Source organism: Streptomyces sp. NPDC033131, from assembly GCF_055578365.1.
In genome coordinates this window covers 1-55,556 of record NZ_JBVIPA010000033.1, presented here as the reverse complement: position 1 = coordinate 55,556, position 55,556 = coordinate 1, and the positions used below count along the sequence as shown (strand labels likewise).

General features: G+C 69.2%; 54 protein-coding genes and 4 pseudogenes (1 of these 58 running past the window's edge). 40 read left to right on the top strand and 18 right to left on the bottom strand.

Annotated features, from left to right (window positions below; all coding sequences use genetic code 11):
• From ACZ5XS_RS32995 to ACZ5XS_RS32930, 14 genes are all read left to right on the top strand, one after another.
• Positions 1 to 814, top strand: partial view of a thiolase family protein gene (locus ACZ5XS_RS32995; protein WP_468657563.1) — the 3' portion only. 332 nt of this gene lie to the left of the window's left edge; the window shows 814 of its 1,146 coding nt (coding positions 333–1,146); its start codon lies beyond the left edge, outside the window; its stop codon occupies positions 812 to 814.
• A 20-nt stretch (positions 815 to 834) separates the two neighbouring features.
• Complete coding sequence (locus tag ACZ5XS_RS32990) at positions 835 to 2,037, top strand: acyl-CoA dehydrogenase family protein (RefSeq protein WP_468657561.1); 1,203 nt, start codon at positions 835 to 837, stop codon at positions 2,035 to 2,037.
• Entirely contained in the window at positions 2,034 to 3,008 is a 975-nt protein-coding gene (locus ACZ5XS_RS32985) for a phosphotransferase family protein (RefSeq protein WP_468657559.1), read from the top strand. Before ACZ5XS_RS32990 ends, ACZ5XS_RS32985 begins: the two co-directional genes overlap by 4 nt.
• A gap of 53 nt (positions 3,009 to 3,061) precedes the next feature.
• Positions 3,062 to 4,318, top strand: coding sequence for an acyl-CoA dehydrogenase family protein (locus tag ACZ5XS_RS32980; protein ID WP_468657557.1), 1,257 nt, complete (start codon positions 3,062 to 3,064; stop codon positions 4,316 to 4,318).
• Entirely contained in the window at positions 4,315 to 5,091 is a 777-nt protein-coding gene (locus tag ACZ5XS_RS32975) for an SDR family oxidoreductase (protein ID WP_468657555.1), read from the top strand. The genes ACZ5XS_RS32980 and ACZ5XS_RS32975 overlap by 4 nt, the downstream gene beginning before the upstream one ends.
• Entirely contained in the window at positions 5,088 to 5,861 is a 774-nt protein-coding gene (locus ACZ5XS_RS32970; protein WP_468657553.1) for an SDR family NAD(P)-dependent oxidoreductase, read from the top strand. Before ACZ5XS_RS32975 ends, ACZ5XS_RS32970 begins: the two co-directional genes overlap by 4 nt.
• Positions 5,858 to 6,652: an enoyl-CoA hydratase/isomerase family protein gene (locus tag ACZ5XS_RS32965; protein WP_468657551.1), complete on the top strand. Its 795-nt coding sequence runs from the start codon at positions 5,858 to 5,860 to the stop codon at positions 6,650 to 6,652. Before ACZ5XS_RS32970 ends, ACZ5XS_RS32965 begins: the two co-directional genes overlap by 4 nt.
• A gap of 49 nt (positions 6,653 to 6,701) precedes the next feature.
• Entirely contained in the window at positions 6,702 to 7,859 is a 1,158-nt protein-coding gene (locus tag ACZ5XS_RS32960) for an acetyl-CoA C-acetyltransferase (protein ID WP_468657549.1), read from the top strand.
• 88 nt (positions 7,860 to 7,947) lie between these two features.
• Positions 7,948 to 8,571 carry a TetR/AcrR family transcriptional regulator gene (locus ACZ5XS_RS32955; protein WP_468657547.1) on the top strand — a complete coding sequence of 208 codons (624 nt, stop codon included), beginning with the start codon at positions 7,948 to 7,950 and terminating at the stop codon, positions 8,569 to 8,571.
• Positions 8,572 to 8,774: 203 nt separating this feature from the next.
• Positions 8,775 to 9,146, top strand: coding sequence for a nuclear transport factor 2 family protein (locus tag ACZ5XS_RS32950; protein WP_468657545.1), 372 nt, complete (start codon positions 8,775 to 8,777; stop codon positions 9,144 to 9,146).
• Positions 9,143 to 9,520, top strand: coding sequence for a hypothetical protein (locus ACZ5XS_RS32945; protein WP_468657543.1), 378 nt, complete (start codon positions 9,143 to 9,145; stop codon positions 9,518 to 9,520). Before ACZ5XS_RS32950 ends, ACZ5XS_RS32945 begins: the two co-directional genes overlap by 4 nt.
• 52 nt (positions 9,521 to 9,572) lie before the next feature.
• Positions 9,573 to 9,893: an EthD family reductase gene (locus ACZ5XS_RS32940; RefSeq protein WP_468657541.1), complete on the top strand. Its 321-nt coding sequence runs from the start codon at positions 9,573 to 9,575 to the stop codon at positions 9,891 to 9,893.
• Between the two features lie 92 nt (positions 9,894 to 9,985).
• Positions 9,986 to 11,509 (top strand): class I adenylate-forming enzyme family protein, encoded by a 1,524-nt coding sequence (locus ACZ5XS_RS32935; protein WP_468657539.1) that lies wholly within the window; start codon positions 9,986 to 9,988, stop codon positions 11,507 to 11,509.
• 80 nt (positions 11,510 to 11,589) lie between these two features.
• Positions 11,590 to 12,630, top strand: coding sequence for an MBL fold metallo-hydrolase (locus tag ACZ5XS_RS32930; protein ID WP_468657537.1), 1,041 nt, complete (start codon positions 11,590 to 11,592; stop codon positions 12,628 to 12,630).
• A gap of 25 nt (positions 12,631 to 12,655) precedes the next feature.
• Here ACZ5XS_RS32930 and ACZ5XS_RS32925 read toward each other — a convergent pair whose 3' ends face one another.
• The 4 genes from ACZ5XS_RS32925 to ACZ5XS_RS32910 all read right to left on the bottom strand — a co-directional run bounded on the left by ACZ5XS_RS32925 (position 12,656) and on the right by ACZ5XS_RS32910 (position 17,083).
• Positions 12,656 to 13,414 (bottom strand): SDR family NAD(P)-dependent oxidoreductase, encoded by a 759-nt coding sequence (locus ACZ5XS_RS32925; RefSeq protein ID WP_468657639.1) that lies wholly within the window; start codon positions 13,412 to 13,414, stop codon positions 12,656 to 12,658.
• A gap of 44 nt (positions 13,415 to 13,458) precedes the next feature.
• Positions 13,459 to 14,508 (bottom strand): phosphotransferase family protein, encoded by a 1,050-nt coding sequence (locus tag ACZ5XS_RS32920; protein WP_468657535.1) that lies wholly within the window; start codon positions 14,506 to 14,508, stop codon positions 13,459 to 13,461.
• Entirely contained in the window at positions 14,505 to 15,707 is a 1,203-nt protein-coding gene (locus tag ACZ5XS_RS32915; RefSeq protein WP_468657533.1) for an acyl-CoA dehydrogenase family protein, read from the bottom strand. The genes ACZ5XS_RS32920 and ACZ5XS_RS32915 overlap by 4 nt, the downstream gene beginning before the upstream one ends.
• Positions 15,708 to 16,012: 305 nt before the next feature.
• On the bottom strand, positions 16,013 to 17,083 hold the full coding sequence (locus ACZ5XS_RS32910; protein ID WP_468657531.1) for a hypothetical protein: 1,071 nt from the start codon (positions 17,081 to 17,083) through the stop codon (positions 16,013 to 16,015).
• 79 nt (positions 17,084 to 17,162) lie between these two features.
• Between ACZ5XS_RS32910 and ACZ5XS_RS32905 the strand changes: the two genes are divergently transcribed.
• The 4 genes from ACZ5XS_RS32905 (at position 17,163) to ACZ5XS_RS32890 (ending at position 20,811) form a co-directional block, all read left to right on the top strand.
• Positions 17,163 to 17,639: an enoyl-CoA hydratase/isomerase family protein gene (locus ACZ5XS_RS32905; protein ID WP_468657529.1), complete on the top strand. Its 477-nt coding sequence runs from the start codon at positions 17,163 to 17,165 to the stop codon at positions 17,637 to 17,639.
• Between the two features lie 360 nt (positions 17,640 to 17,999).
• Positions 18,000 to 18,815, top strand: a complete 816-nt coding sequence (locus ACZ5XS_RS32900; protein WP_468657527.1) for an oxidoreductase — start codon at positions 18,000 to 18,002, stop codon at positions 18,813 to 18,815.
• A gap of 267 nt (positions 18,816 to 19,082) precedes the next feature.
• Entirely contained in the window at positions 19,083 to 20,168 is a 1,086-nt protein-coding gene (locus tag ACZ5XS_RS32895) for an SMP-30/gluconolactonase/LRE family protein (RefSeq protein WP_468657525.1), read from the top strand.
• Positions 20,169 to 20,220: 52 nt separating this feature from the next.
• Entirely contained in the window at positions 20,221 to 20,811 is a 591-nt protein-coding gene (locus ACZ5XS_RS32890; protein WP_468657637.1) for a TetR/AcrR family transcriptional regulator, read from the top strand.
• 376 nt (positions 20,812 to 21,187) lie between these two features.
• On the opposite strand, the gene ACZ5XS_RS32885 is transcribed toward ACZ5XS_RS32890, so the two are convergent.
• The 3 genes from ACZ5XS_RS32885 to ACZ5XS_RS32875 all read right to left on the bottom strand — a co-directional run bounded on the left by ACZ5XS_RS32885 (position 21,188) and on the right by ACZ5XS_RS32875 (position 24,811).
• Positions 21,188 to 22,021, bottom strand: coding sequence for an alpha/beta fold hydrolase (locus ACZ5XS_RS32885; protein WP_468657523.1), 834 nt, complete (start codon positions 22,019 to 22,021; stop codon positions 21,188 to 21,190).
• Between the two features lie 101 nt (positions 22,022 to 22,122).
• Positions 22,123 to 22,962, bottom strand: coding sequence for an alpha/beta fold hydrolase (locus ACZ5XS_RS32880; RefSeq protein ID WP_468657521.1), 840 nt, complete (start codon positions 22,960 to 22,962; stop codon positions 22,123 to 22,125).
• A gap of 700 nt (positions 22,963 to 23,662) precedes the next feature.
• Positions 23,663 to 24,811 carry a serine hydrolase domain-containing protein gene (locus ACZ5XS_RS32875; RefSeq protein ID WP_468657519.1) on the bottom strand — a complete coding sequence of 383 codons (1,149 nt, stop codon included), beginning with the start codon at positions 24,809 to 24,811 and terminating at the stop codon, positions 23,663 to 23,665.
• A gap of 387 nt (positions 24,812 to 25,198) precedes the next feature.
• Between ACZ5XS_RS32875 and ACZ5XS_RS32870 the strand changes: the two genes are divergently transcribed.
• The 6 genes from ACZ5XS_RS32870 to ACZ5XS_RS32845 all read left to right on the top strand — a co-directional run bounded on the left by ACZ5XS_RS32870 (position 25,199) and on the right by ACZ5XS_RS32845 (position 32,310).
• A complete protein-coding gene (locus ACZ5XS_RS32870; protein ID WP_468657517.1) occupies positions 25,199 to 28,330 on the top strand; it encodes an AfsR/SARP family transcriptional regulator in 3,132 nt (1,043 codons plus the stop codon).
• 1,045 nt (positions 28,331 to 29,375) lie between these two features.
• Entirely contained in the window at positions 29,376 to 29,957 is a 582-nt protein-coding gene (locus ACZ5XS_RS32865; RefSeq protein ID WP_468657515.1) for a sigma-70 family RNA polymerase sigma factor, read from the top strand.
• 401 nt (positions 29,958 to 30,358) lie between these two features.
• Positions 30,359 to 30,598: a hypothetical protein gene (locus tag ACZ5XS_RS32860; RefSeq protein ID WP_468657513.1), complete on the top strand. Its 240-nt coding sequence runs from the start codon at positions 30,359 to 30,361 to the stop codon at positions 30,596 to 30,598.
• Positions 30,598 to 30,975, top strand: coding sequence for a fic family toxin-antitoxin system, toxin component (locus ACZ5XS_RS32855; protein ID WP_468657512.1), 378 nt, complete (start codon positions 30,598 to 30,600; stop codon positions 30,973 to 30,975). Before ACZ5XS_RS32860 ends, ACZ5XS_RS32855 begins: the two co-directional genes overlap by 1 nt.
• Positions 30,976 to 31,052: 77 nt before the next feature.
• Positions 31,053 to 31,343, top strand: coding sequence for a hypothetical protein (locus ACZ5XS_RS32850; protein WP_468657510.1), 291 nt, complete (start codon positions 31,053 to 31,055; stop codon positions 31,341 to 31,343).
• A 367-nt stretch (positions 31,344 to 31,710) separates the two neighbouring features.
• On the top strand, positions 31,711 to 32,310 hold the full coding sequence (locus tag ACZ5XS_RS32845) for a hypothetical protein (protein WP_468657508.1): 600 nt from the start codon (positions 31,711 to 31,713) through the stop codon (positions 32,308 to 32,310).
• Here ACZ5XS_RS32845 and ACZ5XS_RS32840 read toward each other — a convergent pair.
• Both ACZ5XS_RS32840 and ACZ5XS_RS32835 read right to left on the bottom strand, forming a co-directional pair.
• Complete coding sequence (locus tag ACZ5XS_RS32840) at positions 32,301 to 32,726, bottom strand: hypothetical protein (protein WP_468657506.1); 426 nt, start codon at positions 32,724 to 32,726, stop codon at positions 32,301 to 32,303. The genes ACZ5XS_RS32845 and ACZ5XS_RS32840 overlap by 10 nt on opposite strands.
• A 627-nt stretch (positions 32,727 to 33,353) precedes the next feature.
• On the bottom strand, positions 33,354 to 34,367 hold the full coding sequence (locus ACZ5XS_RS32835) for a LacI family DNA-binding transcriptional regulator (protein ID WP_468657504.1): 1,014 nt from the start codon (positions 34,365 to 34,367) through the stop codon (positions 33,354 to 33,356).
• A 247-nt stretch (positions 34,368 to 34,614) separates the two neighbouring features.
• Here ACZ5XS_RS32835 and ACZ5XS_RS32830 point away from each other — a divergent pair, with 247 nt between their 5' ends.
• From ACZ5XS_RS32830 to ACZ5XS_RS32805, 6 genes and pseudogenes are all read left to right on the top strand, one after another.
• Positions 34,615 to 35,634: a sugar ABC transporter substrate-binding protein gene (locus ACZ5XS_RS32830; protein WP_468657502.1), complete on the top strand. Its 1,020-nt coding sequence runs from the start codon at positions 34,615 to 34,617 to the stop codon at positions 35,632 to 35,634.
• 166 nt (positions 35,635 to 35,800) lie between these two features.
• A pseudogene (locus ACZ5XS_RS32825) lies at positions 35,801 to 36,280 on the top strand (ATP-binding cassette domain-containing protein); the annotation flags it as partial.
• 17 nt (positions 36,281 to 36,297) lie between these two features.
• Entirely contained in the window at positions 36,298 to 37,149 is an 852-nt protein-coding gene (locus tag ACZ5XS_RS32820; RefSeq protein ID WP_468657500.1) for a sugar phosphate isomerase/epimerase family protein, read from the top strand.
• Positions 37,150 to 37,203: 54 nt separating this feature from the next.
• Positions 37,204 to 37,365, top strand: a pseudogene (locus tag ACZ5XS_RS32815) (5-dehydro-2-deoxygluconokinase); the annotation flags it as partial.
• Positions 37,366 to 37,526: 161 nt separating this feature from the next.
• Positions 37,527 to 38,723: a Gfo/Idh/MocA family protein gene (locus ACZ5XS_RS32810; RefSeq protein WP_468657498.1), complete on the top strand. Its 1,197-nt coding sequence runs from the start codon at positions 37,527 to 37,529 to the stop codon at positions 38,721 to 38,723.
• Between the two features lie 25 nt (positions 38,724 to 38,748).
• Positions 38,749 to 39,747: a sugar phosphate isomerase/epimerase family protein gene (locus ACZ5XS_RS32805; RefSeq protein WP_468657496.1), complete on the top strand. Its 999-nt coding sequence runs from the start codon at positions 38,749 to 38,751 to the stop codon at positions 39,745 to 39,747.
• Between the two features lie 54 nt (positions 39,748 to 39,801).
• Here ACZ5XS_RS32805 and ACZ5XS_RS32800 read toward each other — a convergent pair whose 3' ends face one another.
• Entirely contained in the window at positions 39,802 to 40,689 is an 888-nt protein-coding gene (locus ACZ5XS_RS32800; protein ID WP_468657494.1) for a pirin family protein, read from the bottom strand.
• A gap of 268 nt (positions 40,690 to 40,957) precedes the next feature.
• Here ACZ5XS_RS32800 and ACZ5XS_RS32795 point away from each other — a divergent pair, with 268 nt between their 5' ends.
• Positions 40,958 to 41,134, top strand: a complete 177-nt coding sequence (locus ACZ5XS_RS32795) for a hypothetical protein (RefSeq protein ID WP_468657492.1) — start codon at positions 40,958 to 40,960, stop codon at positions 41,132 to 41,134.
• 191 nt (positions 41,135 to 41,325) lie between these two features.
• On the opposite strand, the gene ACZ5XS_RS32790 is transcribed toward ACZ5XS_RS32795, so the two are convergent.
• Positions 41,326 to 41,784: a carboxymuconolactone decarboxylase family protein gene (locus ACZ5XS_RS32790; protein ID WP_468657490.1), complete on the bottom strand. Its 459-nt coding sequence runs from the start codon at positions 41,782 to 41,784 to the stop codon at positions 41,326 to 41,328.
• A 92-nt stretch (positions 41,785 to 41,876) separates the two neighbouring features.
• On the opposite strand from ACZ5XS_RS32790, the gene ACZ5XS_RS32785 reads away from it, so the two are divergent.
• Together ACZ5XS_RS32785 and ACZ5XS_RS32780 are read left to right on the top strand one after the other, a co-directional pair.
• Positions 41,877 to 42,866 (top strand): pirin family protein, encoded by a 990-nt coding sequence (locus ACZ5XS_RS32785; RefSeq protein WP_468657488.1) that lies wholly within the window; start codon positions 41,877 to 41,879, stop codon positions 42,864 to 42,866.
• Positions 42,867 to 42,891: 25 nt separating this feature from the next.
• Positions 42,892 to 43,230, top strand: a complete 339-nt coding sequence (locus ACZ5XS_RS32780) for a GNAT family N-acetyltransferase (protein ID WP_468657486.1) — start codon at positions 42,892 to 42,894, stop codon at positions 43,228 to 43,230.
• A gap of 230 nt (positions 43,231 to 43,460) precedes the next feature.
• Here ACZ5XS_RS32780 and ACZ5XS_RS32775 read toward each other — a convergent pair whose 3' ends face one another.
• Both ACZ5XS_RS32775 and ACZ5XS_RS32770 read right to left on the bottom strand, forming a co-directional pair.
• Positions 43,461 to 44,177: an NADPH-dependent F420 reductase gene (locus tag ACZ5XS_RS32775; RefSeq protein WP_468657484.1), complete on the bottom strand. Its 717-nt coding sequence runs from the start codon at positions 44,175 to 44,177 to the stop codon at positions 43,461 to 43,463.
• A gap of 32 nt (positions 44,178 to 44,209) precedes the next feature.
• Positions 44,210 to 45,241, bottom strand: a complete 1,032-nt coding sequence (locus ACZ5XS_RS32770) for an LLM class flavin-dependent oxidoreductase (RefSeq protein WP_468657482.1) — start codon at positions 45,239 to 45,241, stop codon at positions 44,210 to 44,212.
• A 574-nt stretch (positions 45,242 to 45,815) separates the two neighbouring features.
• Here ACZ5XS_RS32770 and ACZ5XS_RS32765 point away from each other — a divergent pair.
• A complete protein-coding gene (locus ACZ5XS_RS32765; protein WP_468657480.1) occupies positions 45,816 to 46,283 on the top strand; it encodes a MarR family winged helix-turn-helix transcriptional regulator in 468 nt (155 codons plus the stop codon).
• Positions 46,284 to 46,516: 233 nt separating this feature from the next.
• On the opposite strand, the pseudogene ACZ5XS_RS32760 reads toward ACZ5XS_RS32765, so the two are convergent.
• Positions 46,517 to 46,894 (bottom strand): annotated as a pseudogene (locus ACZ5XS_RS32760) (TetR/AcrR family transcriptional regulator); the annotation flags it as partial.
• Positions 46,895 to 47,441: 547 nt separating this feature from the next.
• On the bottom strand, positions 47,442 to 48,581 hold the full coding sequence (locus ACZ5XS_RS32755; protein WP_468657478.1) for a glutathione-independent formaldehyde dehydrogenase: 1,140 nt from the start codon (positions 48,579 to 48,581) through the stop codon (positions 47,442 to 47,444).
• A 140-nt stretch (positions 48,582 to 48,721) separates the two neighbouring features.
• Between ACZ5XS_RS32755 and ACZ5XS_RS32750 the strand changes: the two genes are divergently transcribed.
• The 3 genes from ACZ5XS_RS32750 (at position 48,722) to glpK (ending at position 51,376) form a co-directional block, all read left to right on the top strand.
• Complete coding sequence (locus ACZ5XS_RS32750; RefSeq protein ID WP_468657477.1) at positions 48,722 to 48,913, top strand: hypothetical protein; 192 nt, start codon at positions 48,722 to 48,724, stop codon at positions 48,911 to 48,913.
• A gap of 100 nt (positions 48,914 to 49,013) precedes the next feature.
• Entirely contained in the window at positions 49,014 to 49,850 is an 837-nt protein-coding gene (locus tag ACZ5XS_RS32745; protein ID WP_468657475.1) for an MIP/aquaporin family protein, read from the top strand.
• 11 nt (positions 49,851 to 49,861) lie between these two features.
• The gene (gene glpK / locus ACZ5XS_RS32740; RefSeq protein WP_468657473.1) at positions 49,862 to 51,376 is read left to right on the top strand and encodes a glycerol kinase GlpK; all 1,515 of its coding nucleotides are present in this window, start codon (positions 49,862 to 49,864) and stop codon (positions 51,374 to 51,376) included.
• Positions 51,377 to 51,569: 193 nt separating this feature from the next.
• Here glpK and ACZ5XS_RS32735 read toward each other — a convergent pair whose 3' ends face one another.
• A complete protein-coding gene (locus tag ACZ5XS_RS32735; protein WP_468657471.1) occupies positions 51,570 to 52,493 on the bottom strand; it encodes an NAD(P)-dependent oxidoreductase in 924 nt (307 codons plus the stop codon).
• A 155-nt stretch (positions 52,494 to 52,648) separates the two neighbouring features.
• On the opposite strand from ACZ5XS_RS32735, the gene ACZ5XS_RS32730 reads away from it, so the two are divergent.
• A complete protein-coding gene (locus ACZ5XS_RS32730) occupies positions 52,649 to 53,233 on the top strand; it encodes a TetR/AcrR family transcriptional regulator (protein ID WP_468657469.1) in 585 nt (194 codons plus the stop codon).
• A gap of 105 nt (positions 53,234 to 53,338) precedes the next feature.
• On the opposite strand, the gene ACZ5XS_RS32725 is transcribed toward ACZ5XS_RS32730, so the two are convergent.
• Positions 53,339 to 53,704, bottom strand: a complete 366-nt coding sequence (locus tag ACZ5XS_RS32725; protein ID WP_468657467.1) for a VOC family protein — start codon at positions 53,702 to 53,704, stop codon at positions 53,339 to 53,341.
• A 92-nt stretch (positions 53,705 to 53,796) separates the two neighbouring features.
• On the opposite strand from ACZ5XS_RS32725, the gene ACZ5XS_RS32720 reads away from it, so the two are divergent.
• Both ACZ5XS_RS32720 and ACZ5XS_RS32715 read left to right on the top strand, forming a co-directional pair.
• Entirely contained in the window at positions 53,797 to 54,756 is a 960-nt protein-coding gene (locus ACZ5XS_RS32720) for a helix-turn-helix transcriptional regulator (protein ID WP_468657465.1), read from the top strand.
• A gap of 93 nt (positions 54,757 to 54,849) precedes the next feature.
• On the top strand, positions 54,850 to 55,200 hold the full coding sequence (locus ACZ5XS_RS32715; RefSeq protein ID WP_468657463.1) for a DUF6188 family protein: 351 nt from the start codon (positions 54,850 to 54,852) through the stop codon (positions 55,198 to 55,200).
• A gap of 224 nt (positions 55,201 to 55,424) precedes the next feature.
• Here the strand turns inward: ACZ5XS_RS32715 and ACZ5XS_RS32710 are convergent.
• Positions 55,425 to 55,556, bottom strand: a pseudogene (locus ACZ5XS_RS32710) (sugar ABC transporter ATP-binding protein); the annotation flags it as partial.

Here is a 55,556-nt window from a genome sequence, read left to right as displayed (position 1 = left end):
CGCCTTCGACCCGCGGCCCGAGGACTGGGGGCTGGGAGCGGAGTACGGCAGCGACGGGCTGATGGTCACCACCCAGTTCTTCGGCATGAAGATCCAGCGCTACATGCACGACCACGGCATCACCCCGCGGACCCTCGCCCTGGTCGCCGAGAAGGCGTACCGCAACGGAGGTCTGACCCCCGAGGCGTGGCGGCGCAAGCCCGTGTCCGTTGAGGAGATCCTCGACTCCGGCATGGTCAGCGATCCGCTGACCCGCTACATGTTCTGCTCCCCGGGAGCGGGTGCGGCCGCCCTGGTGCTGTGCTCCCCGAAGGTGGCACGCACCTTGGACGGCACGCCGGTCGCTTTGCGTGCGGCGGCCGTACGCACCCGGCGCTTCGGCTCGTTCGAGGTCTTCAGCCCCTGGATTCCCGGTGGTGAACTGACCAGCGTCAGCAGGGATGCCTCGGCCGCCGCCTTCGAGGAGGCGGGAATCGGCCCCGGCGACATCGACGTCTGTCAGCTGCAGGACACGGAGAGCGGTGCCGAGGTCATGCACATGGCCGAGTGCGGGTTCTGCGAGGACGGCGAGCAGGAGCGTCTGGTCGCCTCCGGTGCCACCGAAATCGGCGGGACCCTGCCGGTCAACACCGACGGTGGCTGCATCGCCAACGGCGAACCCATCGGTGCCTCGGGACTGCGCCAGGTCTACGAGATCGTCCAGCAGCTGCGCGGACGCGCGGGCGAGCGCCAGGTCCCCGGCGAACCTGGGATCGGCTTCACTCATGTGTACGGCGCCCCCGGCGTGAGCGCGTGCACGGTGCTGTCCCGCTGAATGGAGGTGGAGGAGAAGAGATGAGCGCCATCCCGGAACCCGAGGAGTTCCGCGCCCAGGCCCGGCAGTGGCTCACCACGGTCGCCCGGCCGCGCGCCGCCGGCGGAGCATGGGGCAGCGGCTCCGACTCCGTGGCCGTGTTCGAGAACTGGACCCAGGAGCAGGAGCTCGAGCACACCGCCCGCACCCAGGAGTGGGAACGCACCCGCTACGACCACGGGTGGGGCGCGCTCAACTGGCAGGAGGCGTACGGGGGACGTGACCTCCCCGCCTACTACGAGCAGCTCTACCGCACCGAAGAGACGGCCTTCGACGTCCCCCATCGCACCGAGGTCTTCCCGGTGACGCAGCAGCTCGTCGCCCCCGCGATCGGCATCTGGGGCACCGAGCAGCAGAAGGAGCGCTGGCTGCGGCCCATGCTGCGCACCGACGAACTGGCCTGCCAGCTGTTCTCGGAGACCGAGGCCGGCTCCGACCTCGCCGCCGTGCGGACCAAGGCGGTGCGCGACGACGACCACTGGGTGCTGACCGGGCACAAGGTCTGGACATCCGGGGCCCGCGTCGCGACCTGGGGTGTCGCGGTGTGCCGTACCGATCCGGACGTACGCAAGCACGCCGGCATCACCGTCTTCCTGGTGCGCATGGACGCGCCGGGCGTGACCGTACGGCCCATCCAGCAGATGACGGGCGGCACCAGCTTCAACGAGGTCTACCTCGACGGCGTGGTGGTGCCCGACACCGACCGGCTCGGGCCGGTCGGCGAGGGCTGGCGGGTCACGCTCAGTGTGCTGGCCGCGGAACGGCTCGACTCCGGCAACCTCGGCCTGGACAACGCCGACCGGGCGCTGGACCTCGCCGGAAACCTGCCCCGCCCCCTCACCGGCAGCGAACAGCAGCGGGCCGCCGACCTCCACATCCGCACCCTCGTCCAGCGGCTCATCGGACTGCGGGTGACCGCCGCCCTCGTCGCCGGACGCGAGCCCGGCGCGGAGGCCTCGGTCGGCAAGCTCTACGCCACCGAGACCATGCGGCGCACCAGCGACCTGGTCTCCGAGCTGCTGGGCCCGAGCCTGGTCGCGGACACGGGGGAGTGGGGCACCTACGCCTGGAGGGAGCACCTGCTCGGCGCCCCCGGATACAGCATCGCGGGCGGCACCGACGAGATCCAGCACAACATCCTCGCCGAACGCGTGCTCGGCCTGCCGAAGGAGCCCGTCCGATGAGCACGGCCACACAGGTGTCGGAGCTGGCCGGCCGAGTGCGTGACCAGCTCGCCCGTCGCCATCCGGGCGCCCCGGTGGGCGAGTTGAAGGTGCTTCCGGGCGGTCACTCGGGGCTCACGTACTCCGTCACCGCGGGGGACGCCAGGTACGTCGTCAAGGCGGTCCCTCCGGGGCAGCGGCCCGTCGGGCGCAACGACGTGCTGCGCCAGGCGCGGGTGCTGGGCGCGCTGGCCGGGTCCGCGGTGCCGGTGCCGGGTGTCGCAGCCGTCGACGAGACACAACCGGCCTGGTTCGCGATGGACTTCGCGGTCGGGGATGCCGTCGAGCCGGTACTCGACGAACCCGAGGTGCCCGCCGCGACGGCCCGCGCCCGCATGCTGGAGATCGCCGCCGTGCTGCGGCGACTGCACGCCACCGACACCCGTACACCCGGGCTCGATCCGCCTGAACCGCTCGACGCGGTGGGGGAGTTGGAACGGTGGAGCCGCACCCTGCACGCCGTCCCGGACGAACTACGCCCTGGTGGGGTGGAGTTGCTCGCACGCCTCGCCCGTGATGTGCCCGGCGGTCTCCCGCCGGTCCTGCTGCACGGGGACTTCCGGCTCGGCAACGTGCTGTGCGTCGACGAGCGTGCGGTGGCCGTCGTCGACTGGGAGATCTGGAGCGTCGGCGACCCGCGCATCGACCTCGGCTGGTTCCTCCTCTTCGCCGACCACCGCAACTTCCCCCAGCTGGGGCGTGCCGTGCCCGGCCTGCCGAGTGAGGCCGAACTGCTTGACGCCTACCTCGACGGCCGGCCCCGGCTTCCCGCGATGGACTGGTTCCGGGCGCTCGGCCGCATGAAGATGGCCGCGATCATGGGCCACAACCTGCGCAGGCACCGCGAGGGCAAGCACCACGACCCGGACCAGGAGCGACTGCCGCCCACCATCGCCGCGATGATCCGCACGGCACGCGACCTCCTCGGCTGATCCGGACCCACCACCCGAACCCCGGCACCACGGCACCCCGGACAGGAGCAATCGTGGATTTCGGATACTCGCCCCGCGCGAGTGAACTGCAGGACCGCATGCGGTCGTTCATGGAGCAGCACGTCCTCCCCGCGGAAGCGGTCTACGACCGGCAGCTGGCCGAGGCGGACGACCCGCACGCGCTGCCGCCCGTCATGACGGAGCTGAAGGAGAAGGCGCGCGCCGAGGGCCTGTGGAACCTCTTCATGGCGCACGGCGACTGGGGCGCCGGACTCACCAACCTCGAATACGCGCCCCTCATGGAACTGGCGGGCCGCTCCATCATCGGCCCCGAGGTGTTCAACTGCTCGGCGCCCGACACCGGCAACATGGAACTGCTCGCGCTCTACGGCACGCCCGAGCAGCAAGAGCGCTGGCTGCGGCCCCTGCTGGACGCGGAGATCCGCTCCTGCTTCGCCATGACCGAGCCGGAGGTCGCCAGCTCCGACGCGCGCAACATCCGTACCCGCATCACCCGCGACGGAGACAGCTACGTCGTCAACGGCCGCAAGTGGTACACCTCCGGGATTCTCGATCCCGACTGCGAGCTGATCATCCTGATGGGCAAGACCGATCCGGACGCGCCCACCTACCGGCAGCAGAGCATGCTGCTCATCCCCCGGGACACCCCGGGCGTCACGGTCCTGCGCGATCTGCCGATGTTCGGCTACACCGACCGGCTCGGACACGGTGACGTGCTCTTCGAGGACGTCCGCGTGCCGGTGGAGAACATCCTCAGGGGTGAGGGAGAGGGCTTCGCGCTCGCCCAGGGACGGCTGGGCCCGGGGCGGATGCACTACGCGATGCGTGCCGTGGGCTTCGCCGAACGTGCCCTGCAGCTGATGTGCGAGCGCGTCACCGGACGCACCGCCTTCGGCGGACCGCTCGCCGATCAGGGCGTGGTGCGCGAGTGGATCGCCCGCAGCCGCATCGAGATCGAGCAACTGCGCCTCCTCGTCCTCAAGTCCGCCTGGCTGATGGACACCGTCGGCAACGCCGCCGCCCGTATGGAGGTCGCCGCGATCAAGGTCGCGGCGCTGGAGGTCGCCCACAAGGTGGTCGACCGAGCGGTGCAGGCGCACGGCGCGGCGGGAGTCAGCGACGACACCGTACTGGCGCGGCTGTACGCCATCACACGGGCGCTGCGCATCGCCGACGGCCCCGACGAAGTGCATCTGCGGACGGTGGCCCGCCAGGAACTCGCCAAGTACCGGAAGCAGGCCGAGCAGGCCCAGCACCAGAAGACCGACATGAAGGCAGGAGCCGCGTGAGCGCCAACACTCTGGACGGCCGGGTCGCCGTCATCACCGGCGGATCCCGTGGCATCGGGCTCGGTATCGCCTCCGCCTACCGGGCGGCCGGCGCACACGTGGTGATCGCGGCCCGCAAGGCGGCCGGACTCGCCGAGGCGCGCGAGGAGTTGCTGCGCGTCAAGGGCGACGGCGACCTGCACACGGTGGTGGCCAACGCCGGCGAACCCGAGCAGGCCGAGGCCTGCGTCGCCGAGACCATGGCCCGCTTCGGCCGGGTCGACATCCTCGTCAACAACGCGGCGACCAACCCGTACCACGGTGACCTGCTCGACCTGGACCTGCCGCGGGCGGAGAAGACCGTCCGCGTCAACCAGTACGGAATGATCGCCTGGACCCGGTACGCCTGGCGAGCCTGGATGGCCGAGCACGGGGGAGCGGTCATCAACATCGCCTCCGTCGGCGGGCTGATCGTCGACCCGCACATCGGCTACTACAACGCCACCAAGGCCGCCATGCTGCACATGACCCGGCAGCTCGCCTACGAACTCGGGCCGCGGGCACGGGTGAACGCCATCGCCCCCGGCCTGATCAAGACGGAACTGGCGCGGGCGGTGTGGGAGGTGCGCGAACCGATCCTCACCGCCAAGCTGCCGCTGCGGCGCCTCGGCACGGTGGAGGACGTGGCGAACGCGGCGCTGTTCCTGGCCAGTGACGCCTCCTCCTGGATGACCGGCCAGACCCTGGTGCTCGACGGCGGCGCGACCGCCCTGCCGATCGGGGTGGACGAGTGAGCGCGCCTCGATGCGCCGCCGAGCTGTTCTCGCTCCAGGGCCGGACGGCCCTCGTCACCGGCGCCTCCGCCGGGCTCGGCGCACGATTCGCCGCCGTCCTCGCGCAGGCCGGCGCCACCGTGTTCGCCGCGGCCCGCCGCATCGACCGGCTGAAGGAACTCGCCGACTCCCACCCACACATCCACCCCGTGGCCTGTGACGTCGCGATCGCCGCCGACCGTACGCGGTTGGCCGAGGCCGCGCTGACCGCCACCGGCCGCATCGACATCCTGGTCAACAACGCGGCCGCCTCCGGCGAGACCCGCGCCGAGGACGAATCGCCGGATGCCTTCGCCGACGTCCTCGGCGTCAACCTCACCGCGCCCTACCATCTGGCCCGCCTCACCGCCGAGGCGCCCGGCGACACGGGTGGCAGGACCATCATCAACGTCTCCTCCATTCTCGGCCTGGTGACCGCCGCCCCCCTCGGCGGCGCGAGCTACTCGGCGTCGAAAGCCGGACTGATCGGCCTGACCCGGGAGTTGGCCGGCCAGTGGGGTCGCGGCGGCATACGCGTCAACGCACTCGCCCCGGGCTGGTTCCGCACCGAGATGACCGAGGACCTCTTCGGCGACGAGCGCTCCAGCCGCTGGGTCGAGCGCAACACCCTGCTGGGGCGCGGCGGTGACGGCCGTGAACTCGACGGCGCCCTGCTGTTCCTCGCCTCGGACGCCTCCTCCTACTGCACCGGACAGGTGCTGACCGTCGACGGCGGATGGACAGCTCGATGAGCGTCGGCACTGAGATCCGCGACGACGGACTGGCCCATGTCACGTTGCGGCGGGGCGGGGCGGGCAACGCCATCGACCTGGACATGGCGCGCGGACTGCTGGACGCGGCGCGGGTCTGCGCACGTGAGGGCGTACGAGTCGTGCTGCTGACCGGCGAGGGGACGTCCTTCTGCGTCGGCGGCGACCTCAGGGAGTTCTCCCGGCTCTCCGGTGAGGCACTGGAGAAGCACCTCAGCGCGGTGACCGACGCGCTGCACGACGCGCTGCGTACGTTCGCCGCGAGCGACGCGCCCGTGGTGGCCGCCGTGCAGGGAGCCGTCGCAGGCGCGGGTATCGGCCTGGCCGCGGCCGCCGATCTGACCCTCGCCGCCGACAACGCCTCGTTCACCGCCGCGTACACCGGCATCGGATACTCACCGGACGCCGGAGTCAGCTGGTTCCTGCCCCGTCTCGTCGGCCCCAAGCGGGCCCTGGACCTGCTGCTGACCAACCGCCGCGTACCAGCGGCGGAAGCCGAGGAGATCGGACTGGTGAGCCGGGTCGTCGCCGCCGACCTGCTGGCCGCCGAGGCCGCGCGCACGGCCGAGGCCCTGCTCCGCGGACCGACCACCGCCTTCGGTGTGACCCGCCGACTGGTCGCCGCCGGGCTGACCGAGGACCTGGACCCGCACCTGGACCGTGAGGCCCGTGCGCTCGCCGCCGCGGCCGCCTCCGCCGCGGGCCGTGAGGGTGTCGCCGCCTTCCTCGGCAAGCGGGCGCCCGACTTCAGCAGCGCGCCGCCCAGGCCCTGATCCGCCAGGACCCGTTCCGTTCCGTACCGAAACCCATGGAGCCCCCCCCGTGCCCACCACGTCGGAAGCATTCATCGTCGGAGCCGTCCGCACCCCCGTCGGCCGCCGCAAGGGCACACTCAGCGGCGTGCACCCCGCAGACCTCGGCGCCCATGTGCTGCGCGCTCTGCTCGAGCGCACCGGCGCCGACCCGGGCGCCGTCGACGACGTGTTCTTCGGGTGTGTCAGCCAGCTCGGCGCGCAGACCGGGAACATCGCCCGCACCGCCTGGCTGTCGGCGGGGCTGCCGCAGCACGTGCCCGGCACCACCATCGACCGCCAGTGCGGCTCCTCCCAGCAGGCCGTGCACTTCGCCGCGCAGGCGGTCGGCTCCGGCGCCGCCGATCTCGTGGTCGCCGGTGGGGTGGAGGTGATGAGCCTGGTACCCATCGCCAGCCCGATGTTCGTCGGAGAGCAGGCCGGCATGGGCAGCCCCTTCGCGGGGGACGGCTGGCGCGAACGTTTCGGGGACCAGGAGGTCTCGCAGTTCCGCGGGGCCGAGCTGATCGCCGAGAAGTGGGGCGTCTCCCGCGCGGACATGGAGAGGTTCGCCCTCACCAGCCACCGGCGGGCCCTCGCCGCCCAGGCCGACGGCGCCTTCGACGCCGAGATGGTCCCGGCCTTCGGGCTGGCCGCCGACGAGGGCCCGCGCGCCGACACCACCCTCGAGAAGATGGCGGGCCTGAAGACTTTGACCGAGGGCGGCCGGCTGACCGCCGCCGTCGCCAGCCAGATCTCCGACGGCGCCGCCGCCCTGCTGATCGCCTCCGCGGAGGCGGTACGCCGCCACGGTCTGACACCGCTGGCCCGTGTGCACACCATGGCCGTCGTCGGCTCCGACCCGATCCACATGCTGACCGGCCCGATCCCCGCCACCGAGAAGGTCCTGGAGAAGGCCGGACTGCCGATCGGCGAGATCGACCTCGTCGAGATCAACGAGGCCTTCGCCTCCGTCGTCCTCGCCTGGCAGAAGGAGACAGGCGCCGACCCGGAGCGGGTCAACGCCTTCGGCGGTGCCATCGCGCTCGGGCATCCGCTCGGCGCCACCGGTGCCCGGCTCATGACCACGCTCGTCCACCAGCTGCACAGGACCGGCGGACGTTATGGTCTGCAGACGATGTGCGAGGGCGGTGGCATGGCCAATGCGACTGTGCTCGAGCGCCTTTGACCTGAAGTCGATTGGCAACTGAGTTCAACTTGGGGCTACCCTCGGGTACGCACGAGATGGGCGGCAGCCAGGAGACGGTGGGTCAGTCATGGCGACAAAGATCGTTGAACCGGAAGCGGGGCCGAGGTCCAAGCGCGCCGCCATTCTGGCGGCCGCTGTCGACTGCTTCGGCGAGACAGGCTTCGAGGCCACCAAGTGGTCCACCGTGGCGGAGCGGGTCGGCATCGGGCAGACCGCGCTGTACCACTACTTCGAGTCCAAGACCCACTGCCTGCTCACCATCATGCGGCTGGAGCTCCAGCGCTCCCACGACAAGTTCACGGAGGCGACAGCGGACGCCGCGGAGCCGGTGGAGGCGCTGCGGGCGGCCGTCCACGCGGCGTACGACGTCTCCGACCAAGAGGTCCTGCAGATGCGCATCCTGCAGAACCACATGGACCTCCTCTCCGGCCCGCGCAAGTCCAAGCGGGAGGAGGCCGAGCGCGTCGCGGCCCGTCAGCTGGTCCAGCTCGTCGAGCGGGACTGGACGAACCTGCTGGTCCGGGGCATGTCCCAGGGTGCGTTTCCGCTGCGCGACGCACAGCTGCTGGGCGCGAGTGTGCTCGGCCTGATCGTCAGCGTCTGGCGGTGGTACCGGCCGTCGGGGCCGACGCCGCTGTCGGAGGTCAGCGAACTCATCGAGGGCGCCTGCGTACGGATGGTCGCCACGTGACGTCCTGAGTGTCCCGGTCTTCCCGCCCCCCTGCGGATTCCGTCGGGGGGCTTTGTCGTGCCGGTGACCCGGTGCCACTGCCGCCTGGGCAGCTCCGTCACGCACTATTGCCAGGGGAGATTCCACCGGATTAACATCTACCTGAATTGAACTTGGCTCAGGTTGATCAATCGGCAGAAGGTCGGCGACCGAAGGGCTCACTCATGGCATTGCGCGCATACATGGCCAGCATGGACAGTCGGCATCCGGAGCGGACGCTGGAGCTGCTCGAACCTGATTTCCGCTTCCTCATCGCCCTGCCCGGCAAGGAGGTCATCGGCAAGTCCAAGGAGGACTTCGCCGCGTACATCGCGGGCCGCAATCCCCTGGACCGGTCCCACGAGATCCTGCGCCACAGCCGCGACGGCGACCTCGAAACCGTCTACGGAGTGGTGACGGAGGGCGGCCGGTACAGCGGCTCCTTCCTCTCCGCCGCGGTGATCTCGTCCGGCGGCCGCCTGGCGCGCTACCAGTCCTTCTTCACCACGTCGTTCGAACTGGTCGACTGGTCGGCGCAGGACGGGAGCCGGCCATGACCGAAACGTCGAGCGCGGCCCCCTTCCTCACCGCATGGTTCGAGATCCTCGACGGGGACGAGCCGTCCCGGATCCTCGACCTGATCAGCGACGACTTCTCACTGTCCATCCTGTTCTCCACCGGGGACGGCAACGCCACCGACTTCTCCGGCGACCGCGCCGCCCTCGTCGGCTACCTCGAACAGCGCGAGAAGGGCACCCGCACCCACCACCGGCTGTCGGCGACCACGCTCGGCCAGGACGAGCTCTTCCTCGGGGAGGTACGACGCGCGGGTGTGCCCGAGGCCACCTTCGTCGCCGCCGGGCGGGTGAACGACGAGGGCCGGCTGCAGCGCCTGCTGATCGGCCGCTCGTCCGAGATCCGCTTCGACTGATCACACACCTTCACCCCACCGATGGCCCGCCTTCCGCGTACGGAGGAACCTCATGTACAACCTCGTCCTGCTGGCAGCTCGCCCTCCGGAGTGGACACACGAGCAGTTCATCACGTGGTGGCGCGGCGACCACGCGGAGCTGACCTACCGACTGCCCGGACTGCGTGCCTGGCGGCACACCGAGATCGACGCCGCTCTGGAGCCGCGCTCCGAAGGCTGGGACGGGATCTCCGTACTCGGATTCGACTCCCCTGAGGACCTGAAGAAGGCCCTGGCGAGCCCCGAGTGGGCCGAGGCCGTCGCACAGGTCGGCGACATGAAGGGCCGCCGCATCGCGGTCATGGGGCACGAGGCGGAGATGTTCGCCGCCTGAAGTTGCTCCTGCCGGACGATCCCGGCTCACCGGCACGGCACGTACCCCAGCGTTCAGTAGACGGAGTTCGGCACAGCGCAGCGAGGGACAAGATGCGACAGGTAGTGCGGGAGTTCCAACAGAAGGCGGACGAGGCCGACTTCGTCGCCGTCATCGACGACACGGGCAGCCATACGGCCCGGCAGCTGCTCGATGAGGCCACGCGGCTGGCCGGAGCGCTGTCCAGCGCGGGCGCGGCAGACGCGGCGGCCGGCACGGTCATGCTTCAGGCCGACAACTCGTGGCGTACGGTCGCGGCCACCCTCGCCGTGGGCATGACCGGCCGGGACGGGGGTGTCCTCGCGGTCGTCAATCGGCACACCACCCACGCCGAGTTCACCGCGGCCTGGGAGGACATCCGCCCGGACGCCGTGGTCGCCGAGCCCTCCGCGATGGACGAATGGGCGGTGCCCGCACGACTGCCGGGCCCGCCGCGGACGGTGCTCGACGGCTGGACCTGCCTGTCCACGCCCCACAAGCGTGAGGTGTCGCGCTGGTCGGGGGGTGCTCTGATCGGCCTCACCTCCGGATCGACCGGGCGGCCCAAAGGCGTCGTACAGTCCGAGTCGGCCCTGCGCTACGCCGCCACGAGCACCGTCACCGTCAACGGCCTGGCCCCCGGCGACGCCGTCGCCGCGATCGTGCCGCTGTCCTCGACGGCGGCGTACTGCTTCGGTGTCTACCTCTCCCTCATGCTGCGCGGGCCGCTCGTCATGACGGGGAAGTGGGACAGGGCCGTCGCACTGAAGCGGATGGCCGACGCCGACGTCCGCTGGACCATGTGCGTCCCGACCATGGCGCTGCAGATGGGCGCCGAGGCGGCCGGCTCCGGCATCCTTCGCGGCGTCCGGTCGATCACCGTCGGCGGCGGGCCCATGGACCGCGGAGCGCTGGCCCGGGCGGAGCAGTCCCTGGGCACGAAGATCCTCCGCGTCTTCGGCATGTCCGAGTGCCTCGGCCACACCTCGCCGAGCCCCGAGGACCCCGAGGAGATCCGGCTCGGCACGGACGGCCTGCCCTTCCCGGGTACGGACGTACGCGCCCTCACCCCCGACGGGCAGACAGCCGGGCCGGGCGTGACCGGCCGGGCGCAGGTGCGCGGCCCGTCCCTCTTCCTCGGCTACGCCCGCGACGGCCGGGTCGATCCGCCGGCGCTGACAGAGGACGGCTACCTGCCCACCGGCGACCTGCTGATGACCCACGAGGACGGCACCATCAGCATCATGGGCCGTGAGAAGGACGTCATCATCCGCGGCGGCCGCAACATCGACATCACCGAGATAGAGCGCGCGGTGGCCAGCTACCCGCGCGTGGCCAGGACCTGTGTCGCGGCGGTTCCCGACGACGTGCTCGGTGAACGCGTGGCGATGCTCGTCGTCACCGAGGACGGCGGCGGCATCGACCTGGCCGAGGTGACCGGACACCTGGAGCGGGTCGGCCTGTCCAAGACCAAGTGGCCCGAATTCGTCTACGGCCTCAAGGAGTTGCCCCAGACCAAGGTCGGCAAGCTCGACCGGAGCGGGGCCCGGGACCTGGCCGTCAGGCTGACTGCCCGCGCGCCCGACGACCAGGCCTGACGAGCAGACGATCGGTGCGACCGTGCCGTCGCGCAAGCCGACCGGCGTGACCCCGCGGCGGTACACCAACAAGGAGGATCATGACACAGCGGTTCGACCAGGGCCCGTGGGCCGCAGCCGGAGTCCAGACCGTACAGCCCGGGGTGCACCGCGTTCCTCTGCCACTTCCCAACGACGGCCTGCACGCCGTCAACGTCTACCTGCTGGAGGACCTCGCCGACGACGGCGGCATCGTCATGATCGACGGCGGCTGGGCGATCCCCGAGGCGCGCAAGGCACTCGAGGAGGCCATGGCCGCCATCGACCGCGACCTCGGCGACATCAGCCACATCCTGGTCACCCACATTCACCGTGACCACTACACGAACGCGGTGGAACTGCGCCGGCTGCTGGGCTCGCGCGTCTACCTCGGCGCCGGGGAACGCCCGGGTCTGGAGATGCTCGACCGGCTGCGCAGCGACGAGCCCGTGAGTTCACTGGAGACCCTGCGCAGGGCCGGCGCCGGTGAACTGGCCGACTCCATCCGGGCGATGGACCACGGCGGTTTCGACCCGAGCGTGTGGCAGGCCCCTGACCGCTGGCTCGCCGCCGAGACCCTACGCTTCGGGGACCGCGAGCTGCGCGTCGTACCGACTCCGGGACACACCAAGGGACATGTGGTCTTCCTGGACGAACAGCGGGGCCTGCTGTTCTCCGGGGACCATGTCCTGCCGCACATCACTCCGTCCATCGGCTTCGAGCTGACCGATCCCGGTGGCCGGCCGCTCGCCGACTATCTGGACTCCCTGCGGCTGATGAACCGTTACGCCGACGCCCGCCTGCTCCCCGCGCACGGTCCGGTCTCCGACAGCACGCACACCCGGGTCGCCGAGCTGCTCGCCCACCACGACGACCGGCTGGCCGAGAGCCTGGCGGCGCTGGGCGAGGACACGCTCGACGCCCACGCGGTGGCGCGCAAGCTCGGATGGACGCGCCGTGCCGTGCCGTTCGGCGAGCTGAATTCCTTCAACCAGATGCTCGCGGTCAACGAGACGGCCGCGCACCTGGATGTCCTCGTGCTCCAGGAGCGGGCAACAGTGACATCCGTGGGCGGCGTGAACCAGTACACGCGCGTGTGGTGACCTCGCCGGCACAGGGCGCCTGCCGTCAGCGAGCCGTCCAACCCCCGTCCACGTACAACTCGGAGCCGGTGACGAAGCTCGCGTCGTGAGAGGCCAGGAACGCCACCGCTCCCGCGACCTCGTCGGGTCGGCCCAGCCGCCCCAACGGGGTGCCCTCGACCATCGCGGCGTGCCGGGGCGTGCCCCGCCACAGTTCGCGGGAGCGGGGCGTTTCGATGAAGCCCGGGTGGATCGAGTTCACGCGCACGCCGCGCGTGCCCCAGTGCAGCGCGGCGTTCTTCGTCATCAGCCGGACCGCGCCCTTGGCCGCGTGGTACGAGAAGCTGCTTCCGAAGCCGCCGACCGTACCGAAGATCGAGGCGATGTTGACGATCGAGCCCCCGCCGAAGCTCTCGATGGCGGGCCCGCCGTACTTCATGCCGAGCCAGACACCGGTCTGGGTGACCGCGATGACCTTGTCCCAGGACTCCCGGGTCTCCGTCTCCACGGTTCGCATCTCGGCGATGCCCGCGTTGTTGACGAGCACGGACAGCCCACCGAGTTCGGCGACCACCCGCTCGACCGCGCGGCGCCACGCCTCCTCGTCGCTGACGTCCAGGGCGAGCCCGAGCGCCCGCGCCCCGCCGTCCGTGAGCTCCTTCGCGAGCGCCTCGCAGCGGCCGGCGTCCACGTCGGTCACCGCCACCGCGGCACCCTCGGCGGCCAGTCGGCGGACGACGGCGTCTCCTATGCCGCCGGTCGCGCCGGTCACCAGGGCGATCTGTCCAGACAGCCGGTCCTGCACGGGTGCTCCTCGGTCTTCGTCGAGTGCGTCGATGTCAGCGGTCGTCACGGCAGCAGCTCCAGCCCCGAGCGCAGCAGCGCCGGGACCGCGGAGCCGACCAGCTCGAAGCCGGTGCCGACGGTCCGACCCGCGAGATAGCGGGCGTGGATGCCCTCGGCGATGACCGCGAGCTTGAAGCAGCCCAGCGCCTGGTAGAAGGCCAGGGCTTCGATGTCCCGGCCCGAGCGCACCGCGTACCGCTCGGCCAGCTCGCGGCCGGAAGGGAAACCGGGGTTGGCCGTCGGAACGTGGCGCGCCCCGAGCACCGGCTCGCAGACCGGGTCCCAGTACATGAGCAGCATCCCGAGGTCGGCGAGGGGATCACCGAGGGTGGCCATCTCCCAGTCGACGATCGCGGCGATCCGCCCGAAGTCACCGGGTGCCAGGATGGTGTTGTCCAGGCGGTAGTCGCCGTGCACGATCGTGGGCGCGCCGCTCACCGGCAGGGCGCGGGCGAGTCGGCGGTGCAACGCCTCGAGGTCGGGCAGGGCACGGGTGGCGACCCTGTCCCACTGGCTGCGCCACCGCCGCACCTGGCGCTCCAGATAGCCCTCTGGCCGGCCGAAGTCACCGAGCCCGACGTCGGCGACCTCGACCGAGTGCAGTGCCACCAGGGCGTCCACCAGCGCATCGGCACTACGCCGTGCATCGGCCGGCGGTAGCACGGCGACCTCGTCGCCGTCGCGCAGCACGGTGCCCTCCACGAAGTCGACGACACAGAACGGAGCCCCGATGACCGCCGGGTCCGTGCACGACAGCACGGCTCGGGCGACCGGTACTCCGGTGCCGCCGAGTGCGGCGACGACGCGGTACTCGCGGTCCATGTCGTGCGCGGTCGGCGTGAGCACGCCCAGCGGTGGCCGGCGCAGCACCCACCGGTGTGTCCCGTCGGTGACCTCGTAGGTGAGATTGGAGCGCCCGCCGTGCAGCAGCTCCACCGTCAACGGGCCCGCGCACTGCGGTACATGGTCTTCGAAGTAGCTCTGCAGGGCGGGGCCGTCGACGCCGACCACGGCCGTGTCCGGGGTGGTGGCAGTTGTCTCCGGTGTGGTCATCGCGCGGCCCTCCGCTCCCGTGCCGCCCGCACCGCGCGCTTGGCGATGGCCCAGCGGTGGGTCTCGGACGGGCCGTCGTAGATCCGGAACGGACGCACCTCCCGGTACAGCCGCGACAGCGGGGTGTCTCCCGAGATGCCGAGCGCGCCGCACACCTGCACGGCCCGGTCGACCACCCGGTTCACCGCCTCCGAGACGTACGTCTTCGCGATGGAGGTGTGCTGGGCGGCCGAGCGCCCCTGATCCAGCTCCCAGCAGGCCCGCAGCAGCACCGCGCGACTGGTCTCGATGTCGATCTCGGAGTCGGCCAGCAGCTGTTGCACCATGCCCAGTTCGGCCAGTGGCCTACCGAAGGCCGAGCGATCAGCCGCCCGCTCCAGAGCGATGTCCTGCGCCCTGCGTGCCACTCCGAGCCATCGCATGCAGTGCGTCATACGGGCGGGTCCGAGACGCACCTGGGCATGCGCGAAGCCTTCGTCCACCTCGCCCAGCACAGCGCCGTCGCTCACCTCGCAGTCGGCGAAGACGACCTCGCTGTGCCCGCCGAACAGGCCCTGATCCAGGGTGTCGATGTTCCGGACGACCTTCACGCCCGGGTTGTCGGCGTCCACGAGGAACATCGTTGCGCCGCCCGCGTCGCCCGGGACGCCGGTCGTGCGGGCCATGCAGATGGCGAAGCCGGCGCCGTCGGCGCCGCTGATGAACCACTTGCGGCCGTCGATCCGCCAGCCGGCTGCGGTCCGCGTCGCCGTGGTGGCCAGCGCACGGGGGTCGGATCCGGCGCCCGGTGCCGGCTCGGTCATCGCGAAGCAGGAGCGCACCTCTCCGGCCGCCAGCGGGCGCAGATACCGCTCCTTCTGTTCGTCGTCGGCGACCACTTCGAGCAGGTGCATATTGCCCTCGTCGGGCGCCGCGCAGTTGAGAGCCAGCGGGCCCAGCAGTGAGTATCCGGCCGCCTCGAACACCACTGCCTGGCCGCAGAGATCCAGCCCGAGCCCGCCCCAGTCGCCACTCACATGCGGAGCGAACACCGCCGCGGCCCGGGCGGCCTCCTGCAACCGACGCCGCAGTGGCTCCGGCCCGTCATGGACGTTCCCGTCGCAGGCCTGCTCCTCCGGCAGCACCACGTCCCGGACGAACTCGGCGGTGCGCCACGCGATGTCGGCGACCCTCTCGTCGCTCTCGAACCCGATCGACACGTTGACCCCTGACCTTGGCTACTGAGCATTAGCCATCACACTGGGGAGTGGGCGTCTATGTCAATGGGGATGCACGGCCTTTCGCTCACGTCTCCGAAGTGACGGCTAATCATGGATAGCCAGCTCGGCCGGTCGGCGAACTGGGTTGCGGACCGCAGACGGCGCACGGCCTGGCCGACGCCGTGACGTCGAGCGGCGGGTCGCGGCCGGGGCCGGATCGAGCTGCCGCGGATGCCTCAGGAGCGGGTGCCAGTCAGGGGCCCTCACCGCAACAAGGTCACCTGGGCTCTGAGGGCCGTGGATCTTCATGTGCCGGAGCGAAATCGGTTGCCAGGACGAGCCGTACTGGACACTATCCACGTCATGACTACACGAAAGGGCGGCCAGCCCTGCGGCTGTTGACCGGCTCGTGGTGGGTGCGCGACGGCGATGTCGCCGACGAGCGCCCCACCTTTCTCGACCACGCGCGGACCCTCCGTGGCCGCTACGGTCCCGGACCGTGGCCCTGGTTCGGCGATCCGCTTCCCGACGCACTCCCGGACAGCACTCGCCTCGTCTTCGTCGGCGGCGGTGAAGACGCTCTTGTACGCCGTACTCAAGACGGCGACGATGTTGTTCCTCCCACCGGCGTCGAACTCGCCAACCACCTCGAACACCTGCTGCCGGCATTGACGCCCGCCCTCAGCGGCGACGGGCTCAGGAGCCTCCACGACCTCCTGACCACCTGCTCGCCGATCGACGTCGCTGACGAGCTCAGCGCCGAGATCCGCCGCCGCGGTCTGCCGTCCGACGGTCTGCGCCGACTGGGTCGGCAGTTGGCAGAGCACGGTACCCACCGAGGCCCGGTCAAGATCGGCCTGGTGCTCCTGGGCCTGGGCGGGGACATCCGCGACCGAGAACTGCTGCTCCTGCTCGGCACCCTGGATGAGCTCACCCTCTACGCAGCCGTCGCACTCCACCGCTCCCAGCCCGAAGGAGACCTGGCCGTCCATGCCCTCGCTCAACAGGTCGCGGGCTGGGGACGCATCCAGGCGGTCCGAACGCTGCGCGACACCACAGATCCCGGTATCAGGGCGTGGCTGCTGCGCGAGGGCTTCCGCAACACCATCAGCGGCGAGTACCTCGCCCACCTCGCCGCGACCACCGGCGACCTGCACAGCGCACTGAGCCACCCCCACGTCGACACTCCGCTCCTGCACGGCGGCGGGGGCATTCTGGCCGCAATGGCCGACGCGCAGGGAGGTGCCGCACCCGGCCTGGCCGACTACTCGCCCGCCGTACCCGTGCTCCACCGCTACGCCGCCTTGGTCCAGGCCCGGACGCCCACCATCGCCATGCTTCTCGACCTGATCAGCATCACCATGTTCTTCCGCCACCCGCCCCGGGAACTGTCCTGGACGCCCGTCACCCGGCTACTTCTTCAACCACTTCGATCTCGGCCGGACCGCCGACTTCATGCCGTCCGATCCGGAGGCGACGCCGGCGTGGATCGATCTCGTCGTGCGGCTGTCCACGGCTCCGTTCATCAGCATCGCGTCCATCCGCGGGCGGACCAGGGGCGGCGGGAACGAACTGGCCCTGGCCTGCGATCTGCGCTACACCAGCCGCGAGCATGCGGTGTTCGGCCAGCCCGAAGTCGGCGGCGGGATTCTTCCGGGCGGCGGGGGCAGGGAACACCTGCCCCGACTCATCGGACGGGATTGGGCACTCGAAGCCATCCTCAGCAGCAACGACTACGACGCCGACACGGCAGAACGCTACGGATGGGTGACCCGCACCGTCGACGACGCCGGGCTGGACGGCTTCGCGGACGGTATGGCAACCCGGCTGGCGTCATTCGACAAGGCGGCGCCGGCAGCCGCCAAGGCTCAGGTAACCGGGCGACGCTGCCGCCCGATGCAGACCTGCGAGCGGCCTACACGCACTTCCTGAGCTCCATGACCTGGCCAGGGGTTCAAGCATTCCTGCCCCAGTTCGAGAAGCTCGCTGCCGAAACGGGACGGCTTCCACCTGTGCGAACACCACGACCGGCGGGCGGCCGGGCCGAGGCTCGTCTACCGGACCGCCCGGCTGCTCAGCAAGAGCCGTAGTCATGTACGGACCCTTTCCTCCGAATGTGCAGGTGCCTGGCGCCCTCGACGAGCGTTGGAACATCCAAGCGCAAAACCGCACGCTCCGGCACAGATCTTTGTCGGATCGTCGGCCGTGGCCACTTGCCATCGGCCGACGACCACTCTACGTTCGTACGAACGTAAGACATACGAACGTAATGCAAACTCAAGGGAGCTCGTGATGGCATCAACTCGACCGGTGGTACTCGTGACAGGCGCCTCATCGGGAGTCGGCAAGGAAACGGCCCGCGCCTTCGCCGCGGCGGGCTTCGAGGTGATCGGAACCGCCCGCAACACCGCGCGGGTCACCGCGCCCGCCGGGGTGACCTACCTCGACCTCGACGTCACCAGCGACGAATCGGTCGACTCCGTGGTCAAGCAGGTGATCGACCGGTACGGGCGCATCGACGTCCTGGTCAACAACGCCGGCGTCGGCGCCAACGGCGCCGCCGAGGAGTTCTCCGTCGCCCGGACGCACGAGGTCTTCGACGTCAACGTCTACGGCATCATGCGGATGACCAAGGCGGTGCTGCCGCACATGCGCACCCAACGCCGCGGACGCGTCATCAACGTCTCCTCCCTCAGCGGGTTCGTCCCCAGCCCGTTCATGTCCATCTACACCTCGACCAAGCACGCCCTCGAGGGCTACTCCGGGTCCCTGGACCACGAGGTCCGCGAGCACGGCGTGCGCATCCTGCTCGTCGAGCCCGGCCCGATCAACACCCCGTTCGGGGACCACAGCATCCAGGGCGACACCCCCATGCCGCTCTACGCGTCGGGACGGCGCACCTTCGACGAGGTGCTGGCCAAGAACACCAGCGGCGGCGACGATCCCGCCACCGTGGCCAAGGTGATCCTCGCAGCGGCCACCGACAAGAACCCGAAACTGCGGCGCACCGCCGGCTCCACCGCCGCAAGCATCAGCGTGTTCCACCGCGTCCTTCCGGCCCGGGTCTTCGACCGCATCGTCCGCAGGTTCAACCGGATGCCCAACTGACGGCCACCTTTCCCCTGCCGCCACCGACAACAAGCCGAAGCTCCGCTACCCCGCCCGCCGGCCTCACACGTCATCACCGCACGCCGTCTCGTCCCCGCCGGAACGTTCGACACGCAGATCCGCCACACAACCGGCGGCCCGCCCGGCACCCCGGCAGGCCACAAGGGCGCCCAATCCGCCCGAGTGTCTCTGATGCACCCGCCTGGCATCCCTGACGACCCCGAAACGTCCACTGATCAGCCACTCGTTGATTTACCGAGGAGAGTCATGCAGCAGCAAGGTCAGCACACGGTCCGGCGCAGTGCACCGAGCACAGGGCATTTTCTGAAGAGGAACGTCGGCATCGCGCTGGCGGTCACCGCGACGGCGGCCATCCTGGTCTCGGCGCCGACCGCGTCCGCAGGGACGGGACACACGTACCGCGGCGGATCCACTGTCACCGACGTGAAGACCGCGGCGACGTTCGACTACGCCGCCGGCGAGATCCCCGAGAACATCACCGCCAACCCCGACGGCTCGGTGACCCTGTCCCTGCTGGGGAGCTGCGCGGTGTGCGAGCGTACCCACGGGCCGCAGCTGATGCGTATCTCCGCCTCCGGAGAGCGCACGGTGCTCGTCACCGGGCAGGTGGGTGAGGCGATCAGCGGCAACACCCGTGGCAGTGACGGCACCGTCTACTACGCGCTGTGGGCCCCGGGCAACGCCGCCAGGAACGGCGTGTACAAGCTGCTTCCGGACGGTACCCCTGAGCGCGTCGCCGCTCTGCCCGCCGACTCGGGCCCCAACGGGCTGGCCGTCGACGCGGCCGGACGCACCCTCTACATCGCCGACAGCCTCAAGGGCACCATCTGGTCCGTTCCCGTCTCGGGCGGATCGGTGACCCCGTGGCTGACCGATGCCGCGCTCGCGCCGGTGCCGACCGAAGCCCTGCCGATCGGCGCCAACGGGCTCAGGTTCCACAACGGCGCACTGTGGGCCACCAACTTCAACAAGGGCACGCTGCTGCAGATCCCGGTCACCGCCACCGGCACCGCCGGTCCCGTCCGCCAGGTCACCGGCGGCCTGCCCAACATCGACGACATCAGCTTCCTCACTCCCCGCTCCGACGTGGTGTTCGCGGCGCAGAACGGCTCCTCCTCGCAGAACGGCCCGGACAGGGTCGTGGTCATCTACCCCAACGGCACCTACAAGCCCGTCCTGACCAGCGCTGACGGTCTCGCCTCGCCCTCCGCCACCGCCGTGCGCGGCGACCGGCTGTACATCACCGACGGCGGGGTCCCCGAGCCCCACGACCCGAAACTGCAGACCGCCAGGATCAACTTCCCCGCTCTCCTCGCAGGCGCGGCACACTGACCCGACCAGGACGGCAGCCGGGGCGCAAACCCCGGCTGCCATGAAGGAACACATAGTGCGGTACACGAAAGAGCACAAGCAGGAGACCCGGCAGCGGATCATCGCGACGGTCGGCCGCCGGCTCAAGCGCAACGGCATCGACGGCTCCGGAGTCGCCACGCTCATGAAGGACGCCGGCCTGACCAACGGCACCTTCTACGCCTACTTCCCCTCCAAGGACGAACTCGTCACCACCGCGGTCGCCGACCAGATGCGCACCCAGCACGAGAACATCGTCGCCCAGGCGGCACCCGGCCGCGCCGGCCTCGAACAGATCGTGCGCTGGTACTTCTCCCCCGAGCAGCGCGACAACATGGAGGACGGCTGCCCCAACGCCGCCCTGCTCGAGGAGATCGCACGCTCCACCGATCCCACCAGGCAGGCCTACACCGACGGTGCGCTCGTCCTCATCGACGGCTTCGCCGCCCGCCTGGCACCCCACGACCCGCCCTCGGCGCGCCTGAAGGCACTTGGCCTCCTCGGCATGCTGGCCGGGACACTGCAACTCTCCCGCGCCCTGACCGACCGGCAGCTCGCCGACCAACTCCTCGAACAGGGCATCCGCAACGCCCTGGCACTGCTGGATGCCGAGCAGCACAACTGAGCGCTTCAGCCGGTGACCTGCGTTCCATGTCAGGGATATCGAAACCCCCGCTGGCCCGAGTACGACACCGAAAAAGCGTCTCACCCAGCTCATCGACACCGGACCCGGCGTCACGCCCTACCCGGCGAAAGCCACCCGCCGCATTTGGGCGGACCTCACCTTCAACGCCCTTCCGCTGCGCCCGTCCTGACCATCCGCCGAGGGCCGCCGCCCGGAGCCAACGGCGATGTCGTCAGCCCCGAGCGTCACCAGCGCTACACGATGGTCCGACGTAGCTGTCGCGACAAGCGTGGTACCCGAGGGTGCGCACGGTTCACGGTCCTGCCGACGAGCGGCCCGCGAACGAACGAGCAGCCTCAGGGCCGTCGGCCGTCGGTCACTTGGCCAGGAAGGTGAGGAGGGCCTGGGTGACTTCCTGGGCGTGGGTCCACAACAGGCCGTGGGGGGCACCGTCGATGACGACGTAGTCGGCCTGCGGGAGTGCCTGGTGGAAGAGGTCTCCGGTGGCCTCGATGGGCAGGATGCGGTCGGCGGTGCCGTGCAGGATCAGTGCCGGGACGTCGATCTTGGGGAGGTCGGCACGGAAGTCGGTTGACCAGGTCGCCACGCAGGCCAGGGAGGCGTACGAGGAGGCTCCGGCGGCGACGTTCCAGCTGTTGCGGACGGCTTCCTCGCTGATGCGGGTGCCGAGGTTCTCGTCGAGGTTGTAGAAGTTCTCGTAGAACGCGGTGAAGTAGGCGTAGCGGTCGGCGGTGACGGCCCCTTCGATGTCCTTGAAGATGGTGCCGTCGACGCCGCCGGGGTTGTCGTCGGTCTTGAGGAGGAAGGGTTCGAGGGAGGCGAGGAAGGCTGCCTTGGCAATGCGGGCGGAGCCGTAGGTGCCCAGATAGCGGCCGACCTCGCCGGTACCCATGGAGAAGCCGACCAGGACGACGTCGTCGAGGTCGAGGGTCTCCAGGACCGTGTTCAGATCGGCGGCGAAAGTGTCGTAGTCGTAGCCGGTGGTGGGCTGGCTGGAGCGGCCGAAGCCGCGCCGGTCGTACGTGATCACGCGGTAGCCGGCCGACAGCAGGGCGGCGGACTGCTTCTCCCAGGAGTGGCCGTCGAGCGGGTAGCCGTGGATCAGCACGACCGGCTGCCCGGTGCCGTGGTCCTCGTAGTACAGCTCGATGCTGGTCGAGTTCTCCTGGCCGACGGTGATGAACCCCATGGTGTTACTGCCTTTCGGTGGGAAATGCGTGTGGTGGTGAAGTGCCCGGACGGGCATGACTGTGAGGGACGTGCGATGCCGCGACAGGTCGGAGCTGCCGGTCAGCGGACCGTGCGGGCCGCCTGCTCCACGATGCGGGCGACGGCCTCGGGGCGGGACACGGACACCGCGTGCGACGCGTCGATGACCGTCGTGCGAGCCCCGGCACGGGCCGACATGTAGCGCTGGGCGGCCACGGGGATGTTGAGGTCCTCGGTGGTGACAAGCGACCAGGAGGGGATCGTCTTCCAGGCGGCCTTCGTCGACTTCTCCTCCAGCGCGGTGGCGGCGATCGGACGCTGTCCTGCTGCCATGAGCCTGGCCTTGTCCGCCGGCACGTCCGCAGCGAACTGGTTCCGGAAGTCTTCCGGCTTGATGTACACGTCTGCGCCCTGACCACCGTCGGGCAGCGTGTAGTTGACGGACTCGATCGCCTGGCCGAGGGTGCTGCCGGGGAACTTGTTCGTCAGCCCGAGCGAACTCTCGCCCGTGTCGGGCAGGAACGCGGCGATGTAGACCAGCGCCTTCACCTTGCCCTCCAGGCCTGCGGCGGCCTGGCTGATGACGGTCCCGCCGTAGGAGTGACCGACCAGGACCACGGGCCCGTCGATGTGCTCGACGACGCTGCGCAGGTAGGCGGCATCAGTCGCCGGACCACGCAGCGGGTTGGCGGCGGACACCACGGGATAGCCTGCACGCTGCAGCCGAGTGACGACACCGTCCCAGCTCGCCGCGTCGGCGAACGCCCCGTGCTCCAACACGATCGTCGGACGTATCGGGTGGTGGGACGCCGCACCGGCTACGCCGGGCAGGGTGACTGCGGCCACGGACAGCCCTACGGCCGCTGTGACACCGAGCAGAGCGGATCTGCGGCTCGGACGGGCCGGGCGGGTGATGCGCATGCGTGAATGTCCTTTTCCTTGGTTGTCGTCCCTCACCGGACCGTGCCGGCGAAGTGAGCCGGTGCGTTCGAGGAACGAAGCACCGAGTTCCTTTATGGATGACCGAGTTGTCGTGCGTTTCCGTCTGCGCCAGGCGGTCGACGCGGATCGGACGGGTTGCGGGCCACACACGACAGCGGCCGGAGAGCGGCTGCCGGGCTGCGGCCCGACCCGCCGCTGGAGCATCGCCGCCCCCCCCAACTGCCGGGGCAGGGCGTCTTTCGTCCTGTCCTACGATGGGAAGCCGGGGCCGGTTCACTTCGAGAGCGGAATGTTCGTTCGCGGGCGTCGCACGTGGCTGCGGGGCACGGTCGTCAGCCGCTTCCCGATGTGATCGAGCCTTTGGCCGAGAGCACGCTGCGGTCCTCACACTCGTGACGACTACCGTGTCGGACCGTGGGTGCAGAACCTGCAGCCCGGGTAAGAGAAGCGGCTCCGCCTCCAGCCGGACGACGGCCGCTTACCCGCGGCCCCCGCCTTGCGTCCACCATGAACAGCCTGACCCGGGGGAGCGTCCCGTCCGGATCCGCCCTTCTCGTGGCGGCCCTCTTCACCGGACCAGTGACGGCCGCGCTCTTCCTCCGCCGCGCGCGGCGAGCGTGCCCACGGCGCGGCGCACGCCACCTTCGTCCGGTCCTCCGGGGTGGGGCATGGGCGGGCCTCAGCCGGCGGAGTCCAGGACTTCGTAGACATGCCTCATGTAGCTGAGGGTGCGCTCCGAGCCGAGGATTCCGTCGCCCAGCCGGTTCATCGTGTACGAGAACGTGACGCGCCGGTCGAGGTCCATCATGACGATCGAACCGCCCCGGCCGACCCAGAAGCAGATTCTTCCGGTGGGCATGGCCGGCATCGTCCTCGCATCGGCGAGCGCGAAGCCGATGCCCCAGCGCACGGGAACGCCCAGGAACAGGTCGACTCCGTCGGCCTGTACGTCGAGGGCCTTGTCCACCGTGTCCGCGGAGAGGAGCCGGTGGCCGTTCACCTGGCCGCGCCGTGAGACTACGGAGAGGGCACGGGCCATGCCTCGTGCGTTGCCGTGTCCGTTGACGGCTCCGAGTTCGGCACGACGCCACTGCGGGGTGTCGACGTGCTCGTCCCGGGCGGGGCTGCCGAGCAACGTCCTGGTGAAGATCCCCTCTGGATCGAGGCCGACGGGCATTCCGGAGAGCTGCGACGGGGCCACCAGCCCTGCGATACGCGGCCAGTCGGCCTCCCGCGCACCGATCTGGACGTCGGCCTGTGACGGCTTGGCGATCTCGGTGTCGACGAACTCGGTCAAGGTACGGCCGCTGACCCGCCGGACGAGCTCTCCCACCAGCTGGCCCTGAGTCTGCACGTGGTAGCCCGAGGCGCTGCCCGGCTCCCACCAGGGCGCCTGCGCGGCCAGGCGGGCGCTCGCGGTCGGCCAGTCGTACAGATCGTCGATGGTGAAGGGCTGCTGCCAGCCGGAGAGCCCCGAGGTGTGTGCCAGGACATGCCGCACTTCGATGTCCTGCTTGCCCTGAGCAGCGAACTCGGGCCAGTAGTGCGCGACCGGGCGGTGCAGATCCAGTGCCCCCCGGTCGACGAGGACGAGGGCCGCCAGACTGCCGAGGGTCTTGGTGGTCGACCACAGGCTGACCAACGTGTCCCGGTGCCACGGAACGGTCCGCGCTTCGTCGGCATGCCCACCCCACAGATCGACTTCCATGACTCCGTCGACATCGACGGCGATCGACGCCCCCAACTCCTCGCCGGACTCCAGGTGCGCTGCCAGCGCCGCTCGGACCGGTTCGAACCGGGCGGTGCTCGTTCCTTCGACGATGACCATGTCTTTTCCCACTCTTGAAGACGACCGTTCGATCACTCAACGGAATGAACGCCACGCCGGTTCACGCTTCGTCATAGGTGAGAGCGCCCCTGTCACCAGAGCGCATCGCGCTCGTCGGCGAAGTCATCGCGCCGGGTGACGTCCTGCTAATGTCCTGTCCGGTATGCGGGCAGCGGACGACGGGGTCCTCGCCGCTCCGATCACCTGCTCCGGCCCACCTTGGCGGACAGGTCACCGCGGCGAGGGGCGCGCGGGTGTCCGGGTGGGCCGGCGCCCGGTTTCCCGACCGCGGGAGCGGGTCGCCCACATGTCCGCGGGTCATGGTCATGTATGTGCCCCCGATGGCGGCGCCGTCGAGCGGGACTCTGAGTGGGTACGGTGACAACTGTGAGGCAGGGTCTCGACTTCGGGCTGCTCGGTCCGCTGGTGGTACGGCGAGCGGGTACGGTACTCGATCCGGGTCGGCGCAGGCAGCGGCTGCTGCTGATCCGCCTGTTGCTCGCCGACGGCCGGGCGGTCGCTCCGCAGACGTTGTGCGAGGAACTGTGGCCGCAGCAGCCGGGACGGACACCGGGCGGAGCGATGGGCTCCCTGCACGCCCACATCAGCAAGGTACGCGCGGTCCTGGAACCCCAGCACCTGCGCCGGCAGGGCACCTTCGAGGTACTGGTCACCGAACCCCTGGGCTACGCCCTGCGTGTGCCGCCCGAGAGCCGTGACACCGTACGCTTCGAGCGGGCCCTTGCCCAGGCGCACCGGTTCATGGACCAGGGCCGGCCCGAACACGTCGTGGAAGAGGCACGGAAAGCCCTGGAGATGTGGCGCGGCACCCCGTTCGCCGACGCCGCGCACCACCTGTTCGCCGTCCACGAGGCAGCACGTCTGGAAGAACTGCGGCAGACCACCCGCGAGATCCGCACCACTGCCCTGCTCCTGCGAGGACGGATCACCGAAGCCCTGGACGCGGCACAGGAAATGACCACGGAGCATCCCCTGCGGGAAACCGGCTGGGCCCTGCTGCTGCGCGCCCTGTACCTCGCCGGCCGGCACCCCGAAGCGCTTCAGCGCTACACCGACCTGCGCCGGCACCTGGCCGACGAACTCGGCCTCGAACCCGGCCCGTCCCTACGCGCCCTGCACCACGGCATCCTTCACCACGACCTGCCACCCCTTCACTCAGCCGATGAACTGAACAGATTCGGCGCGGCATCCGTCCCCGGCGGGGGCACCGGGCACGGCCGCGATCCGATCGGGTCCGCCATGTCCGGGGTACCTGACGAGGGCGGGGCAACCGCGCCCGTCGGCCTGGCCGCCGACGCACCGGCCGACGCGGCCGATCGGCCGGATGCGCGTTGCGGTCCGGCCACGGATGACGAGGGAACCACGTCGCCGCCGCCCCTGGCACGTCCGGCACAACTGCCGCGCAGTCTCCCGGTGTTCGCGGGGCGGGCGGCCGAGGGCGCGTGGCTGTCGGCCGTGAGCGGTGCACCGGGCCGGCCCGGACCGACGGCTGCCCCTGTCGTCGTCATCAGCGGTGCTCCCGGTGTCGGCAAGACCACCTTCGCCGTCCACCATGCCCACCGCATCGCCCCCTCTTTCCCCGACGGTCAGCTTTTCGTCAACCTGTGCGGATTCCACCCCGACGCACCCGCCGTCGAACCCGGCAACGCCCTGCACGGCTTCCTCACCGCCCTCGGTGTTCCCGCCCAGCGCATCCCCGAAGACGCCGCCGGCCGCAGCACACTCTTCCGCAGCCTCCTCGCCGACCGGCAGATCCTCCTCGTCCTGGACAACGCCCGCGACGAGCAACAAGTGCGTCCCCTGCTCCCCGCGGGAGCGGGCTGTCTCACCCTGATCACCAGCCGCAACCAGCTCCCCGGCCTGATCACCACCGACGGCGCCAAACCCCTCACCCTCCCACTGCCCTCACAAACCGAGGCCCACCAAGCCCTCGAACGACGCCTGGGAACCGAACGACTGGTCGCCGAGCCCACCGCCACGGCCGACATCATCCGCCTGTGCGGACGACTTCCCCTGGCCATGGCCGTGGTCGCCGCCCGCGCCGAACTCGATCCCTCTTTTCCCCTTCACGCCATCGCCGACGAGCTGCAACACACCCACGGCGGCCTCGACGCATTCACCGGCTTCGACACCACCACAGACGTACGCACCGTGTTCTCCTGGTCCTATCAGTCCCTGGACGAGCCCACCGCCCGGCTCTTCCGCTTCCTGGCCCTGCACCCCGGCCCTCACATCACCGCCCCCGCCGCGGCCAGCCTCGCCGGCCTTCCTCTCCCTCGAACCCGCCGCGCACTAGCCGGACTGGTCAGTTCCTGCCTCGTGGAACAACCACTGCCCGGCCGCTACAGCCTGCACGACCTCCTGCGCGGCTACGCCGCCGAACTGACCCACACCCACGACACCACCGACGAACGCCACCACGCCACCCTCCGGGCCCTGGACCACTACATGTTCACCGCCCACGAGGCCAACCAGCTCCTGAAACACGACACAACGCCCGAGCTCGACCTAGGTGCGCCCAACCCAGGCGTCACCCCGGAGAACCTCACCACCATCAAGCAGGCAACCCGATGGCTCACCGCCGAACACCGGGTGCTGGACGGCCTGCTCCACACCGCCGTCAGCCAGCAGCTGGACCACCACACCACCGGGCTGGCCTGGTCACTCAAGGACTTTCTGTACCGCCAGGAATTCTGGCCGGAAGCCATCACCGCACTGACCCCCGCCCTCGACGTGGCACGACGCCAGAACAACCGTCTTGAAGAAGGCCGTTGCCTTCGCCACCTCGGTGGCGTCCACGGCTATCTCGGCCATCAGGAACAAGCTCTGCACCACCTGCGACTCGCCACCACGATCTTCGAAGAGCTCGACGCAACCGGTGACCTGGCCCGAGCCCACTACGTCACGGCGTGCGCGCTGTTCCTGTTCGGCCGGGTCCAGGAGGCCGTGACGTCCTCCGAGCGGGGACTGGAGCTGTCCCGGGAGACAGGTGAAGAGTTGTGGCTGGCCGAGTGCCTCGTCGAACTCGCCTGGTTCCGCTCCAACCTGGGTCAGCTCGAGAAAAGCCTTCAGTACAGCGAAGAGGGCATCGCCTTGTTCCAGCGCCTGGACGCGCCCTGGCAGCTGGCCCAGGCCTGGGACATTTTGGGCTACAACCTCCGTATGCTCGGCCGTTACGAGGAATCGGTCGCCACCTACCAGCGGGCGACGCGGGCGTTCGAGGAACTGGGCGACCACAGGAACGCCATCGGCTCACTGATGCGGCTGGGCGACACCCGGCTGGCCCTCGGCGACCGGGAAGGCGCACGAGCGGACTGGGTCCACGCCCTCGGAAGCGCCGACGAGCGAGCCATGTCGCACAGCGCCCAGCAAATCCGTGACCGGCTCACCGCCCTGGACATGGATGCGGATCCCACGCCCACCGTGCCGGAGAGGGCGGTCGGGGGCCACAAGCTCCCGGTTCCCAGAAGTGGTGATCCTGCGCGCCAGGTGTATTGATCACGAGCGTTGTCAACACCGACCGGGATGGTTCAGCGGTGATCACTCGTCCCCGTATCCGCTGAGCTCCAGCGGGCGCGGGCCTCCTCTCATCCGCAGGGCAGGGGCGCAGTGCGTCCCCACGTCGGGGCCGGGTCGAGGTCGGCCAAGGGAAGGGTGCGAGGCTTCGAAAGAGTCGTAGCGGACTGCTCTCTGGTCAGCTCGTCGTTGTGGATGTGCAGGACGCCAGTAGAGCCACCGGCCAGGTAACACCCCTGTCGTAGCTGTAGCCCTCGTGCCGGTACATTCCGGGAGGGGCACTGGGTGTAGTGGGCTTGTGTAGTGGGGGCGTTGAACGTCACCAGGACGCCGGCCAGCACTGCACCGGACAACAGGATGCGGCGAAGCCGTGAACCGATCACAGATGTTTCTTTCCCTTTCGAACACCGGCCACAGCGCCGGGAGATGGTGGATTCGAGAGCACGTCCTCGGAAGGCGTGGCAGAGCACCCGTCGCGGAACCGTGCGCCGTGATCTTCGAATGTGCGTCCCTCTTCTGTGAACGCCAGTAACAGGGCGACGGTTCACTCTGCGTCGCAGTTGATGAGCGGTGGCCTTCCGCGGCGCCCCTCAGGGGCGAGCTGCGCCATCCAGGTTTCCCATGGGCTGAGCCACCTGTGTCGGCCGCCGTCCTCCACTCAGCCCTTGCGGGCGCGGTGTGCGATGCGTTCGTGGGGCGGATGCGCGACGGCGGACCGGCCCATTGGTGCGGTGCCGGTCGAGGTGTTCCAGTGCGTCGTGACGGACGTCGCGACGCGAGTGGGCACCCGCTCCGCCCCCGCGGCCCGAACGCCACGGCGGTGGGCCTTCCGCGTGCGACTCGGCCGGAAGCGCGCCCCGCAGCGGATGCCAGGGCTTGGCCGGGGGCGGTCAGCGAGAGAGACGTCAAGGGGCACGACAAGGAGACGACAAGGTTTGGCCAAGGGCTCCCTACGAGAGTTGAGCCACTCGCCCGCGTATGCGGGAGAGCAGGCCACAGAACGCTTGAACACGATTGGGTGCCACCCATGAACGGGATCATGGAAGCGGGGACCACCCCCCTCGCTCCGGCTCGGGCGCATGCCCGGAACGTCACTTCGGACGCCGGCTGCGATGCCTTCCTCCGAGACGTCTACGATCAGTACGGACTTCTGCTCGTCCGGTACGCCACGCGGCTGCTGGACGGCGATTGGCACAAGGCGGAGGACATCTTCCAGGAGACCGCGGCCCGTGCCTGGAAACACGCCCGGTTCTTGGGAACCCGAGGTGACCACATCCGGCCGTGGCTGTTCACCGTCGCCAGGAACCTCGTCATCGACCACCACCGGGCTCGGCAGATCAGGCCGCTTGAGCTGATGCCGGTCGAGGACCTCGACACATCCTGGGATGGCATGAATTCCACGATCACCTCCCACGCAGTGCTGGAAGCACTGGGGGAGCTGAAAGAGCAGCATCGGACCGTCATCCGCCTCATGTACTACCTGGAATGCAGCGTGGCCCAGGCAGCAGAGCACCTCGGCATCCCGCCCGGCACCGTCAAGAGCCGCTCCTTCTACGCCGTGCGGGCACTGCGCAGGGCCCTGGAGAAACAAGACGTACTCGGCGAGTAGCCATGGCACGGGCCAGCTCCGGACGCCAAGGAACCCGTGACCCTGTTCGTGTTCGACCTCCACATCGGGGGAACTGGCCGGCGAGCCGCCAGTGGGTGGTCGCTCTGCGGTGCGACAGCAGCCCTGCATGGCCGAGCAGATCGCGACGACACGGGCGCCGCGGCTGTGCGCTCGCCGCAGGGCGCCGATCACGGCGGGCGGGTCGGGCTCTGTACGGTCGTGCCGGCCGGGGACGAGTACGGTGTCCGCGAGCCGTCCGCGTTGACAGTGGCACCGTCAAGATCGGCGGATGGCTCGCCAGGGCCCGCACGGAACACCGCGCCAGGCAACTCCCTGACGATCGTGTGCGCCGGGCGCTGCTGTCGCCCATCTCTTTCGGTAACACCTGTTACCATGCCGGTATGGCCAAGACACAACTGGGCGCGCGCGTGGACGAAGAAGTCGCGGAACTCGCGAAGAAACGCGCCGCCGACCTCGGGCTGAGCATCGGTGACTACCTCGCCCGGCTCGTGCACGATGACGCCAGCGGCCTGCGGGCCCGCGCGATCGACGGCGCCGCCCGCTTCCTGGCCGAACACCAGAGCGTCTTCGACGAAGCCGAGGACGCCCAGCAGGCACCGCGGGGAGCACGCGCGGCCTGATGGATCTGAACATCGACGTGCCCTGGATCCTGCAGGTTGCCGAGGCGGCCGGAGCGAACGATCCGGCACCTGACGACTACGGTGTTCCCATCTCGGCGGTGGCCCGCCACCGCGCCGAGCTGTTCGAGCAGGCCGTCTACGACGGCCCCTACGCCAAGGCCGCCGCCCTGGTGCACACGCTGGGCCGGTGCCGCTGGCTGGAGCGCTCCAACCTCGCCGTGGCCGCCGCATCCGGCGTGATGTACCTCGAGGCCGCCGGAATCACGGTCAAACCCGCCCGCGAGGACGCCATCGCTCTCAAGGACCTGCTTTTGGACCCGGCCTGCACCGCCGGGAGGATCGCCGCGCTGCTGCGAGCCTGGCCCACCACCACCTGAAACGACTCGCTGGTTCGCCCGCACGCCGGGGCGGGCCTCGCTGCGCGGGACACCAACCACCGGGGGAGGAAGAGCAGATGGATGTGGGCTCGGTGCTCGGCAACGTAGGCCGTGTCGCGGCCGGGGTGGGTCGGTTCGTGTGGCAGGTGATGACCGCGCCGACCACGGGCACAGAGGATGACGCCCGGTTTGAGATCGACAGGCTCGCGGAGAAGATCGAAGGCGAGGTACCGGAGGAGCTGCGGGACCGGGCGTGGGGTCTGGTCCTGGAGGCGCTGTACGAGGTCCCCCGGGAGATCGAGCAGTTGGTGGAGGAACATCAGAGGCCGGACGACGAGGAGGCCGACGAGCCGTCGACCAAGTCCTGATGCCGGAATCCGGAGGGCCCGCCACCCCCGCAAGAAGCGGCGGCCCTGCGGCCTACCGGGGAACGGCGCCTGCAGCCCGTCTCGGCGGCGTTCACCGCCGGGCGGATCGCGGCCGTTCCGGCGGGAGTTCGGCCCTGGTCATGGGGCTGTTCGCGGGACGCCTGCAGCTGACTCCCAACGCTCGCTCATTTTTGGGGAGCGTGGTGTCGAGCCCTCTGTGGCGAGACAGTCGTTCGGTGTGACTCGTGGATCCGGGTTTCCGCCGTCAGTTGTGTACACATCCCTCGATCGTTACGGTGACCGGATGACAGGTCGGGGGATGCGGTGGGTGGGGCTGGCCGGTGGGTTGGTGGCGTCGCTGGCCGCGATGTCCAGCGTGGTGTTGCCGTGGGCGAGGGGCGGCGAACGGACATTTCCTGGCGTGGATGCAGGTGATCGCCTGGAGCCTTACGTCAGCGATGCGATCCTCCCGATCGTGCAGTTCTACCTGGTTCCCGCGTTCGCGTGGTCGTGGGTCGCCTTCCTGCTGGCAACGACAGTGGGAGTACGGGCGCCCTGGGCTCGGTTCGTGGCTGCTGCCGTCGCGTTGCTGCCCACGGCCCTACTGGCCGTGGGGATAGTGACAGCTTCTGATCCGGGACCTCACGCCGAGGGGTATGAGGTGAGGTCACAATGGATAGTCGCGGCCGTGATCGCCGTACTTCTGCTCCTGCTCCTGGCCGCGGTGGTTGCCCTGTTGCGCCGCGTGTACCGGATCTATCACTGGTTCGTCGTCATGTTCCTCGTTGGGCTTGGGGCCCTGCACCTTGTTGCGATCGGTCTCCTTGCGGCCACCCTGCACGCTGATGTGCAGGTCACCGGCTTCGCATGGCTGCCTGGTGCCGGATACATCCTGGCGGGCGTCTTCGCCGCCATCGGGACACGTGGAGCGGCCGCGTTGGCTGAGGAAGATCGGCTTCAGCCGTGAAGCGCCGTTGTCCCTTGGACGGCCTGGTCGGACAGGATTCCTGACTGGGCGATCGCGCGAGGACCGGTGTCCCGGCCGCCGTGCCCCGCACATGGTCCGTGTCGGCTCGGCTGGTGGGTGACGCAGCAGGCCATGGTGCGGACGAGGACGAGGACGAGCTCGGTGTTCGGCTTGTGAGGGTGCAGAGCCACGGGCTGCTGCGAGCACTGCGAGGTGAGCGCGAGTTGCGAGTTCACCGCGCCGACAACGGACCGCTGCTGTCGGTCGGGCTGGCAGAAGGAGGGACTGCACATCCCGGTGCTGGCGATCGGCGCAGAGCTCCCGACCGGCGCCAGCGTCGAGAACGTCATGCGGCAGGTCGCCACGTACGCGACCGGACTGGTCGTTCCCGGCTGGCGGATCAGGGGATCAGACATGTGCCTGCTTGAGCATCGCGGAGTGGTCAAAACCCGGCGACCCCGACCACGAGACGTAGCGCGGGGACGCGTAGGACGACCGCCGCCGCGACTTCCGGGGGCCAACGCCGTCATCGAGTTCGAGCGGTGGCTCACGCACCGCCCCCCCCGTGCACAGCCCCACGGCCCCGCCCCCCCCGTGCACAGCCCCACGGCCCCGCCCGCCCGCGCCGGCCCTGGCTGGACGGCGCCGAACACGTCGTGCGACTCGGCGCACGACCACGGACCGTCCGGACCAGGTGCGGCACAGCTGTCACACAAGGCAACTGCCGTGGCCGTCCGGAACTCGTACTCGCCACCGGGCGCGCGGCCTGCGGCGAGGTGCTCGCCCGGTGGCGCGCCAGGTCCAGCCGGTACGACGACGACCGCTTCGCTGCGCCGCACCCCGCCTACCCGCCGACTACCGTCTGCAGCACCGCCACGGCAGTCCTGGCCAGGTGCGCCGACACGTGCCGGGACCGTCGTGCCCGCGGTCGCCCCACCTCCGCGACCTGCCAGTGCTCACCGGTTGTCTGTCCCCGGAAATCCGGCAGTCGGGCCAAGACCCGGCTGCTCGCCTGCCACCGCTCCCAGCTCGCCTTCCCCCTGTCACGCGGGTTCGGCCGTGGTGCCGCGCAGGACGAGGCGTGGGGCGAGGACGACCTCGCGGGGTTCGGTGCGTTCATGGTCGAGGCGCTCGACCGCGGCGGTCACCGCGTGCCGGGCCTGTTCCTGGGCGCTCTGGCTGACGGTGGTCAAGTTGAAGCAGCTCAGCCGGGAGAGCGTGTCGTCGTCGTAGCCGACGACGGAGACCCGTCCCGGGACGGCGACGCCGGCGCGGGTCAGGGCGGCCAGCACACCGATGGCCGACTGGTCGTTGAACGCGACGACCGCGCTGGGCAGTTGGGGTCCGTGGAGGAGGTGGCGGGCGGCGTGCTCGCCGGCCGCCTCGGTATGGTCGCCGGTGAGAACCCGGATGTGGTCGCCCAGTCCGTGGCGGCGCATGGCGGTGCGGTAGCCGCGGCGCCGGTCGGTGGCGATGACGCCCTTGCCGCCGTCGACGTAGACGATCTCGCGGTGGCCGAGATCGACGAGATGGTCGACGATCTGGCCCACTCCGTCGTCGTCCGCGGTGCGTACGACGTCCAGGGCGGCGTCGGCGATGCGGCGGCCGACGGCGATGACGGGGGCCTTGTTGTCGAGGGCGGCGAGCGTGTCGGCCGGCGAGGTCGGGCCGAGCAGGATCAGTGCCTCGCTGCGGAAGGCCAGCAGTGTCTCCACCGCGGTCTGTTCGTCGCGGGTGCGGGTGAGTGTGCTGAGGACGAGGTCGTAGCCGACCTCCTCGGCCGCGGTGTGCAGGTGCTCGACCAGTTCGGCATGGAACGGGCTGCGGACGTCGACCATGACACCGAGCAGTCGGCTTCGCCTGCTGGCCAGCGTGCTGGCGGTGCGGTCCACCTGGTAGCCGAGGTCGGCAGCCGCCTTGAGGACACGCTGCCGGGTTCGCTCGCTGGGGCCGGGCACGCCGCGCAGTACCAGGGACACCGACGCCGTGGACACGCCCACCCGCGCGGCTACGTCCTCCAACCGCGGACGCTTGTGCCCGCCGTTGCGGTGACGCATGGAACCACTGTCGGCCACTTGTACCTCCGCGCGGCAGATCTCCTCGAGCAACACCCTTGACACGATCACGAAACAAGGCCGATAGTACCAGGACTTAAAGCGCTTTAAATTGTTCTGACGTTCTAAACAGCTCAGCCCAGTGAGCGCGAGGCCTCGAGGCCTTACAGGCATTGATCGCCACTCGTCTTCGGTGGCCGACCCGAAATCCGCGGATCCCTCTCCTCCATGCACAGTGAGGTGCACGCCCATGACCCGCACACCGCTTCCCCGCTCCCGCAGAATCGTCCCCGCAGTGGCGGTGGCCGCCGCGGCCGCCCTGACCCTCGCGAGCTGTTCCAGCAGCTCGGGAGGGAAGAAGGCCGAGGAGAGCGCCGGCAACGTCTCGGCCGGCAAGGCATCCACACCGCGCATGACGATCGCGATGGTCACCCACGCGCCCTCCGGCGACACCTTCTGGGACACCATCCGCAAGGGCGCCGAAGCCGCCGCGGCCAAGGACAACGTCAAGCTGATCTACTCCAACGACGAGACCGCCGGTGACCAGGCCAACCTGGTGCAGAACGCGATCGACCAGAAGGTCGACGGCATCGCGGTCACCCTCGCCAAGCCCGACGCCCTGAAGGACGTGGTCGCCAAGGCCGAGAAGGCCGGCATCCCCGTTGTCGGCCTCAACGCGGGCCTGGGCGTCTGGAAGCAGCAGGGCCTGCTGTCGTTCTTCGGCCAGGACGAGTCGGTCTCCGGCGAGGCCCTCGGCTCCAAGCTCAACGGCACCGGCGCCAAGCACGCCCTGTGCGTGATCCAGGCACAGGGCGACGTCAACCTCCAAGAGCGCTGCGACGGCGTGAAGAAGACCTTCAGCGGCAAGACGGACATCCTCTACGTCAACGGCACGGACATGCCGTCGGTGAAGTCGACCATCACGGCCAAGCTGAAGCAGGACTCTTCGATCGACGAGGTGGTCACCCTCGGCGCACCCATCGCGCTGACCGCCACGCAGTCGGTCTCCGAGTCGGGCAGCAAGGCCAAGGTCGCCACCTTCGACCTGAACAAGGCCCTGGTGTCCGCCATCGAGGCGGGCACCATCCAGTTCGCGGTCGACCAACAGCCCTTCCTGCAGGGCTACCTGGCCGTCGACTCCCTCTGGCTCTACAAGACCAACGGCAACTTCAGCGGCGGCGGCCAGCAGCCCGTGCTGACCGGCCCGGCCTTCGTCGACAACTCCAACGTCGACACCGTCGCCCGGTTCGCCGCCAAGGGAACCCGGTGATGAGCATGACCCAACAGGCTGCGCCGGCGGTGCCACACCACCGGCCTCCGGCCCGAAGCAGACCGATGGCCGGACCGCTGCACGGCCCCTTGCCGCACGTGCTCCAGGGCGGCAATCTCGAGGTCGCCAAGCTGATCACCGGCACCGTGGCCACCGATGACATGACTCCGGCGGCCAGCGCCAGTGCGTCGCCGTCGCCCGCGCCGTCTACTTCGGCGCCCGCGTCCTCATCCTCGACGAGCCGACCGCCGCCCTCGGCGTCAAGCAGTCCGGCGTGGTCCTGAAGTACATCGCCGCCGCCCGCGACCGCGGCCTCGGCGTCATCTTCATCACCCGCAACCCCCACCACGCCTACATGGTCGGCGACCACTTCAGCGTGCTGCGCCTCGGCACCATGGAACTGTCCGCCTCCCGCGACCAGGTCAGCCTGGAGGAACTCACCAACCACATGGCGGGCGGTACCGAACTCGCCGCCCTCAAACACGAGCTCGCCCAGGTCCGCGGCGTCGATGTCGAAGAACGTCCGGAAGTTGCAGGCATCACCGCGCCCGTGGCCGCCTCGTCCGAGGTCTCACCTTCCTGGCAACGGCGTCGCCGCACGCGAACGGCGACAGCGACACCCCACACCCCACCCCCGCCACCCTGATCCGAAGGCAATTCCCCATGAAGATCGCCCTCGACCCCTACATGATCCGTCACGTGCCCCTGCTCGAACTACCTTCTGTGGTAGCTGAGTTGGGGTACGAATGGATCGAGCTGTCTCCCCGAGAGGACTTCATCCCCTTCTTCCGCCATCCGCGTGTGGACGACGCGACGGTGCGGAAGTTCCGTAAGGCGCTGGACGCGGCGGGTGTCGGCATCTCCTCGTTGCTGCCGCTGTTCCGCTGGTCCGGCCCCGACGAGGACGCCCGGCAGGCCGCTGTACGGTACTGGAAGCGCTCGATCCAGATCGCCGCCGACCTCGGCGTGGACAGCATGATCTCGGAGCTCAACGGGCGTCCGGAGGAACCCGACCGCAGTGAGGCGCAGTTCTGGAAGTCGCTGGACGAACTGCTCCCGGTGTTCGAGCGGGAGGGCGTCAAGCTGGCGCTGGAGCCGCACCCGGACGACTTCATCGAGAACGGCTACGACGCGATCAACCTGATCAGGGGCATCAACAACCCCAACGTCACGTTCCTCTACTGTGCCCCGCACACCTTCCACATCGGTAACGACGCCCCCGGCATCATCAAGTACGCGGGCGACCTGCTCACTCACATCCACCTGGCCGACGCGTTCGACCACACGGCGTCCTCGGGCAATCGCTACATCCTCAACCCGCCCGGTACAGCGGCCCGTATCCACCAGCACCTCGACATGGGGCAGGGCGAGGTGGACTTCGACGAGCTCTTCCGTGAGCTGCGCACGAACGGCTTCGACGGCACCCTCACCGCCTGCGTTTTCGCCTGGGAGGAGCGCGCCAAGGAGTCCTCGGTGTTCATGCGCAAGAAGATCGACGAGTACCTGTCCGCTTAATGCGCTTCAGGTCCACCATCCCGGGAGTCTCCAGAGCGAAGGGAAACCTGAGAAATGCCGTTCGACGTACTGACCATCGGCCGGGTCGGAGTGGATGCGTATCCGCTCCAGACGGGTGTGAGGCTGGCGGAGGTCACTTCGTTCGGCAAGTACCTGGGAGGCAGCCCGACGAATGTGGCCGCCACCCGCCGGCCCCGACCCGCCCAGCGAGTCACCGCCGGCTTGGGCCTCCCCACCTCCTCCTGACCGACCCCCCAGACCGTCCGCCAGGAGGTGGACATGGACGTCAGGGACGACGCCCTTAAGGCCCCCAGTCCCGCTTCCGCCGGCAGTTCGCCGCCTGCTCACCACTTCTTACTCCTTTGAAGGGCACCGACATGATCACGTCCGCCGAACCCCTCTCCGTCGCTGTGATCGGCGCCGGAATGGCCGGCCGCAGTCACGCTGCCGGGTACCGCAACGTCAACACGGTCTTCGGGGCAGGTCTGCCGCCCGTCCGGCTGGCCGCGATCGCCGATGCCAACATCGCACTCGGCGAGGACGCCGCCCGTCGCTACGGCTACGAGAAGGCACTGCCGAGCTGGGAGGCCGTCGCCGAGGACCCGACGATCGACGCGGTCTCCATCGTCGTGAAAAATGATCTGCACCGTCCGATCGCGGAGGCACTGATCGCTGCCGGAAAGCATGTGCTGTGCGAGAAGCCGTTGGCCGGGTCGCTCGAAGACGCCCGCGCCATGGCCGAGTTGGAGCGGGGCGCTGAGGTTGTGACGGCCGTCGGGTACTCCTTCCGACGTTCGCCCGGCATCGCCGCCATCCGTGAGCATGTGCGTGCCGGGGAGCTGGGCGATCCGACCTTGTTCAGCGGCCGTTACTGGTGCGACTACGCGACCGATCCGAACGGGCCGCTGAGTTGGCGGTTCAGGGGCGGCGCCGGTTCCGGTGCGCTGGGGGACATCGGTTCGCACATCATCGACGCCGCCGAGTACGTCGCCGGGCCCATAGCCTCGGTCTCCGGTGCCTCGTTGTCGACGCAGATCACCAAGCGGCCGCTGCCGCTGGGCGCGGTCGTCGGGCACAATTCCGCTCCTGTATCCGACGAGGTGGGCAAGGTCGAGAATGAGGACACCGCGTCTTTCACGGCCCGTTTCGAGTCCGGTCTGGTCGGCACCTTCTCGGTGACCCGCACCGGCTTCGGCCTGCCCAACGGGCTCGCCTTCGACGTTCTGGGCGTGGGCGGGCGGGCCGCGTTCGACCAGCACCGTCCCGCCGAGTACCTCTTCGACGATGCGCAGCCGACGGCCCGTACGCGCGGGGCCCGGCAGATCATCGTGGGCCCGCAGCTGCCGTACTTCGCGGGCGGTGTCCCGATGGAGGCGCCGGGTGTCGGCGCCGGCAACGCCGACCACTTCACCTACCAGGCCCGGGCCTTCCTCGACCAGGTCGCGGGGGTCGCCGAGCCGTTGCCGGCCTGCGCCACTTTCGCCGACGCGCTGCGGACCATGGAGATCATCCACGCGGTCGTCAAGTCCTCTCTGGGCGGTGGCGCCGCCGTCCAGGTTCCGCCCGCGGTCTGATCCTCACGTATCAAGGAGCACCCTCATGACCCTCAAGCTCGGCGCCTACACCGCCTGTCTGCACGACCGAACCCTCACCGAGGCGCTCGACATCCTCAAGGAGAACGGCCTGACCTCCGTCGAGGTCAACACCGGCGGCTTCATCCCCGCCCCGCACTGCCCGGTCGACGCGCTGCTGTCCTCGGCCACCGCGCGGGAGGAGTACCTGGCCACCTTCGCGGACCGCGGGATGGAGCTCACCGGCCTCAACTGCAACGGCAATCCGCTCAATCCGCTCCCGGGCGTCGGCCCCAAGCACGCGGACGACCTGCGTCGCACGATCCGCCTCGCGGGCCTGCTCGGCGTGAAGCACGTCGTGACCATGTCCGGTACGCCGGGTTCGGACCCGGATGCCAAGTACCCCTCATGGGTCGTGAACCCATGGGACGGCGTGTACATGGACGTCCTGGACTACCAGTGGGGCGTGGCCGTCTGGTTCTGGAAGGAGATCGACGCGCTGGCCCGGGAGAACGACGTCCGGGTGGCCATTGAGATGCATCCGCACAACCTGGTGTTCTCACCGGTCACCCTGAAGCGGCTCGTCGACGCGACGGGCGCGACGAACGTCGGTGCCGAGATGGACCCCTCCCACCTTATGTGGCAGGGCATGGACGTCATCGCCTCCACCAAGTGGCTCGGCCCGCTGGTCTTCCACGCCGCCGCCAAGGACGCGACGCTCTGCCCGGGCGCCGACATCCGCGGCGTGCTCGACACGTCGTTCACCCGCGTGCCGGCCCACGCGCCCGGCAAGGTGCCCACGGGGTACGGCTTCTGGTGCAACGCCTGGCCGGAGAACCCGGCTTGGAAGTTCGTCGCGGTCGGGCTCGGCAACGACATCCCCTTCTGGACCGAGTTCCTGCACGCCCTTGCCGAGATCGACCCCGACATGGCCGTCAACATCGAACACGAGGACGGCGCCTACTCGCAGACGGAAGGGCTTGCCCTGGCCGCCAAGAACCTGCACAGCGCCGCAGCGGCCCTCTGAACGCCCGCTGATGGGGTCCCGCGCCCGCCGATCGAGGGCGCGGGCTTCCTGGAGTCATCGGTGCTGCAGCCGGGCCTGGCGCGGGACAGTGCCGAACCTGCCGGTGTGGAAGTCGCGGAACGCCTGGTCTATCTCGGCCCGCGTGTTCATGACCATGGGCCCGCCCATCGCGACGGGCTGTCGGATGGGTGGCCCGCTGAAGGTCAGGACCTCGCTGGTGGCGTCGCTGTCACCGGTCCGCAAGTCGATGACGGACAGGTCCGTGTCCGGCAGAGGATCGGACCAGGCTGTCTGCCTCGCGGTCACGGTACGGCCGGCGATGCTCACAGCGCCGGCGAGCACGGTGAAGAACGCTCGGTCCTGACCAGGCAGGACGTGATCGAGGCTCCGGCCGGGCTCCATGGTGATCACCGAGCCGGAGATCGGCCAATGGGTGAGCGCCGGACCGGTCAGGGTGCCGGTGGCCCCGGAGATGAGGTCGATGTGGGCGCCGTCGTGGTCGATGGTCGGCCGGCCGGTGGCGAGCAGGTCCTGGTAGCGGCTGTCGACCATCTTCTTCTCGGCCGGCAGGTTGACCCACAACTGCAGTATGTGGGCGCGTTCATTGCGGAAGGCGAGCTCGCGGTGGATGATCCCGCGACCGGCGGTCATCCACTGGATGTCTCCAGCGGTCAGTGTGCCGCTGTTGCCGATGCTGTCGCCATGTTCCAACACCCCGTCCAGTACCAGCGTCACCGTTTCCAGGCCCCGGTGCGGGTGCCACTCGAAGCCGGGCTCCGAGAACTGGTCCTCCACCAGCACGAGGAAAGGGTCGGTCAGTGCCGGGGCCTGCGGGGAGAACATCAGGCTTTTGTCATCGACCTGAGCGTCCGGACCGAGGTGAATCCTGTCCTCGATCCGGGCGACGGTTCGGCGTGAGATCTGCTGCTGTGCCTGCATCATGTGCCTCCGCACAACCCTGTGGCGTTGACGTGGTGACCAAAGTAAGCACATTTTAGATGATGCGTCAACCAGCGCCGGCTTGGCCTGGGTCGTGTGTGAGAGGGTGGCGGCTTCTCGCCGGCTGCCGACACGCCACAGTGTCTCTGCCGGAGGCGGTGGCCCGCTCGTCATGCCGTGGTGGGAGGCGGCTGGAACCCGCTCGAACCCGCGCCCCAGCGGACCGGGAGGGCCGCGACGGCGCCACAGATACTGGTCAGGGGCCCTCGCGGTGACCGTGACCGTCCATCTCGGCCTGCTGGCCTTGACCGTGAGAAACGGCTCCGCCCACGGAGCGGAGCGGGTGGTATGCGTCGTGAAACGCGCGGGCTACTGCCGCCCGCAGTCCGTCACCGACGCCCTCCTCGACGAGTCCGCGGTGACCGTGTCAGCCGACGGCCTCGGCTGACACGGGTGGTTCGCATCGACCGTGGCCGGGCCGGCACCATCGCGGCCGTCCGCGCTGCTCTCGCGGGACCGCGCCTCGCCACATCACGGCATCCGCCGCCACCTGGCCGACCCGCCCCGGCGAGTGGCCGGCGCCGGCCACTCGCCCCTCCGTACGTGGGCCAGTGGGCCGGCGCCGAGCAGGACACCGTCTCACGTACTCCTGATCGCCCGTACCGGATGCTTGCTCATGATCGAGACCCGGTTGAACGCGTTGATGGTGATCGCCACCCAGATCGCAGCGGAGATCTGGTCATCGGTGAGCACGTGTCGAGCGGCCTCGTAGGCGGTTTCCTGCGCGACGGCATCGGTGGGATCGGTCGTGGCCTCGGCCAGTGCGAGGGCCGCACGCTCCGTGGGGGAGAACACCTCGGCGTCCCGCCAGGCGGCCAGCACTCCCAGCCGCTGCGCCGACTCACCCGCGCGTACGGCCGCCCTGGTGTGGGTGTCGAGGCAGTAGGCGCAGCCGTTGACCTGCGACACGCGGAGGTTGATCAGCTCTACGACGGTGCGGTCGAGCCCCGCCTCGGCGGCAACGGCGCGTACCGCTTCCGATGTCTGCACCAGGGCATGGAAGGCCTTGGGGCTCTGTTTGTCGATGAAGATCCGCATGTCTCCCGCTCGTTGTCTGCCGCTGTGGCCTTCACTCTACGATCATGGCAGTATAGTTGATACAACAACTAGCTCCATGTGAGGTGGTTTCGGTGAGCAATGTCGAAGCCGATCCGGCAGTGATGAGATGTGGGGCGTCGGCCGACGGCGTACGGCCGACCGGCCTGCCACAGGTCGACGTGCTCCCCGCGCGGGACGTACCCCTGGGCGGTCCGCGTTCGATGACGGTGCGGCGGACGCTGCCGCAGCGGGACCGGCCGCTGATCGGCGCGTGGTGCTTCGCCGACCACTATGGTCCCGACGAGGTCACCGACAGGGGTGGCATGGCGCTGCCCCCGCACCCGCACACCGGCCTGCAGACGGTGACCTGGCTGTTCAGCGGAGAGGTCGAGCACCGCGACACGCTCGGCACGCACGCCTTGGTGCGGCCCGGGGAAATCAACCTCATGACGGGCGGTTACGGCATCGCCCACTCGGAGCTCTCCACCCCGCGCACGACCGTCGTCCACGGAGTCCAGCTGTGGGTGGCGCTGCCGGACGAGCACCGGAACGCCGAACGGGACTTCCAGCACCATGTGCCCGAGCCCGTGCGAATGAAGGGGGCCGAGATCAGGGTCTTCCTCGGCTCGCTCGCCGGTGACGTCTCTCCGGTGCGGACGTTCACACCGCTGCTCGGTGCCGAGATCATCCTCGAACCGCGTATGACGGCCGTCCTCTCCGTGGACACCGAATTCGAGCACGGCGTTCTCGTGGACAGCGGGGACGTCCGCGTGGCCGACACACTGCTGCACCGGGCGGAGCTCGGCTATGTCCCGCCGGGTGCCGACGGCTTGACGCTGACGAACGAGTCGGACGGCCCGGCGCGGGTGATTCTGCTCGGCGGCACCCCGTTCGACGAGGAGATCGTCATGTGGTGGAACTTCATCGGCCGCACCCACGAGGACATCGTCAAGGCCCGCGACGACTGGGAGGCATCCTCCGACCGCTTCGGCACCGTCCCAGGATTCACCGAGGGACGGCTTCCCGCGCCCGCCCTGCCCAACGCCACCATCAGGCCGCGCCGCAACCCTCCGCGCCGCTGACCTCTCCCAGAAAGGCACCCCCCCCATGAGCGAGCCTCCTGCCGCCCCGGTCGTCGAGCGCGTGGACGCACACCACCGCTACGAGATCGTGGTCGGCGGCAAGCGTGCCGGCCTGACCGAGTACCGCGACCACGGTGAGCAGCGCGTGTTCTTCCATACGGAGGTCGGTGACGCCTACGCCGGACAGGGGCTGGGGGCAGAACTGGTGCGGCGGGCGCTCGCCGACACGCGTGCCTCCGGGAAGCGGATCGTGCCTGTCTGCCCGTACGTGGCCAAGTTCCTGAAGAGACATGACGACTTCGCCGACATCACCGATCCCGTGACCCCTGCGGTCCTGCGATGGTTGGAGGCGAACCCGGTCTGAGTGGTCGTCCGCTGGCGCCTACGGATCTCCGCACGAGCGTGGCTGTTCCGGACCCCTTGCAAGGCGCCGAAGTTCTCGAGCCCGGCCATCAGCTACATGCGGGCGCGCGTACGCCTCGCCGACGACCGGTCGCGGGTGCTCCGCGGCCCGGCCACCACCGGCCCCGCCTCCGGGCACGAAGCCGGCCCCTGGGCGAGATGAAAGTGTCGTAGCGGGCACGAACGATGCCCCTACGACGGCTCAGGCGTCACTTCCAGGAGGGCGGCCCGCGCGGCGGCGACGGCCCGTCCGCGCTCCGACTCGGGAAAGCGGATGAGCATCGCGCGCAGTTCCTCGGCGTCGACGTTGGCGCCGAACGGCTCCGTGCCCGGCTCCAGTTGTATCCCCGAGGCCAGCGGGCCCGCCACGACGGGGTCGAAGCCGAGGTCGTCGACGAGGCGTGAGACAGTGATGCGGCCCTCGGCGTCGTCACCGGCGATGGCGATGGCCTTGCGCCCAGGGGTTCCGGCGGGCCGGGCCCCCTCCTCAAGGTCGTGGTAGCCCATGTGGTTGAAGGCTTTGACCACGCGCGCGCCGGACAGGAACCCCTGCACGATCTCGCTCGACGAGGTGCGCGCGTCGGTGAGGTCCGCGCGGGCGCCGTCGACCTCCCACCAGTAGTTCATCGCGTCGATGACGAGCTTGCCCTCCAGGGCTTCCGTCGGAACGCTCCGGTACTTGCCGAGAGGGAGGGCCAGGACGACGACGTCCGCCTTCGCGGCTGCCTGAACCGCGGTGACCGGGACCGCGCCGGGGGTGAGGACTTCGACGGTGAGGGCGATCCTGCCGGGGTCGCCGGATCCGGCGATGAGCACCCGATAGCCGGCCGCACGGGCCAGCCGCGCGAGCACGGTGCCGACCTTCCCCGCTCCCAGGATGCCGAAGGTTTCGATGCCTGTGCTGGTCATTTCTGTTCCGTTCGGGGCTGTCGGTGTCGGTGTCAATCGGCGAGGAGGTCGCGAACCATCGGGAGAACCTTCGTGCCGTACAGCTCGACGGCACGCAGCCGGGCGCTGATCGGCTGCGCCCCGGTGGTGTAGATGAGGTCGAACCGGCCGACGCCGAGCGCCTTGATGGCGCGAGCCATCTTGCGGGCGACCGTCTCGGGCGAGCCGATGTACAGAGAGCCGTGCTCGATCTCGTTCGCGTACTCCTCTTCGCGGACCGGCGGCCAGCCGCGCAGCGCGCCGATGCGGTCACGGATGACCTTGTAGTGCGGCCAGTGCACCTCCCGGGCCTCCTCATCCGTGTCCGCGACGAAGCCCGGCGAGTGCATGCCGACCGGATGCGCGGTCGTGCCGAACTTGTCGGTGGCGCGCTGGTAGAGGTCGATGTACGGCGCGAAGCGCTCCGGGCTGCCGCCGATGATGGCGATCATGAGCGGGAAGCCGTAGTGCGCGGTGCGGATGACCGACTGGGGCGAGCCGCCGACACCGACCCAGGTGGTCAGGTGCCCCGACTCGGTCTTGGGGAAGACGTCGGCGTTGTCGAGCGCGGGCCGTTTGGTGCCGCTCCAGGTGACCGGCTTCTCCTCCAGCAGCTTGGCGAAGAGCTCGATCTTCTCCTCGAACAGCACGTCGTAGTCGCTCATGTCGTATCCGAACAGGGGGAACGACTCGGTGAAGGAACCGCGCCCCAGGATGACCTCGGCCCGGCCGTTCGAGAGCGCGTCCACGGTCGAGAACCGCTGGAAGACCCGGACCGGATCGTCGGAGCTCAGCACCGTCACGCCGGACGACAGACGGATCCGCTCGGTACGGGTGGCGATGCCGGCCAGCACGGTCTCCGGGGACGAGATCGCGAACTCGGGTCGGTGGTGCTCGCCGAGGGCGATGGCGTCGACGCCGGTCTCCTCCGCGAGAACGGCCTCCTCGACGACCTGCCGGATGGCCCGGGCGTCGGACACCGGAATGCCGGAGTCGTCCTCCGGCACATCGCCGAACGTGTCAAGACCGAAGATGAGATCTGACATGGCTGGGTTCCTTCGTACGTAGGTGCTGTCGACCGCAGGAAATGGTTGACGTATCAATTATGATCCGCTCTAATTGATGTGTCAACCAAGGGGTCGTGAAGCGATTCCTGTGGACCACGCACTAAGGACGCTGGAACGACGCCGCCGATGCCCAGCCAGTTCTCGACCGGTCGGTGGCGATGGGCGCGCTGTGCACCGCCACGAAGGTCGCTTCTTCGTCGGCATCGGCGTGCTGCTGGTGCGCTTTCGAACCGACCGCACGCCCGAGCAGCATGTGTACACGCGCTACGACATGGAGGGACGAGTGGGCTGCGGTGCGCTTGATCCCCCCGGGGGCCTGGGTGAGGTGACCGACGGCATGACGGTGGTCGCGGCGCGGGTGGCGGGGGAGTGCTCCGTGTGGGCGGGCGCTCCCGTTGCTGCCGCCGCTGGTGGGCATGCGGGACACGGCCCGCGAGGCCAGGGAGGGTGACGCGATGGACGCCGCGGTACGCCTGACCGCGCGAGATGCCGTGGCCGACCGAGGGGCCTTCGCACAACTTGGTGACCCGTCAACCCCTCTACACTCGCTTGTATGGATGAAGAAGTGCGGTGGTTGACGGCGGAGGAGCAGCACGCCTGGCGGAGCTTTATCCGGTTGCATGAGCGGCTGGGGGGTCGGCTGTCGCGCATGTTGCAGAGCGAGTCGAAGCTCTCGGCGGCGGATTTCGGCGTGTTGGTCAGTCTGACGGATGTGCCGGAGGGGCGTCAGCGCTATCAGGATCTGTCCCGGGCGCTCGAGTGGGAGAAGAGCCGGATGTCCCACCACATCGCGCGGATGGCCGGCCGAGGGCTGGTGATCCGCGAGGAGTGCCCCGATGACGCGCGGGGAGCGTTCGTGGTGATCACGGATGCCGGGCGGGCGGCGATCGAGCGGGCGGCTCCGCTGCATGTGGAAGCGGTACGGCAGCTGTTCCTGGACCATGTCACCCCGGCAGAGCTGCGGACTCTGGCGGACATCTCCGACCGAGTGGTGGCGAAGCTGGACGAGGACCCCGCCTGATCGGGCAACCGCACTACTGCCTGACAAGCCCACCGTCCCTCCGCTCTCGCCCCTCTGCGCAGCGCGGCGAGGGCTCAGAGGGCGAGGTGCTCACCGGTCGGGCGCAGAGTGATCTCGCTGATCGCCACGGCGAGTACGTAAGCGCGGTCGGCGCGGGCGTCGAGGGCGCTGTCGCGGAGTCGCGAGGACCTGGGGCGTCTGCTTGTCCGGCCTACGCGGGTTGACCGTAGGCTTCAGCGCATGAATGTGAGGGCGTTCTCGATCCCCTGATCGAGGACCTCGTCGGAGACTTCCGGATCCGCGAAGGCGCGGGACAGTTGCAACGTCCCCACCAACATGGTGACGAGTCCGAGTGCCTTACCGCGCGCGGACTGAGGGTCCTCAAGGGCCAGGCGGGCGGCGATTTCGTCCACGATGGCGCGCGTGCCGTCTGTGTACGCCTGTTTGGTCGCGCCCTCGCAGCGGCCGATCTCGTCGAGCAGGGCGGCGGAGGGGCATCCGAGGCCGGGGTTGTCCCTGTGCTCAGGAGCCAGATACTCGCGAACGAGGTCCTCGAGTCCCTGGCGGCCCGGGCGCAGCGTGCCGTACATCGCCGCCTGCTTGCACAATTCCGCAACGGAGTCCCGCCGACCGCCCTCAGTTCGGCGACGCTCGGCGGCAGGGTGATGACCTGCCGACGTTCGTCGGCGCTGAGTTCGACCAGAGGCCGGAACTCCTCCCGCCCGTCGGCGGCCTCTTCGATCAACTCCAGCAGATGCCGCCACCCAGCGGTCGAGGTGTCCTGTCGTTCGGCGTGGAAACCGACACGGGCTCGCGGACGTGGCTGAGCCTGGTCGAAGCACACGCACTCATTCCGGTAGGAAGCGGGTCCTACGGATGCCGAATCCGATGTGCCGCCCCACCGATTCACAAAGAGTCTCGGCTCTCCCTCATGCACCATGTGGTCAAGATGCGGATCTTTCCTCTGGGTCTGGCTGCGGCCGAGTGTGCCGGGCCCGAGCAGCGCCAAGGCCACGACGCGGGGCCCGGGCCCGTGCTCGCCCCGCCGCCTCGCCGCAGCACGCTCAGCCGTGCAGCACGCAGGGCAGAGCAACCAGCGGCAGCGCCGGCACACCCATGGATGTGGCGCGTCCACACCCATGGATGTGGCGCGTCAGGTCATCGGTTCGGGTGCAGGACGACCTTGGTGTAGCCCTCGACGCGCTTGTCGAACTTCTCGTACGCCTGCGGCGCCTCGTCCAGCGACAGCTCGTGCGAGACGACGAAACCGGGCTGTGCGCGGCCATCGATGATCATGTCGCGCAGTTGCCGGTTGTAACGCTTCACGTTGCACTGGCCGGTGCCCAGGCGCAGTCCCTTTTCGAAGAGCCTTCCGATGGCCACCAACAGCATGCCCTTCTTGGACTGATCGTCCGGCCCGCCGGGGTCGGAGGGAACGTACAGGCCCGGAATGCCCAGCGCTCCTGTCGGCCGCACCGTCTCGACGAGCGAGTTCAGGACGGTTGCCGGCTCCTCACGGTCCTCGCCACGTGCCTGAGCCTGGTAGCCCACCGCGTCGATGCCCTTGTCGGTGCCCTGTCCCTCCGTCTGGTCCTTGATCTGCTCCACCGGATTGCCCTCGGCGAAGTTGACCGGGATCGCGCCGATCTCCTCGGCCTTCTGCAGCCGCTCGGCCACCCGGTCGACGACGAACACCTTCCTGGCGCCGCGCAGCAGGGCGGAGTAGGCGGCCATCAGGCCGACCGGACCGCCGCCGTACACCGCGACGCTCTCGCCGGGACGGACGTCAGCCAGCTCGTTCCCGTGGTAGCCCGTCGGGAAGATGTCGGCGAGCAGGACGAAGTCGCTCTCGTTGGCATCGCCCTCGGGGAGCTTCAGACAGTTGAAGTCGGCGTACGGCACCCGTACGTACTCGGCTTGACCTCCGCTGAACGGACCCATCGCGACGTAGCCGTACGCGCCGCCCGCGAACCCGGGGTTGACAGTCACGCAAAAGCCCGTGAAGCCTGCCGTGCAGTTCTTGCAGAAGCCGCAGGCGACGTTGAAGGGCATGACCACCCGGTCGCCCCGCTTGAGGGACGAGACTCCGTCCCCGGTCTCCTCGATGATCCCGAGGTTCTCGTGGCCGAAGACAATGCCCGGCTCGGCCGCGGTGCGGCCCTCGTACATGTGCAGGTCGGAGCCGCAGATCGCCGTGGACGTCACGCGGACGATCACGTCGTTCGGGTGCTGGAGTCCAGGGTTCTCCACTTGCTCGACGGCAACTTCGAACGGTCCCTTGTAGACGACGGCCTTCATGCTCAAGCACCTCCACGCGGTAGTGCTGCTGTCGTGCCTTCGTATTTTTGTGCCCTATCTCATGGTCCGTCCGTTGTGCCCCATAGGACAAGATGGCTACTGTCGTCACATATTTATCTCTGAATGAGAAAGCGCGAACAGTGATACGACGCCTCGGCACCCTGCTCGTCTCCGTGTCCGGACTGTCCGGCACCACCTACCCGCCCGGCACCACCGTTTCGATCAGCGGTCTGGGGTCGGCGGTCGACGGTTTCGTCAACGGAGACTGGCTGCCCCTTGCCTGGTGGGAGTTCTCCGAGGGCCGCACCGAGGGCGCCGTCCCCGAAGCCTGAGCAGTGAGTTCCGCCTCCTCGGCCCGGTCGCCAGGCGCCGGTTCACCCGAGCAGACCGCCTGCGGATGCCGCCCGCGGCCGCTCCGCCGACGATCGAAAAATGCCGGAACCCACATCTAGGACACGTCTGGTCGGTGAACTCACAGCCGAGTTTGTCGGCACCATGATCCTCATTCTGTTCGGCTGCGGTGTCGTCGCGCAGGTCGTCGCCGGTGGCGCGCTGACCGACGGCGGCCTGGGCGACCACGACAGCATCGCGTGGGCCTGGGGCCTCGGCGTCGTCCTCGCCGTCTACGTGGCGGCGCGGATCAGCGGTGCCCACATCAACCCCGCGGTCACCCTCGCGCTCGCGGCCTTCAAGGGCTTCCCGTGGAGCAAGGTCCTGCCGTATGCGCTGGCCCAGACGGCGGGCGCGTTCGTCGCCGCCCTGCTGGTGCGCTGGAACTACAGCGAGGTGCTGGCGAGGGCCGACCCCGGGCACACCGACAAGACGGAGATCGTCTTCTCCACCCTGCCGGGCAACGGCGGGCTCCCGATCAGCCAGCTCGGGGCCTTCCGTGACCAGATCATCGGTACGGCCCTGCTGGTGCTGCTGGTCTTCGCTGTGACCGACCTGCTGAACACGCCACCGGGCGCGAACATGGCCCCGTTCATCATCGGCCTGATCGTCGTCGCCATCGGCATGGCCTGGGGAACCAACGCGGGCTACGCGATCAACCCGGCTCGTGACCTGGGGCCACGGCTGGCGGCGTTCCTCACGGGCTACGGAGGCGCTTGGCGTGATCAGAACGGCGACCTCTACTTCTGGGTGCCGATCGTCGGCCCTCTGGTCGGCGGCCTGGTCGGTGCGCTGCTCTACCGCCTGTTGATCACCCCCTTCCTGCCGACTACCGATGCCGAGCAGGAACCCGGCCGGGTGCCCGCACCGGAAAAGTGAGAGGGACGACCATGCCTGAATTCGTCGGGGCGGTGGACCAAGGCACCACCAGCACCCGCTTCATGATCTTCGACCACGACGGCAACGAGGTCGCACGCCACCAGCTCGAACACGAGCAGATCTTCCCCCGCTCCGGCTGGGTGGAGCACGACCCCGTGGAGATCTGGGAACGCACGAACTCCACGATGCAGAACGCCGTCCGCCAAAGCGATCTGTCCGCCGCCGACCTGGCGGCGATCGGGATCACCAACCAGCGGGAGACCACGGTCATCTGGGACCCCCGCACCGGTCAGCCGTACTACAACGCGATCGTCTGGCAGGACACCCGCACCGACTCCATCGCAGCGGCGCTCGAGCGGGAGCACGGCGATCTCATCCGGCGCAAGACGGGGCTGCCACCGGCGACGTACTTCTCCGGGGGCAAGATCAAGTGGATCCTGGAGAACGTCGACGGCGTCCGGGAGGCGGCCGAGGACGGCCGGGCCGTCTTCGGGAACACGGACGCCTGGGTGCTGTGGAACCTCACGGGCGGTCCGAACGGCGGCATCCACGCCACGGACGTCACCAACGCCAGCCGCACCATGCTGATGAACCTGGAGACCCTCGACTGGGACGACGAGCTTCTCGACATCTTCGGCATCCCGCGGGCGATGCTCCCGGCCATCAACCCGTCCTCGCACCCGGAGGCGTTCGGGTCCACCCGCACCACCCGTCCGCTGCGGACCGCCGTACCGATCACCGGCGTCCTGGGGGACCAGCAGGCGGCCACCGTCGGCCAGGTCTGCTTCCGCCCGGGCGAGGCGAAGAACACCTACGGCACCGGTAACTTCCTGGTCCTCAACACGGGCACGGAGATCGTCCGGTCCAGCAAGGGTCTGCTGACCACGCTGGCGTACCAGTTCGGGGACGCGCCGGCGGTGTACGCGCTGGAGGGGTCCATGGCGGTCACCGGGTCCGCCGTGCAGTGGCTCCGCGACCAGATGCGGATCATCTCCTCGTCCGCAGAGGTCGAGACGCTGGCCCGGCAGGTGGAGGACAGCGGCGGCATCTACTTCGTACCGGCCTTCTCCGGCCTGTTTGCGCCCTACTGGCGCTCCGACGCCCGGGGAGCGATCGTCGGGCTCGCCAGGTTCCACACCAACGGACACCTCGCCAGAGCGACGCTGGAGGCCATCTGCTACCAGAGCCGCGACGTGGCCGAGGCGATGGAGCAGGACTCCGGGGTGGCACTCGACGTGCTGCGGGTCGACGGCGGCGTCACCGCCAACGACCTGTGCATGCAACTCCAGGCCGACATCCTCGGCGTACCCGTCAGCCGCCCTGTCGTCGCCGAGACCACCGCGCTCGGAGCCGCCTACGCTGCGGGGCTCGCCACCGGCTTCTGGGAGAGCACCGACGAGCTCCGTCAGCACTGGCACGAGTCGAAGCGGTGGGAGCCGCAGTGGAACGACGAGCAGCGGGAAAGGGGCTACGCAGGCTGGAAGAAGGCCGTGGAACGCAGCCTCGACTGGGTCGAGGTCGAATAGCCGCGACTCGGGCGCGCATGGGCGGGAAGTCTGCAACGACCATCGGCAAGATGACCTGGGCGCTCGGACGGAAGCTGCACGGCTTGCGCAGGCACAGCGCGTCGCTGCCTGGCGGTGGTCCCGCCACCGGCCGCACCGGTTGTCGGCCGACGGCAGCAGCGGCTCCAGCATGGCCCACTCGGCGTCGGTCACGTCACCCCTGCGTCATGTCCCGACCTGCGGGTATCGCGTCGGGCCGCGACTGTGCCTTGGCCGTCTTCATCAGCTCCACCAGGCAGGAGAAGCTGTCCGCCGCGTGCCCGGCGTCCATGCCGCGCCGGAACAGAGAGGCCACGGCGGCCGGCAGAGTGGTGTCGACGCCGGCGTCGGCGTTGGTCTGCAGAACGTGTTCGACGCTGGCCATGCCCATGGCGAGGCGGTCCACGTCGCCGGGATGCTCGCCGGCGTCGATGCGCTCGGCGTAGAAGGAGAGGAAGTCCGGCATCCCGGTCATGGTCCCGGAGGCGTACGGGAGGACGTCCATCGCCGTGAGTCCGCTGGCGTCGGCGAGCGCGATGACCTGCCAGTAACTGAGCGCCGAGGTCCAGAACATGACCATGCCGATCTGGTACAGGAGCGCGGCCAGGCCGGGATCCTCGCCCCGGTAGTCCGTGCCGGTCAGGACTTCGAGGGTGGACCGGTGCGCCTCGAACACCTCGCGCGGCCCGCTGTAGAAGGTGGAGGACCCGGGCTGTCCGATGCCGGTCGGCGAGGCGTTGACGCCACCGGTGAGGTGGACCCCGCCGTGGTCGGACACCCACCGGGCTCCGGCGCGGGTCGTCTCCGGGGTGTCAGAGCTGAGGTTGACCAGGACGCGGCCGGTCAGGGCGTGGGACGCCGGTTCCAGCACGGTGTACATCGCGCCGTAGTCGGTGAGGCTCAGGACGACCAGCTCGCTGGCGGCGACGGCGTCTTCGACGCTTCTGGCGAGTACGGCGCCGCGCTCGACGAGGGCATCGGCACGGGACGCAGTGCGGTTCCAGACGGTGACGTGGTGTCCCTGCCCGAGTAAGGCGTGGCCCATTGCCTGCCCCATGGGGCCGAGTCCGATGACGGTCACAGGCTGCTTGGTGCTCATTGGGAAGACCTCCGCGGAATGTGTGCACGCCCAGCCGCCGCCCGGGCACGAGCCGGTGCCGCAACGAGGACGAGGCTGAAACGAGCGCTCTATCCAAGGCGTGGAGCAATGTAGCACGGCTCTAAAATGAACGTTCTAACCAGTAGGGTGTGCACATGGGACAGGCCAGCACCCGGGACCGGATCGTCATAGCCGCAGCGAGCCTCCTGCAGCGCCAGGGCTATGTCGGCACGGGCATCAAGCAGATCGCCAAGGAGGCGGAGGCCACCCTGGGCTCCGTCTACCACTTCTTCCCCGGCGGCAAAGAGGCCGTCGCGGTCGCCGCCATCAGGTACAGCGACCGGGAGTTCGCGGCGGTCCTGCGCGACGTTCTGAACTGCGAGGAGGACCCGGGCGCCGCCGTAGAGGCCTGCGCCGGACAACTCGCCGAAGGGCTGCGGGCATCGGGTTGGACCGATGGCTGCCCGGTCACCGCAGCGGCACTGGAAACCCTGGGAACCGACTCCGAAATCCAGCAGGCATGCGCCGACGCGCTGCGCAGCTGGGAGCAGATCGTCACCGACAAGCTCCTGCGCTCCGGCTTCCAGGCCCGCGACGCCCGGGAGTTGGCGACCGTCATCATCAGCGCCCTGGAAGGCGCCGAAGTGACGGCCCAGGTCAACCGCAGCGAGGAGCCCCTACGAGTGACGGGCCGACAACTGGCCCGCCTGGTGGGTTCCTACGGAGTGTCCCGCTCGTAAGGACCACGTGTGACGGTCGCCGCGTCGAGGGGCAGGTGGCCGGGTCGCCGAAGACGAACTCGCCGCCGTGGCACCCATCGTGCGCGCCTGCCGCATTGCGGCCTTTCAGTCCTGCGGTGCGACGCGGATACGGTTCCCGTCAGGATCGGCTGCGAGGAAGGTCAGCCCGAACCCCGCATCATGAGGCTCGCGCAGGATCGTGACCCCGTCGGACTTCCACTGCTCAAAGGTCGCGTTGAGCTCGTCGGGTCCACCGTCGATGGCCAGGCAGACCTCACTGGTGCGCGGGACGTCCGGTGACAGATGCTCGAACTGGCCAGACCACAGACCGAGGTCAGCGCCTGGCCCGAGGTCGAAGGTGATGTATCCCGGAGTCTCGAACGAGGGGCTCCTGCCGAGGAGGTCGCCGTAGAAACGAGCTGCGGTGGGAGCGTCGTTCACGTAGACGATGGACACGACGGATGTGGTCATGGTTGTTCCTTCTCGCAGGTGGCAGGTACGTATCCACCAGCCTGACCGGGATATGCGCCGCATCGTGTCGCAATTCCTGAAAAAATTGGTGTGTGACCCCAGACCGCTTCTTCACCCTGATGCTGCTCCTCACATCGAGGGATGCCGTGACCACACGGGAACTCGCCTCAGCGCTCGGGGTGTCCCTTCGCACCATCACCCGAGATCTGAACTGGCTCCGCGACGCCGGTCTGCCGGTGACCGCACACCGGGGCCGCCTCGGAGGCGTGACCATGCTGCCCGGATCCGGACTCGACCTCACGCGACTCACACCGGACGAGCGTGATCATCTGTCGCTCACCGGGCTGGATGAGAAGCAACGTGCGGAGCTCGACGCATCGGTCGATGGCCGGCGCGCGCTTTCCAAGATCGCCGCTACACAGCCACGTCGAGTTCATGAGCTCCTGCCGCTCACCGACGTAGTGCACGTGGACAGCCGTCCCTGGCATCAGGCACGAGCTTTCGGCACGACTCCGGCTTCGCTGATCGGCGCAGTGCGGCGAGGTCGCCGGCTACGGATCGAGTACGACAGCCCACGCGAGTCATGCCCACGCGACCTGGTCGTGGATCCCTACGGGCTGTTCGCCAAGGCCGGCATCTGGTATCTCGTCGCCGACCGTGCCCGAGTGCCACGGATGTACCGACTCGAACGGATCACGATGTGGAAAGAAGTCGGCCAGCCACGGCGGATCCGCGAGAGCCAGACCCTGGCCACCGTCGCGGCAGCGCTCATTGCCCAGTGGGAACACGACCACGCGATAGAGGTCAGCGCCACCATCGACCAGACCCAGATCGAGCGAGCGCAACGGATCTTTGGCCTACGACTCGTCAGGGACGACCATGAAGAATCCGCCGCCGGCCGCAAGGTAACCATCCGCTTCCTGCATCTGGAGGACGTGCGAGCACTACTGCCGTTCGGGAGCGCCATCACTGTGCACGGCCCCACCGAAGCCAGGGCTCACCTTCGCGACCTCGCCACCAATCTTGCCGACCACTATGCGCCGTCGTCCTGACCTGCAATATCAGGAGACTGTCTCCTTGATGAGTTGGTCCGCGGTCGGCGCCCTCTTGAATGCTTGCGGCCTCGTGCATGGAAGTCTGTTCGCATGGACACATTCGCGGACCGGTTCGACGGCGGCTGGAAGTGGTGGGAAGCCGCCATCGAGGCAGCGCAGGAAGGGCGCTGGGTCCGTGACGCCGTGGAACGGCAAGTCATCGAGGACGTCGGCGCCGCCACAAACCCTCTCGGTGTGAGTCTCGCCCCCGTGCTTGCGCTGTTCGGGCAGTCAGTGGTTACTGTCGATGTCCGCGACCGCGGTGTGTTGGTCATCGACTTCGAAGACGGTGCAGGGCTGTGGGTGGGCCCCGACCCGCAGTTCGTGTCCTGGCGTCTGATCGGGCACGGAATCGAGCCGATCACGGGCGGGCCCGGGGGTGAGGAGAACTGGGAGCGCTGACCACCACGGAGCGCGGGTTACCCATGCGGTCGGCGGATTCATGTAGACCGAGTCAGGCCGGGATGGCGGGCGGGGTTGTGGTGAAGGGGACGGTTGCCTCGGCGTAGGGCCCGCAGGAGATGTTGCCCAGTATCCCACTCGCCCTGCTCAGGGCCTGGCGCAAGGGTGACGCGGTGGACTGGGTGCCTCAGAGCTGTCCGGCATGGCACCGACACAGGTGGCTGTCACGGACTTCGCGCGCCTTCTGGAGCGGTGGTTGCGACGGGTGCGGTGAGGTCTTCCGCTTCCGGGAGTTCTTCGACGTCGACGCCTCGCACCTGGGACAACTCGTGTTTGAGGGCGGCGAGTTCGGTCCC

Excerpts from the sequence above, each read along its gene's own strand:
- ACZ5XS_RS32945 (WP_468657543.1), top strand. The coding sequence starts at position 9,143 with ATGACCGAAACGTCGAGCGCGGCCCCCTTCCTCACCGCATGGTTCGAG.
- ACZ5XS_RS32810 (WP_468657498.1), top strand. The coding sequence starts at position 37,527 with ATGATCACGTCCGCCGAACCCCTCTCCGTCGCTGTGATCGGCGCCGGA.
- ACZ5XS_RS32725 (WP_468657467.1), bottom strand. The coding sequence starts at position 53,704 with ATGACCACATCCGTCGTGTCCATCGTCTACGTGAACGACGCTCCCACC.
- ACZ5XS_RS32835 (WP_468657504.1), bottom strand. The coding sequence starts at position 34,367 with ATGCGTCACCGCAACGGCGGGCACAAGCGTCCGCGGTTGGAGGACGTA.
- ACZ5XS_RS32935 (WP_468657539.1), top strand. The coding sequence starts at position 9,986 with ATGCGACAGGTAGTGCGGGAGTTCCAACAGAAGGCGGACGAGGCCGAC.
- ACZ5XS_RS32780 (WP_468657486.1), top strand. The coding sequence starts at position 42,892 with ATGAGCGAGCCTCCTGCCGCCCCGGTCGTCGAGCGCGTGGACGCACAC.
- ACZ5XS_RS32840 (WP_468657506.1), bottom strand. The coding sequence starts at position 32,726 with ATGTCTGATCCCCTGATCCGCCAGCCGGGAACGACCAGTCCGGTCGCG.
- ACZ5XS_RS32965 (WP_468657551.1), top strand. The coding sequence starts at position 5,858 with ATGAGCGTCGGCACTGAGATCCGCGACGACGGACTGGCCCATGTCACG.
- ACZ5XS_RS32940 (WP_468657541.1), top strand. The coding sequence starts at position 9,573 with ATGTACAACCTCGTCCTGCTGGCAGCTCGCCCTCCGGAGTGGACACAC.
- ACZ5XS_RS32920 (WP_468657535.1), bottom strand. The coding sequence starts at position 14,508 with ATGACCACACCGGAGACAACTGCCACCACCCCGGACACGGCCGTGGTC.
- ACZ5XS_RS32730 (WP_468657469.1), top strand. The coding sequence starts at position 52,649 with ATGGGACAGGCCAGCACCCGGGACCGGATCGTCATAGCCGCAGCGAGC.
- ACZ5XS_RS32805 (WP_468657496.1), top strand. The coding sequence starts at position 38,749 with ATGACCCTCAAGCTCGGCGCCTACACCGCCTGTCTGCACGACCGAACC.
- glpK (WP_468657473.1), top strand. The coding sequence starts at position 49,862 with ATGCCTGAATTCGTCGGGGCGGTGGACCAAGGCACCACCAGCACCCGC.
- ACZ5XS_RS32860 (WP_468657513.1), top strand. The coding sequence starts at position 30,359 with ATGGCCAAGACACAACTGGGCGCGCGCGTGGACGAAGAAGTCGCGGAA.
- ACZ5XS_RS32850 (WP_468657510.1), top strand. The coding sequence starts at position 31,053 with ATGGATGTGGGCTCGGTGCTCGGCAACGTAGGCCGTGTCGCGGCCGGG.
- ACZ5XS_RS32885 (WP_468657523.1), bottom strand. The coding sequence starts at position 22,021 with ATGGGGTTCATCACCGTCGGCCAGGAGAACTCGACCAGCATCGAGCTG.
- ACZ5XS_RS32765 (WP_468657480.1), top strand. The coding sequence starts at position 45,816 with ATGGATGAAGAAGTGCGGTGGTTGACGGCGGAGGAGCAGCACGCCTGG.
- ACZ5XS_RS32985 (WP_468657559.1), top strand. The coding sequence starts at position 2,034 with ATGAGCACGGCCACACAGGTGTCGGAGCTGGCCGGCCGAGTGCGTGAC.
- ACZ5XS_RS32895 (WP_468657525.1), top strand. The coding sequence starts at position 19,083 with ATGCAGCAGCAAGGTCAGCACACGGTCCGGCGCAGTGCACCGAGCACA.
- ACZ5XS_RS32800 (WP_468657494.1), bottom strand. The coding sequence starts at position 40,689 with ATGATGCAGGCACAGCAGCAGATCTCACGCCGAACCGTCGCCCGGATC.
- ACZ5XS_RS32930 (WP_468657537.1), top strand. The coding sequence starts at position 11,590 with ATGACACAGCGGTTCGACCAGGGCCCGTGGGCCGCAGCCGGAGTCCAG.
- ACZ5XS_RS32905 (WP_468657529.1), top strand. The coding sequence starts at position 17,163 with ATGCCGTCCGATCCGGAGGCGACGCCGGCGTGGATCGATCTCGTCGTG.
- ACZ5XS_RS32865 (WP_468657515.1), top strand. The coding sequence starts at position 29,376 with ATGAACGGGATCATGGAAGCGGGGACCACCCCCCTCGCTCCGGCTCGG.
- ACZ5XS_RS32790 (WP_468657490.1), bottom strand. The coding sequence starts at position 41,784 with ATGCGGATCTTCATCGACAAACAGAGCCCCAAGGCCTTCCATGCCCTG.
- ACZ5XS_RS32845 (WP_468657508.1), top strand. The coding sequence starts at position 31,711 with ATGTCCAGCGTGGTGTTGCCGTGGGCGAGGGGCGGCGAACGGACATTT.
- ACZ5XS_RS32775 (WP_468657484.1), bottom strand. The coding sequence starts at position 44,177 with ATGACCAGCACAGGCATCGAAACCTTCGGCATCCTGGGAGCGGGGAAG.
- ACZ5XS_RS32955 (WP_468657547.1), top strand. The coding sequence starts at position 7,948 with ATGGCGACAAAGATCGTTGAACCGGAAGCGGGGCCGAGGTCCAAGCGC.
- ACZ5XS_RS32745 (WP_468657475.1), top strand. The coding sequence starts at position 49,014 with ATGCCGGAACCCACATCTAGGACACGTCTGGTCGGTGAACTCACAGCC.
- ACZ5XS_RS32875 (WP_468657519.1), bottom strand. The coding sequence starts at position 24,811 with ATGGTCATCGTCGAAGGAACGAGCACCGCCCGGTTCGAACCGGTCCGA.
- ACZ5XS_RS32880 (WP_468657521.1), bottom strand. The coding sequence starts at position 22,962 with ATGCGCATCACCCGCCCGGCCCGTCCGAGCCGCAGATCCGCTCTGCTC.
- ACZ5XS_RS32900 (WP_468657527.1), top strand. The coding sequence starts at position 18,000 with ATGGCATCAACTCGACCGGTGGTACTCGTGACAGGCGCCTCATCGGGA.
- ACZ5XS_RS32770 (WP_468657482.1), bottom strand. The coding sequence starts at position 45,241 with ATGTCAGATCTCATCTTCGGTCTTGACACGTTCGGCGATGTGCCGGAG.
- ACZ5XS_RS32735 (WP_468657471.1), bottom strand. The coding sequence starts at position 52,493 with ATGAGCACCAAGCAGCCTGTGACCGTCATCGGACTCGGCCCCATGGGG.
- ACZ5XS_RS32755 (WP_468657478.1), bottom strand. The coding sequence starts at position 48,581 with ATGAAGGCCGTCGTCTACAAGGGACCGTTCGAAGTTGCCGTCGAGCAA.
- ACZ5XS_RS32715 (WP_468657463.1), top strand. The coding sequence starts at position 54,850 with ATGGACACATTCGCGGACCGGTTCGACGGCGGCTGGAAGTGGTGGGAA.
- ACZ5XS_RS32820 (WP_468657500.1), top strand. The coding sequence starts at position 36,298 with ATGAAGATCGCCCTCGACCCCTACATGATCCGTCACGTGCCCCTGCTC.
- ACZ5XS_RS32830 (WP_468657502.1), top strand. The coding sequence starts at position 34,615 with ATGACCCGCACACCGCTTCCCCGCTCCCGCAGAATCGTCCCCGCAGTG.
- ACZ5XS_RS32950 (WP_468657545.1), top strand. The coding sequence starts at position 8,775 with ATGGCATTGCGCGCATACATGGCCAGCATGGACAGTCGGCATCCGGAG.
- ACZ5XS_RS32855 (WP_468657512.1), top strand. The coding sequence starts at position 30,598 with ATGGATCTGAACATCGACGTGCCCTGGATCCTGCAGGTTGCCGAGGCG.
- ACZ5XS_RS32990 (WP_468657561.1), top strand. The coding sequence starts at position 835 with ATGAGCGCCATCCCGGAACCCGAGGAGTTCCGCGCCCAGGCCCGGCAG.